Origin of the sequence: Streptomyces millisiae (genome assembly GCF_031845425.1) — a bacterium.
GTDB classification, from domain to species: domain Bacteria; phylum Actinomycetota; class Actinomycetes; order Streptomycetales; family Streptomycetaceae; genus Streptomyces; species Streptomyces millisiae.
This window is the reverse complement of record NZ_JAVREM010000041.1, coordinates 1-55,075: the sequence shown is the minus strand read 5'-3', so window position 1 is coordinate 55,075 and position 55,075 is coordinate 1. Positions and strand designations below refer to the sequence as shown.

The 55,075-nt window shown below is 73.4% G+C and carries 57 protein-coding genes and 2 pseudogenes (1 of these 59 cut by a window edge); 26 read left to right on the top strand and 33 right to left on the bottom strand.

Going from position 1 to position 55,075, the window contains the following annotated elements; translation table 11 throughout:
- Both RNC47_RS24615 and RNC47_RS24610 read left to right on the top strand, forming a co-directional pair.
- On the top strand, positions 1–523 hold the 3' portion of the coding sequence (locus RNC47_RS24615; protein ID WP_311601739.1) for a sugar phosphate isomerase/epimerase family protein. 332 nt of this gene lie to the left of the window's left edge; the window shows 523 of its 855 coding nt (coding positions 333–855); its start codon lies off the left edge, out of view; its stop codon occupies positions 521–523.
- Positions 520–1,236 (top strand): TetR/AcrR family transcriptional regulator, encoded by a 717-nt coding sequence (locus tag RNC47_RS24610; RefSeq protein ID WP_311601738.1) that lies wholly within the window; start codon positions 520–522, stop codon positions 1,234–1,236. Before RNC47_RS24615 ends, RNC47_RS24610 begins: the two co-directional genes overlap by 4 nt.
- Here RNC47_RS24610 and RNC47_RS24605 read toward each other — a convergent pair.
- Positions 1,179–2,900, bottom strand: a complete 1,722-nt coding sequence (locus tag RNC47_RS24605) for a BACON domain-containing protein (RefSeq protein ID WP_311601737.1) — start codon at positions 2,898–2,900, stop codon at positions 1,179–1,181. The two genes, RNC47_RS24610 and RNC47_RS24605, sit on opposite strands and share 58 nt — an antisense overlap.
- A gap of 394 nt (positions 2,901–3,294) precedes the next feature.
- On the opposite strand from RNC47_RS24605, the gene radA reads away from it, so the two are divergent.
- Both radA and disA read left to right on the top strand, forming a co-directional pair.
- Positions 3,295–4,731 (top strand): DNA repair protein RadA, encoded by a 1,437-nt coding sequence (gene radA, locus RNC47_RS24600; protein WP_311601736.1) that lies wholly within the window; start codon positions 3,295–3,297, stop codon positions 4,729–4,731.
- Positions 4,732–4,767: 36 nt separating this feature from the next.
- Positions 4,768–5,892 carry a DNA integrity scanning diadenylate cyclase DisA gene (disA, locus tag RNC47_RS24595; RefSeq protein ID WP_311601735.1) on the top strand — a complete coding sequence of 375 codons (1,125 nt, stop codon included), beginning with the start codon at positions 4,768–4,770 and terminating at the stop codon, positions 5,890–5,892.
- A gap of 19 nt (positions 5,893–5,911) precedes the next feature.
- Here the strand turns inward: disA and RNC47_RS24590 are convergent, their stop codons facing one another.
- The gene (locus RNC47_RS24590) at positions 5,912–6,700 is read right to left on the bottom strand and encodes a hypothetical protein (protein WP_311601734.1); all 789 of its coding nucleotides are present in this window, start codon (positions 6,698–6,700) and stop codon (positions 5,912–5,914) included.
- Positions 6,701–6,850: 150 nt separating this feature from the next.
- On the opposite strand from RNC47_RS24590, the gene RNC47_RS24585 reads away from it, so the two are divergent.
- The gene (locus tag RNC47_RS24585) at positions 6,851–7,798 is read left to right on the top strand and encodes an HhH-GPD family protein (protein WP_311601733.1); all 948 of its coding nucleotides are present in this window, start codon (positions 6,851–6,853) and stop codon (positions 7,796–7,798) included.
- Here RNC47_RS24585 and RNC47_RS24580 read toward each other — a convergent pair.
- Complete coding sequence (locus RNC47_RS24580; RefSeq protein ID WP_311601731.1) at positions 7,737–8,384, bottom strand: NADPH-dependent F420 reductase; 648 nt, start codon at positions 8,382–8,384, stop codon at positions 7,737–7,739. The genes RNC47_RS24585 and RNC47_RS24580 overlap by 62 nt on opposite strands.
- Before the next feature lie 66 nt (positions 8,385–8,450).
- Between RNC47_RS24580 and RNC47_RS24575 the strand changes: the two genes are divergently transcribed.
- Both RNC47_RS24575 and RNC47_RS24570 read left to right on the top strand, forming a co-directional pair.
- Entirely contained in the window at positions 8,451–8,786 is a 336-nt protein-coding gene (locus RNC47_RS24575) for a winged helix-turn-helix transcriptional regulator (protein WP_311601730.1), read from the top strand.
- Positions 8,787–8,810: 24 nt separating this feature from the next.
- Positions 8,811–11,918 (top strand): NACHT domain-containing protein, encoded by a 3,108-nt coding sequence (locus tag RNC47_RS24570; protein WP_311601729.1) that lies wholly within the window; start codon positions 8,811–8,813, stop codon positions 11,916–11,918.
- Here RNC47_RS24570 and RNC47_RS24565 read toward each other — a convergent pair.
- Positions 11,909–12,334 carry an ATP-binding protein gene (locus tag RNC47_RS24565; protein WP_311601728.1) on the bottom strand — a complete coding sequence of 142 codons (426 nt, stop codon included), beginning with the start codon at positions 12,332–12,334 and terminating at the stop codon, positions 11,909–11,911. The genes RNC47_RS24570 and RNC47_RS24565 overlap by 10 nt on opposite strands.
- 154 nt (positions 12,335–12,488) lie before the next feature.
- Between RNC47_RS24565 and RNC47_RS24560 the strand changes: the two genes are divergently transcribed.
- From RNC47_RS24560 to RNC47_RS24550, 3 genes are all read left to right on the top strand, one after another.
- Positions 12,489–13,367 (top strand): helix-turn-helix domain-containing protein, encoded by an 879-nt coding sequence (locus RNC47_RS24560; RefSeq protein WP_311601727.1) that lies wholly within the window; start codon positions 12,489–12,491, stop codon positions 13,365–13,367.
- A 10-nt stretch (positions 13,368–13,377) separates the two neighbouring features.
- Positions 13,378–13,590, top strand: a complete 213-nt coding sequence (locus tag RNC47_RS24555; protein WP_311601726.1) for a DUF397 domain-containing protein — start codon at positions 13,378–13,380, stop codon at positions 13,588–13,590.
- Between the two features lie 72 nt (positions 13,591–13,662).
- Complete coding sequence (locus RNC47_RS24550) at positions 13,663–14,073, top strand: nuclear transport factor 2 family protein (protein WP_311601725.1); 411 nt, start codon at positions 13,663–13,665, stop codon at positions 14,071–14,073.
- A 15-nt stretch (positions 14,074–14,088) separates the two neighbouring features.
- Here the strand turns inward: RNC47_RS24550 and RNC47_RS24545 are convergent, their stop codons facing one another.
- From RNC47_RS24545 to RNC47_RS24535, 3 genes are read right to left on the bottom strand one after another with little or no spacing between them, the layout of a single operon-like run.
- A complete protein-coding gene (locus RNC47_RS24545; protein ID WP_311601724.1) occupies positions 14,089–15,012 on the bottom strand; it encodes an RNA polymerase sigma-70 factor in 924 nt (307 codons plus the stop codon).
- A gap of 20 nt (positions 15,013–15,032) precedes the next feature.
- Entirely contained in the window at positions 15,033–15,410 is a 378-nt protein-coding gene (locus RNC47_RS24540; protein ID WP_311601723.1) for a DoxX family protein, read from the bottom strand.
- The gene (locus RNC47_RS24535) at positions 15,410–15,883 is read right to left on the bottom strand and encodes a carboxymuconolactone decarboxylase family protein (protein WP_311601722.1); all 474 of its coding nucleotides are present in this window, start codon (positions 15,881–15,883) and stop codon (positions 15,410–15,412) included. The genes RNC47_RS24540 and RNC47_RS24535 overlap by 1 nt, the downstream gene beginning before the upstream one ends.
- A 166-nt stretch (positions 15,884–16,049) precedes the next feature.
- Here RNC47_RS24535 and RNC47_RS24530 point away from each other — a divergent pair, with 166 nt between their 5' ends.
- Together RNC47_RS24530 and RNC47_RS24525 are read left to right on the top strand one after the other, a co-directional pair.
- A complete protein-coding gene (locus RNC47_RS24530; RefSeq protein ID WP_311601720.1) occupies positions 16,050–16,478 on the top strand; it encodes a hypothetical protein in 429 nt (142 codons plus the stop codon).
- 108 nt (positions 16,479–16,586) lie between these two features.
- Positions 16,587–16,847, top strand: coding sequence for a hypothetical protein (locus RNC47_RS24525; RefSeq protein WP_311601719.1), 261 nt, complete (start codon positions 16,587–16,589; stop codon positions 16,845–16,847).
- Here the strand turns inward: RNC47_RS24525 and RNC47_RS24520 are convergent.
- The 3 genes from RNC47_RS24520 to RNC47_RS24510 form a co-directional block, all read right to left on the bottom strand.
- Positions 16,844–18,112, bottom strand: coding sequence for an RNA polymerase sigma factor (locus RNC47_RS24520; protein WP_311601718.1), 1,269 nt, complete (start codon positions 18,110–18,112; stop codon positions 16,844–16,846). The genes RNC47_RS24525 and RNC47_RS24520 overlap by 4 nt on opposite strands.
- Positions 18,109–18,522, bottom strand: a complete 414-nt coding sequence (locus RNC47_RS24515) for a YciI family protein (RefSeq protein WP_311601717.1) — start codon at positions 18,520–18,522, stop codon at positions 18,109–18,111. Before RNC47_RS24515 ends, RNC47_RS24520 begins: the two co-directional genes overlap by 4 nt.
- Before the next feature lie 152 nt (positions 18,523–18,674).
- Positions 18,675–19,604 carry an oxidoreductase gene (locus RNC47_RS24510; RefSeq protein WP_311601716.1) on the bottom strand — a complete coding sequence of 310 codons (930 nt, stop codon included), beginning with the start codon at positions 19,602–19,604 and terminating at the stop codon, positions 18,675–18,677.
- Positions 19,605–19,708: 104 nt separating this feature from the next.
- Here RNC47_RS24510 and RNC47_RS24505 point away from each other — a divergent pair, with 104 nt between their 5' ends.
- Positions 19,709–20,368, top strand: a complete 660-nt coding sequence (locus RNC47_RS24505; protein WP_311601745.1) for an acyl-CoA-like ligand-binding transcription factor — start codon at positions 19,709–19,711, stop codon at positions 20,366–20,368.
- 108 nt (positions 20,369–20,476) lie between these two features.
- On the opposite strand, the gene RNC47_RS24500 is transcribed toward RNC47_RS24505, so the two are convergent.
- The 4 genes from RNC47_RS24500 to RNC47_RS37655 are packed head-to-tail and all read right to left on the bottom strand — an operon-like array spanning position 20,477 to position 23,243.
- Positions 20,477–21,136: a formylglycine-generating enzyme family protein gene (locus RNC47_RS24500; RefSeq protein WP_311601715.1), complete on the bottom strand. Its 660-nt coding sequence runs from the start codon at positions 21,134–21,136 to the stop codon at positions 20,477–20,479.
- A gap of 14 nt (positions 21,137–21,150) precedes the next feature.
- Positions 21,151–21,753 carry an AMIN-like domain-containing (lipo)protein gene (locus RNC47_RS24495; protein ID WP_311601714.1) on the bottom strand — a complete coding sequence of 201 codons (603 nt, stop codon included), beginning with the start codon at positions 21,751–21,753 and terminating at the stop codon, positions 21,151–21,153.
- Positions 21,754–21,788: 35 nt separating this feature from the next.
- Complete coding sequence (locus RNC47_RS24490) at positions 21,789–22,322, bottom strand: isochorismatase family protein (protein ID WP_311601713.1); 534 nt, start codon at positions 22,320–22,322, stop codon at positions 21,789–21,791.
- Between the two features lie 48 nt (positions 22,323–22,370).
- Positions 22,371–23,243, bottom strand: a complete 873-nt coding sequence (locus RNC47_RS37655; protein WP_394814863.1) for an Lrp/AsnC ligand binding domain-containing protein — start codon at positions 23,241–23,243, stop codon at positions 22,371–22,373.
- Between the two features lie 20 nt (positions 23,244–23,263).
- Here RNC47_RS37655 and RNC47_RS24480 point away from each other — a divergent pair.
- Positions 23,264–24,187 (top strand): annotated as a pseudogene (locus RNC47_RS24480) (methyltransferase); the annotation flags it as partial.
- On the opposite strand, the gene RNC47_RS24475 reads toward RNC47_RS24480, so the two are convergent.
- Positions 24,184–24,810: a DNA-3-methyladenine glycosylase I gene (locus RNC47_RS24475; protein ID WP_311601712.1), complete on the bottom strand. Its 627-nt coding sequence runs from the start codon at positions 24,808–24,810 to the stop codon at positions 24,184–24,186. The pseudogene RNC47_RS24480 and the gene RNC47_RS24475 overlap by 4 nt on opposite strands.
- 86 nt (positions 24,811–24,896) lie before the next feature.
- On the bottom strand, positions 24,897–25,133 hold the full coding sequence (locus RNC47_RS24470; RefSeq protein WP_311601711.1) for a hypothetical protein: 237 nt from the start codon (positions 25,131–25,133) through the stop codon (positions 24,897–24,899).
- Between the two features lie 251 nt (positions 25,134–25,384).
- Between RNC47_RS24470 and RNC47_RS24465 the strand changes: the two genes are divergently transcribed.
- Positions 25,385–26,872 (top strand): cellulase family glycosylhydrolase, encoded by a 1,488-nt coding sequence (locus tag RNC47_RS24465; RefSeq protein WP_311601710.1) that lies wholly within the window; start codon positions 25,385–25,387, stop codon positions 26,870–26,872.
- 39 nt (positions 26,873–26,911) lie between these two features.
- On the top strand, positions 26,912–29,980 hold the full coding sequence (locus RNC47_RS24460; protein WP_311601709.1) for an NACHT domain-containing protein: 3,069 nt from the start codon (positions 26,912–26,914) through the stop codon (positions 29,978–29,980).
- A 73-nt stretch (positions 29,981–30,053) separates the two neighbouring features.
- Here RNC47_RS24460 and RNC47_RS24455 read toward each other — a convergent pair whose 3' ends face one another.
- The 12 genes from RNC47_RS24455 to RNC47_RS24400 all read right to left on the bottom strand — a co-directional run bounded on the left by RNC47_RS24455 (position 30,054) and on the right by RNC47_RS24400 (position 42,732).
- Positions 30,054–32,576 carry an ATP-dependent Clp protease ATP-binding subunit gene (locus RNC47_RS24455; protein WP_311601708.1) on the bottom strand — a complete coding sequence of 841 codons (2,523 nt, stop codon included), beginning with the start codon at positions 32,574–32,576 and terminating at the stop codon, positions 30,054–30,056.
- Between the two features lie 546 nt (positions 32,577–33,122).
- On the bottom strand, positions 33,123–33,470 hold the full coding sequence (locus RNC47_RS24450) for a histone-like nucleoid-structuring protein Lsr2 (RefSeq protein WP_311601707.1): 348 nt from the start codon (positions 33,468–33,470) through the stop codon (positions 33,123–33,125).
- 171 nt (positions 33,471–33,641) lie between these two features.
- Complete coding sequence (locus RNC47_RS24445) at positions 33,642–34,160, bottom strand: amino-acid N-acetyltransferase (RefSeq protein ID WP_311601705.1); 519 nt, start codon at positions 34,158–34,160, stop codon at positions 33,642–33,644.
- Positions 34,161–34,169: 9 nt separating this feature from the next.
- Positions 34,170–34,658: a BlaI/MecI/CopY family transcriptional regulator gene (locus RNC47_RS24440; RefSeq protein WP_311601704.1), complete on the bottom strand. Its 489-nt coding sequence runs from the start codon at positions 34,656–34,658 to the stop codon at positions 34,170–34,172.
- Positions 34,659–34,764: 106 nt separating this feature from the next.
- Positions 34,765–34,935: a hypothetical protein gene (locus tag RNC47_RS24435; RefSeq protein ID WP_311601703.1), complete on the bottom strand. Its 171-nt coding sequence runs from the start codon at positions 34,933–34,935 to the stop codon at positions 34,765–34,767.
- A 382-nt stretch (positions 34,936–35,317) separates the two neighbouring features.
- A complete protein-coding gene (locus RNC47_RS24430) occupies positions 35,318–36,115 on the bottom strand; it encodes a type III pantothenate kinase (protein ID WP_311601702.1) in 798 nt (265 codons plus the stop codon).
- 2 nt (positions 36,116–36,117) lie between these two features.
- Positions 36,118–37,152 carry a carboxylating nicotinate-nucleotide diphosphorylase gene (gene nadC / locus RNC47_RS24425; protein WP_311601743.1) on the bottom strand — a complete coding sequence of 345 codons (1,035 nt, stop codon included), beginning with the start codon at positions 37,150–37,152 and terminating at the stop codon, positions 36,118–36,120.
- Between the two features lie 25 nt (positions 37,153–37,177).
- Positions 37,178–38,878, bottom strand: a complete 1,701-nt coding sequence (locus RNC47_RS24420) for an L-aspartate oxidase (protein WP_311601701.1) — start codon at positions 38,876–38,878, stop codon at positions 37,178–37,180.
- Positions 38,875–39,744 (bottom strand): pantoate--beta-alanine ligase, encoded by an 870-nt coding sequence (panC, locus tag RNC47_RS24415; RefSeq protein ID WP_311601700.1) that lies wholly within the window; start codon positions 39,742–39,744, stop codon positions 38,875–38,877. Before panC ends, RNC47_RS24420 begins: the two co-directional genes overlap by 4 nt.
- On the bottom strand, positions 39,741–40,691 hold the full coding sequence (locus tag RNC47_RS24410; protein WP_311601698.1) for a Rossmann-like and DUF2520 domain-containing protein: 951 nt from the start codon (positions 40,689–40,691) through the stop codon (positions 39,741–39,743). Before RNC47_RS24410 ends, panC begins: the two co-directional genes overlap by 4 nt.
- A 112-nt stretch (positions 40,692–40,803) precedes the next feature.
- Positions 40,804–41,481 carry a response regulator transcription factor gene (locus tag RNC47_RS24405; RefSeq protein WP_311601697.1) on the bottom strand — a complete coding sequence of 226 codons (678 nt, stop codon included), beginning with the start codon at positions 41,479–41,481 and terminating at the stop codon, positions 40,804–40,806.
- Between the two features lie 33 nt (positions 41,482–41,514).
- Positions 41,515–42,732, bottom strand: a complete 1,218-nt coding sequence (locus tag RNC47_RS24400; RefSeq protein ID WP_311601696.1) for a sensor histidine kinase — start codon at positions 42,730–42,732, stop codon at positions 41,515–41,517.
- A gap of 92 nt (positions 42,733–42,824) precedes the next feature.
- Here RNC47_RS24400 and RNC47_RS24395 point away from each other — a divergent pair, with 92 nt between their 5' ends.
- Complete coding sequence (locus RNC47_RS24395) at positions 42,825–43,826, top strand: SAM-dependent methyltransferase (RefSeq protein ID WP_311601695.1); 1,002 nt, start codon at positions 42,825–42,827, stop codon at positions 43,824–43,826.
- A 17-nt stretch (positions 43,827–43,843) separates the two neighbouring features.
- Here RNC47_RS24395 and RNC47_RS24390 read toward each other — a convergent pair whose 3' ends face one another.
- Positions 43,844–44,995: an NADH-quinone oxidoreductase subunit D gene (locus RNC47_RS24390; protein ID WP_311601742.1), complete on the bottom strand. Its 1,152-nt coding sequence runs from the start codon at positions 44,993–44,995 to the stop codon at positions 43,844–43,846.
- Positions 44,996–45,040: 45 nt separating this feature from the next.
- Between RNC47_RS24390 and RNC47_RS24385 the strand changes: the two genes are divergently transcribed.
- Both RNC47_RS24385 and RNC47_RS24380 read left to right on the top strand, forming a co-directional pair.
- Positions 45,041–45,553, top strand: a complete 513-nt coding sequence (locus RNC47_RS24385; protein ID WP_311601694.1) for a PH domain-containing protein — start codon at positions 45,041–45,043, stop codon at positions 45,551–45,553.
- Between the two features lie 13 nt (positions 45,554–45,566).
- Positions 45,567–46,967, top strand: coding sequence for a PH domain-containing protein (locus tag RNC47_RS24380; RefSeq protein ID WP_311601693.1), 1,401 nt, complete (start codon positions 45,567–45,569; stop codon positions 46,965–46,967).
- Positions 46,968–46,998: 31 nt separating this feature from the next.
- Here the strand turns inward: RNC47_RS24380 and RNC47_RS24375 are convergent, their stop codons facing one another.
- Positions 46,999–47,499 (bottom strand): nuclear transport factor 2 family protein, encoded by a 501-nt coding sequence (locus tag RNC47_RS24375; protein ID WP_311601691.1) that lies wholly within the window; start codon positions 47,497–47,499, stop codon positions 46,999–47,001.
- Positions 47,496–48,362, bottom strand: coding sequence for a dihydropteroate synthase (gene folP, locus RNC47_RS24370; RefSeq protein WP_311601690.1), 867 nt, complete (start codon positions 48,360–48,362; stop codon positions 47,496–47,498). The genes RNC47_RS24375 and folP overlap by 4 nt, the downstream gene beginning before the upstream one ends.
- Before the next feature lie 208 nt (positions 48,363–48,570).
- Here folP and folB point away from each other — a divergent pair, with 208 nt between their 5' ends.
- Genes folB through RNC47_RS24355 form a run of 3 tightly spaced genes read left to right on the top strand, consistent with a single transcriptional unit; the run spans position 48,571 to position 50,099 of the window.
- Entirely contained in the window at positions 48,571–48,930 is a 360-nt protein-coding gene (gene folB / locus RNC47_RS24365) for a dihydroneopterin aldolase (RefSeq protein ID WP_311601689.1), read from the top strand.
- Complete coding sequence (folK, locus tag RNC47_RS24360; protein WP_311601688.1) at positions 48,927–49,538, top strand: 2-amino-4-hydroxy-6-hydroxymethyldihydropteridine diphosphokinase; 612 nt, start codon at positions 48,927–48,929, stop codon at positions 49,536–49,538. Before folB ends, folK begins: the two co-directional genes overlap by 4 nt.
- A 57-nt stretch (positions 49,539–49,595) precedes the next feature.
- On the top strand, positions 49,596–50,099 hold the full coding sequence (locus tag RNC47_RS24355; RefSeq protein ID WP_311601687.1) for a DUF3180 domain-containing protein: 504 nt from the start codon (positions 49,596–49,598) through the stop codon (positions 50,097–50,099).
- A 16-nt stretch (positions 50,100–50,115) separates the two neighbouring features.
- Here RNC47_RS24355 and RNC47_RS24350 read toward each other — a convergent pair whose 3' ends face one another.
- Complete coding sequence (locus RNC47_RS24350; protein ID WP_311601685.1) at positions 50,116–51,288, bottom strand: ABC transporter ATP-binding protein; 1,173 nt, start codon at positions 51,286–51,288, stop codon at positions 50,116–50,118.
- Positions 51,289–51,329: 41 nt separating this feature from the next.
- Here RNC47_RS24350 and RNC47_RS24345 point away from each other — a divergent pair, with 41 nt between their 5' ends.
- The 4 genes from RNC47_RS24345 to RNC47_RS24330 all read left to right on the top strand — a co-directional run bounded on the left by RNC47_RS24345 (position 51,330) and on the right by RNC47_RS24330 (position 54,836).
- On the top strand, positions 51,330–52,073 hold the full coding sequence (locus tag RNC47_RS24345; RefSeq protein ID WP_394814862.1) for an ABC transporter permease: 744 nt from the start codon (positions 51,330–51,332) through the stop codon (positions 52,071–52,073).
- Position 52,074: 1 nt separating this feature from the next.
- On the top strand, positions 52,075–52,875 hold the full coding sequence (locus RNC47_RS24340) for an ABC transporter permease (protein ID WP_311601684.1): 801 nt from the start codon (positions 52,075–52,077) through the stop codon (positions 52,873–52,875).
- Positions 52,876–52,901: 26 nt separating this feature from the next.
- On the top strand, positions 52,902–53,873 hold the full coding sequence (locus tag RNC47_RS24335; RefSeq protein ID WP_311601683.1) for an ABC transporter substrate-binding protein: 972 nt from the start codon (positions 52,902–52,904) through the stop codon (positions 53,871–53,873).
- Between the two features lie 120 nt (positions 53,874–53,993).
- Positions 53,994–54,836: a hypothetical protein gene (locus RNC47_RS24330; protein ID WP_311601682.1), complete on the top strand. Its 843-nt coding sequence runs from the start codon at positions 53,994–53,996 to the stop codon at positions 54,834–54,836.
- Positions 54,837–54,951: 115 nt separating this feature from the next.
- On the opposite strand, the pseudogene RNC47_RS24325 reads toward RNC47_RS24330, so the two are convergent.
- Positions 54,952–55,075: pseudogene (locus RNC47_RS24325) on the bottom strand (IS481 family transposase); the annotation flags it as partial.

Sequence of the window (55,075 nt, the reverse complement as noted above, 5' to 3'; positions counted from 1 at the left end):
GTTCCGCTGGCAGCGCGGCTACGCCCGCCACTTCGTCGCCGGCATGCGGCGGATGCGGAACGAGACGGACGTCACGTTCGCCGTCGAAAACATGTACCCCTGGCGCTACCGGGACCGCGAGATGCTCGCCTACGCCCCCGGCTGGGACCCGACCGACGAGGACTTCCCGCACTTCACGCTCGACCTGTCCCACACCGCCACCTCCCGCAGCGACGCGCTCGCCATGGCCGAGCGGATGGGCGACCGGCTCGGCCACGTGCACATCGCGGACGGCACCGGCTCCGGCAAGGACGAGCACCTGGTGCCGGGGCGCGGCGGCCAGCCGTGCGCGATGCTGCTCCAGCGGCTCGCCGCGTCCGGATACGCGGGGCACGTGGTGGCGGAGATCAACACGCGCCGGGCCACCTCGGCGGCCGAGCGCGAGGCCGACCTCGCCGAGGCGCTGGACTTCACCCGCCGCCACCTCGCGACGCCGGTGCCCCACCCGACCCCCGCGACCCCGTCCGCCGGGACCACCCGGTGAGCTCGGGCCCCACCCCGCCGGCCACCGGGCGCCGGCGGGGCCGGCCGCCGCGCGCCGAGGCGGCGGACGGCTCCCCGGCCACCAGGGACCTGATCCTGGCGGCGGCCCGCGAGGAGTTCGCCGAGCGCGGCTACGACCGGGCCTCGATCCGCGGCATCGCCCGGGTGGCCGGCGTCAACCAGGCCCTCGTGCACCACTACTTCGGCACCAAGGAGCAGGTCTTCGGCGCCGCCGTCGCCGCGGCCGCCGCGCCCGCCACCGACAACCTGGCGCACAGCGCGGACGTGCCGCTCGACCAGTTCGGGCGGTGGTTCACCGGCGTCTTCCTCCAGGTGTGGGAGAACCCGGTCACCCGGGCCCCGCTGCTCGCCATCGCCCGCTCGGCCATCACCAACGACACCGCCGCGGGCATCTTCCGCGGCTTCCTCGGCGCGCGCCTCGTGTCCCGCATCACCGAGCGCATCGGCGACGCGCCGGACGCCCGGCTGCGCGCGGAGCTGGCCGCCGCGCAGCTGGTCGGCACGATGCTGCTGCGGTACATCCTGCGCGTCGAGCCGCTGGCCAGCGCCGACGCGAGCGAGCTGATCGACCGCCTGGCCCCGGCCGTCCAACACCACCTGACCGGCCCGGCCCCCGACCGCGGCGGGGCCCCGGACTACGACGCGGGCACCGACTCCTCGTCGGCCGGGGGCTCGGTCGGCTCCGGGTCCTGATCCTCGGGCGGCGGCGTGCCGGGCGGCGGCTCGGTGGGCGGTGGCTCGGTGGGCGGCGGCTCGGTGACCCCGTCGCCCTCGACGGTGATCACGGCCGCCGCCGGCTCGATCGTGATCCGGCCGCGCCACGGGCCGGCCGGCTCCCGCGCCCGGTCCACCGTGACCTCGATCACGGCCGACTCGCCGGGGTACAGCGTGCCGCCGGTCTCGCTCAACGCCAGCCAGTCGGCGTCGGTGGCCGCGGACCAGTGCACGGGCGCCTCGCCCCCGGCGGTCAGGGTGATCCGGCTGCCGACGTCGGTGGGCACCGCGTCGACCGTCAGCGTGCCGCGCGGGGCGGGGGACGAGGGCTCGCCGCTCCCCCGGTCGGCGCCGCCGGCCGCCTCGCTCTCCGGCCGCTCCTGGCCGGGCGCCGGGGCGCCGTCGGTGGCGGCCCCGGGAGGCGCGTCGTCGGCGCCCGGGCCCGCCCACTCGGCCACGCCCCCGTCCGGCGTCGGCCCGCCACCGCCCGGCCCCGGCTCGGCCCCCGGGACGGCGCCGTCCTCGGCGGTCGCCGCGGTGTCCTCGCCGTCGCCCACCTCGCCGATCACCGGCGCCGAGCGGTACGCGGCCCACAGCGCCAGCACGGGCGCGGCCAGCACGGTGGCCACCACCGTGGTCGTCACGGCCCGGCCCCGCAGCCGCTCGCGGCGCGCCGCCCGGTCCTTCTCCTCCACCGGGAAGCCGGCCCGGTCGTAGCGGGGCGCGTGCTGGGCGCGGGCCCGGTGGATCGCCAGCCTGGCCGCGCGCACCGCGGTCAGCGGCGCGGCCAGCACGGTGAGCCGGCCGGCGCCGCCGGGCGAGGTGCCGGGCCAGCCGACGCCGGCCATGGCCCGCTGGGCCACGAGCCGGCAGGACGGGCACTCGTCGACGTGCCGCACCAGCTCGCGGCGCAGCCCGGGGCCGAGCAGCAGCATCCGGTCGTCGCCGGAGAGCGCCGCGACGGCCGGGCAGCCGGCCGCGTCGACGGCGGCCAGCGCGGCCCTGGTGCGCTCGACCTCGCAGGCCGCGGTGGTGAGCAGGGCGTGCGTCGCCGAGGCGGAGAGCCGCAGCACGCGGGCGACCTCGGGCACCGAGAGCTGGTGGCGGACGGCGAGCTCCAGGGCCTCGCGCTGCTCCCGGGTGGTGCCGGCGGCCTCGGGCCAGGCGAGCGCGGCCAGCTCCCGGCGGCGGTGCCTGGCCTCCTCGTGGTCGCCGACGGCGCGCGGGCCCGCCGTGCCGCCGTCCTGGTCGGCGGCGAGCCGGCGCACGCACACCCAGCGGGCGAGCGCGTAGAGCCAGGGGCGCTGGAGCTCGGGCGCGGCGGGCCGGCGGCCGCGCTCGTGCTGCCGCTCGGCGAGCGCCAGCGCCTCGCCGAGGGCGGCGGTCGCGGCGTCGTGCTCGCACATGATCGACAGGCAGTAGGTGAAGAGCCCGTCCAGGTACGCCTCGTCGTAGGCCTCGGCATGCGCCGAGCCGCGCGCTGGCCCGGCGGCCGCGGCCCGCCCGGCGTGGCCACCCGCGCGGCGCCGGTCGCCTCGTCGGCGGTCGACGCGCGTGGGCCCGACGCGCTCTGCGAGGCCGACGGGTTGTTGCGCCGGATCGGCGCGCAGGGCTCGCGAGGGAGCGCCGCGCACGGGGTCCACGCGCTGAGCATCACCGTGATGCGGTGCCTCGACACGCTGACGGTCGGCACGCCAGGGCTCCCCGGGCGCCCCGCGTGGCGGCTCAACGCGCGACGGCGCGCCCCGCTGCGCCGGCTCGGCGCCCTGCGCGTCCACGCGCGAAGGCGCGTCCTGTTGTGTGGGGTCGGCGCGCGTGGCACCGTCGCGCGCCCCGCGGCGGGACGCACCTTCGAACCGGTAGGCCGGCAGGCCGGAACGGTGGGCCGACAGGCCGGCACGTCGGGTCATCACCCAGCGACCGTAGGCGCCCGGCGGTCGCCTGCCGCGCCACCCGCGCGAGGTTCCCCCTAACGGGTGAGTTCACGGTGACAGGGGCGACGACGATGTGTCAGTGCCCGCCGGTAACGTTCCGCACATGGCTCGCAAAGCTGATCGTCCCGCGTACCGGTGCTCCGAGTGCGGCTGGTCCACCGCCAAGTGGCTGGGCCGCTGCCCCGAGTGCCACGCCTGGGGCACGGTGGAGGAGGTCGGCGCGGCGCCGGCGCTGCGCACCACCCCGGTGGCCAGGGTGGCCTCGCCCGCGCTGCCGATCGGCCAGGTGGACGGGCAGCGGGTGACCGCCAGGGGCACGGGCGTGCCGGAGCTCGACCGGGTGCTCGGCGGCGGCCTGGTGCCGGGCGCCGTGGTGCTGCTGGCCGGCGAGCCGGGCGTCGGCAAGTCCACGCTGCTGCTCGACGTGGCGGCCAAGGCAGCCTCGGCCGACCGGCCGACGCTCTACGTCACGGGCGAGGAGTCGGCCGGCCAGGTGCGGATGCGGGCCGACCGGATCGGCGCCATCCACGACCACCTCTATCTCGCCGCCGAGACGGACCTGGCGTCCGTGCTGGGCCAGTTGGACGTGGTGAAGCCGGCGCTGCTGGTCCTCGACTCGGTGCAGACGATCGCCTCCGCCGAGCTGGACGGCGCGCCCGGCGGCATGGCCCAGGTGCGCGAGGTGGCCGGCGCGGTGATCCGGGCCTCCAAGGAGCGCGGCATGGCCACCATCCTGGTGGGCCACGTCACGAAGGACGGCGCGATCGCCGGGCCCCGGCTGCTGGAGCACCTGGTGGACGTGGTGCTCCACTTCGAGGGCGACCGGCACGCCAGGCTGCGCCTGGTGCGCGGCGTGAAGAACCGGTACGGGGCCACGGACGAGGTGGGCTGCTTCGAGCTGCACGACGAGGGCATCACCTCGCTCGCCGACCCCTCGGGCCTCTTCCTCACCCGGCGGGACGAGCCGGTGCCCGGCACCTGCCTCACGGTCACCCTGGAGGGCCGCCGGCCGCTGGTCGCCGAGGTGCAGTCGCTCACCGTCGCCACCCAGATCCCCTCGCCCCGGCGCACCACCTCGGGTCTGGAGACCTCGCGGGTGTCGATGATCCTCGCCGTCCTCGAGCAGCGCGGCCAGATAGCGGCCCTGGGGAAGAACGACATCTACACGGCGACGGTGGGCGGGGTGCGGCTCTCGGAGCCGGCCGCCGACCTGGCCGTCGCCCTGGCCCTGGCCAGCGCCGCCAGCGACACCCCGCTGCCGAAGAACCTGGTGGCGGTGGGTGAGGTGGGGCTCGCCGGCGAGGTGCGGCGGGTCACCGGGGTGCAGCGGCGGCTGTCCGAGGCGTCGCGGCTCGGCTTCACGCACGCGCTGGTGCCGGCGGACTCGGGCGAGGCGCCGCCGGGGATGCGGGTGATCGAGGTCGCGGACATCGGGGAGGCGCTGCGGGTGCTGCCCGCCCGCCGCCCCCGGCGGCCGCGCGAGCCCGGGGACGAGGCGCTGGCGGCCGAGCCCAGCCGGGGAGCGGAGGCGCGCCGGTAGACTCATGCGCATTCGTCTCGTCCCCCGGAGGATTGCATGGCAGCCAGCGACCGGCCGGCGGGTCCGGCCAGGGCCGGGGGTGGCTCCGGAGGTGAGGGCCTGCTCCGGGCCGCGCTGAGCGCCGTGGCCCCCGGCACCCAGCTGCGGGACGGCCTGGAGCGCATCCTCCGGGGGAACACGGGCGGCCTGATCGTCCTCGGCGTCGACCGCACGGTGGAGTCGCTGTGCACGGGCGGCTTCGTGCTGGACGTCGAGTTCACGGCGACGCGGCTGCGCGAGCTGTGCAAGCTGGACGGCGCGGTCATCGTGGACCGGGACATCTCCCGGATCGTGCGGGCCGGCGTGCAGCTGGTGCCCGACCCCAGCATCCCCACCGAGGAGACCGGCACCCGGCACCGCACCGCCCAGCGGGTCTCCATCCAGACGGGCTTCCCGGTCGTCTCGGTCAGCCAGTCGATGCGCCTGGTCGCGCTCTACCTGGACGGCCAGCGGCGGGTCCTGGAGGACTCGGGCGCGATCCTGTCCCGCGCCAACCAGGCGCTGGCCACCCTGGAGCGGTACAAGCTGCGGCTCGACGAGGTCACCGGCACGCTCTCCGCGCTGGAGATCGAGGACCTGGTGACCGTGCGGGACGTGGCGGCGGTCGCGCAGCGGCTGGAGATGGTGCGCAGGATCGCCGCCGAGATCGCCGAGTACGTCGTCGAACTCGGCACGGACGGCCGGCTGTTGTCGCTCCAGTTGGACGAGCTGATCGCCGGCGTCGAGCCGGAGCGGCAGCTGATCGTCCGGGACTACATCCCGGAGGCCGCCGGCAAGCGTTCCCGCCGGGTGGCGGCCGCGCTCGCCGACCTGGACGCGCTCGACCACGTCGAGCTGCTGGAACTGCCCACGGTGGCCCGCGCGTTGGGTTACGGCGCGTCCCCCGAGGCGCTGGACACCACGGTCTCGCCGCGCGGCTTCCGGCTGCTGGCCAAGGTGCCGAGGCTGCCGGGACTGGTCATCGACCGCCTCGTCGACCACTTCGGCGGCCTGCAGAAGCTGCTCGCCGCCAGCGTGGACGACCTCCAGGCGGTGGACGGCGTCGGCGAGACCCGCGCCCGCTCGGTCCGCGAGGGCCTCTCCCGGCTCGCCGAGTCCTCGATCCTCGAGCGGTACGTCTGACGCTCCGCCGGGCGGGCCGTCAGTCCTCCTCCAGGAGGAACGACGTCTGCACCACCTCGTAGCCGTCCAGCGTGGCCTCCGCGAGATAGGTGCCAGGATCCGCCGCCCGGCCCGGGCTGCCGCACGCGTCGGCGTCCGAGTGCCGCTGGTCCCAGCTGATGGCGTGGCTCGCGGTGCCGCCCGCCGGCACGGCGGTCGGCACGGAGCGCGCGCCCTCCGGGCAGTGGGCCGAGGACCACACCAGGTCGTCCTCGGCGTCCGAGAGGGTGACCGTCAGCCGGTCGAGCCCGAAGTCCAGCGCGCAGGCCGCGCCCGAGCCGTTCTGCGCGGTGAGCCGCAACTCCGGCTCGTCCTCGGGGCCGTACGCGTTGGCCTCGCTGCGCAGCGACAGCGTCACGTCGCCCGGCCCGCAGGCCGGCAGCCCCGCCGGGTCGAGCGCGGCGCCGCCGCCGCTGCCGCCCGCGTCCGTCTGCTGGCCGCCGCCGCCCGCACCCGCGCCCGCGTCCTCGCCGGCGCCGTCCGCCTCACCGTCACCGGCACCGCCACCGGCCCCCGCCGAGCCGTCCTCCTCGTCGGCCGTGGACTCCTCGCGCCCGCCGGGACGTTCGTCGATCAGCGACTCCGAGGGCTGCGGCGACCCCGGCGTGATGGTCTCGGCAGGGCCGCCGTTGCCGTCGTCGCCCGCGTTGTCGGAGCCCCCGCCCCCGCCTCCGCCACCGCCCCGCAGCGCCCAGAACACGAGCAGCGCCACCAGCGCGAGCAGCAGCAGGAGCACGGCCCTGCGACGCCAGTAGATGGCAGAGGGCAACGGCCCGACCGGAGTACGCAGAGATCCCACGCGGAAACCTTACGAGACTTCGGTCACTCTCTCGCGCCCCACCCTTCGCACTACGCGGGTCAACACGCGCGCGCGGTCCGCTTTGTGCCGTGCCCGCGACATGCCAGGATCGCCCTTGCCATGACTGCGACGACTGCGACCACAGCCACCGACCCGAGCACCGCCACCGGCGCGCCGACGACAGCCGACGACCACACCGCCCTCCACTCCCGCGTCATCGAGTGGTTCGGCAAGCATGCCCGCGACCTGCCCTGGCGTCGGCCCGAGGCCGGTGCCTGGGGTGTGATGGTCAGCGAGTTCATGCTCCAACAGACGCCGGTCAACCGCGTCCTGCCGGTCTACGAGGAGTGGCTCAGGCGCTGGCCGCGCCCCGCCGACCTGGCCGCCGAGGCGCCCGGCGAGGCGGTGCGCGCCTGGGGCCGCCTGGGCTACCCGCGCCGGGCCCTGCGCCTGCACAGCGCGGCCGCCGCCATAGCGGAACGGCACGGCGGCGAGGTCCCGACCGACCACCACCAGTTGCTCGCGCTGCCCGGCGTCGGCGAGTACACGGCGGCCGCGGTGGCCTCGTTCGCCTACGGGCAGCGGCACGCGGTGCTGGACACCAACGTGCGGCGGGTGTTCGCCCGCGCGGTGACGGGCACCCAGTTCCCGCCCAACGCCACCACCGCGGCGGAGCGCAAGCTGGCCCGGATGCTGCTCCCCGAGGAGCCGGCGACCGCGGCCGGTTGGGCGGCGGCCACCATGGAGCTCGGCGCGCTGCTGTGCACGGCGCGCGCGCCGGAGTGCGGGCGTTGCCCGATCGCCGACCTCTGCGCCTGGCGCCGCGCCGGCTCCCCACCCCACGAGGGCCCGGCCCGCCGCGGCCAGACGTACGCCGGGACCGACCGCCAGGTGCGCGGCAAGCTGCTCGCCGTGCTGCGCGAGGCCGTGGCGCCGGTGCCGCAGTCGGTGCTCGACCGCGTCTGGCACGACCCGGAGCAGCGGGCCCGCGCCCTGTCAGGACTGCTCAGCGACGGCCTGGCCGAGCGCCTTCCGGACGGCCGGTACCGTCTCCCGGGCGCGCGTTGAGCGTCGGCCGCCCCTCGTCCGGCGCCAGCGGCGGCACCACCGTCCTGGCGTCGACGCCGGCGAACCACAGTCCGATCAGATAGGCCGCCGTCGCCTCGAGCAGCCCCGCCCGGTCGAGCCCACCGCCCGGGACGGGAACGCACCCGAGGTCGGCGACGAGCCGCCCCACCGTCTCCACCGCCGCCGGATCGTCCCCACAGACCGGCACGGCGAACGGGGTGGGGCCTCCCGGTGCCTGCCGCCAGAACTCGCTGCTGGCCAGGCTGAACGCCTTCACCACCCGCGCCCCGGGCGCGGCGGCCGCGATCCGCTCCGCCATGGCAGGACCGCCGGCCGTGGCCAACGCGACCCTGCCGGGTATGAGCGGATTGGTGCAGTCGACCACCACCCGCCCTGCGAGCGACCCCGCCTGCCGCACCACGTCCTCCGCGACCTGACTCGGCACCGCGACCAGCACCACCTCCCCGAACGCCGCCGCCTCGACGAAACCACCGCGCCCGCTCGCCCTGACCTCGTGTCCGGCCTCCTCCCACCGACCGCCGAGCGCCCGGGCCATGTTCCCGGCCCCCAGAATCCCGATCCGCACTTCTTGCCCCTCTCTAGCTTTCCTGGCTGAGAGGGGAACGGTAGGAAACCCGAAAGGTACCGATCGGTGTTCATCGCGGACTGCCAGGCCAGGCTGGCCTTCGACCTGCTCGCCCACACCTGGAACCCGGTGCTGCTCTGGACCCTGCGCCACGGCCCCGCCCGCCCCGCCGACCTGCGCCGCCGCGTCGGCGGCATCAGCCCCAAGGTCCTGACCGAGACCCTGCGCCGCCTCGAACACCACGGCCTCGTCACCCACCGCCGCTACCGCGAGGCGCCACCCCGCGTGGAGTACGAACTGACGGCGCTGGGCCGTACGCTGCTGCCAGCCATCGAGGCGTTGGGCGACTGGGCACACACCCACGGCGACGACGTCCTCGCGGCGCAGGACCGTGCCCGTTGACGTGTGGGGAGGGGACCGCCTGCCATGGACATCGGAACCACCGGCTTACGGCTCGCGTCGAGCGCCGTCGCACCACTCGTCAAACGGCTGTTCCGGCAGGACGGACCAGGCGCCGGCCTCGTCGACAAGCCGGTGCGGCTCTCGTCCCTCGTCTCCTTCCGAGGCGAGAAGCGCACGCTGACCGACCGTGACGTGGAGAAGCTGGCCACCGAGCTGACGCTGCGCGCGGCGAAGGCGACGGGGCCGCACGACACCCCGCTGGAGCTCGACCGCATCATGGTCGCCGACCTGCTGGCCAGGTCACTCCAGGCACTCGGCGACCTCGACATGGACGACGTCCAGGCGGTCCGCCTCGGTCCTGACGCCTTGGCTCGCGCGCTCCGCCAGAACACCGACGAACTCTCCTCCGACGCGACGGTCTTCTACGACCGGGTGCTGGCCCTGGCCTGCCTCCACGTCCTGGACTTCTTCACCAAACGGTCGACGTTCGTGGCCCGTACGTTGGTCGAGCAGACCCGCCAGCAGGAGCGGATCATCCACACCCTGGATCTGCTGGTGGAACGCGTCTCCTCCCAGTCCGCCGAGGACGCCGCCTTCGAGGACCGCTACCGGAACTATCTGGTCCGCCGGCACAACAAGCTCACCATCTTCGGCATCGACGTCGACGACGAATGGCCGCTGGACGACGCCTACCTGAGCCTGGAGACGACGGAACGCGCCCCCGTCCACGGGGGTGGTGACGGCATCCCCACCCCACCGCAGCGCGCCGAACGCGCGCTCTCCGGCCGCCACCGGGTCCTGCTGCGCGGCGTCGCCGGCTCGGGCAAGACGACCCTCGTCCAGTGGCTCGCGGTCACCACCGCCGAACACCGTTTGAGCACGGAGCTCTCCCACCTCATCGGCCTGGTGCCGTTCGTCCTCCCCATGCGGACCCTGACCCGGGCCGGTCAGGAACTCCCCATGCCCGAGGACTTCCTCACCGCCGTCCGCTGCCCCCACACCCCGCCACGCGGCTGGGTCGAACGCGTCCTGGCCAATGATCGTGGTCTGCTCCTCATCGACGGCATCGACGAGATCCCCGAGCAGGAACGCGACCGCACCCGCGCCTGGCTCCGGGAGCTACTGCGGGAGTTCCCCGGCAGCGTGTGCGTGGTGACGGCCCGGCCGTCGGCTGTTCGCGAGGACTGGCTGGCCGCCGACGACTTCACCGAGCTGTCGCTGGCCCCGATGAACCGCAAGGACGTGACGGCGTTCGTGCAGCGCTGGCACCGGGCCGCAGAGGCGGACGAGACCGAGGCCGAAGCCCTCCTCACCGCCATCCGCAGCCGCCCCGACCTCAGCCGGCTGGCCACCAACCCCCTGATGTGCGGCCTGATCTGCGCCCTGCACCGCACCAGCCACGGCTACCTTCCACGCGGGCGCGAGGCGTTGTACGACGCGGCGCTGCGGATGCTGCTCGAACGCCGCGACCAGCAACGCAAGATCGACCACGGTCTGCGGTTGGACGCGCCGTCCCAGACGCTGCTGCTCCAGCGCCTGGCCTACTGGCTGATCCGCAACGGCCACTCGGAGCTCGATCGCGAGGACGCGCTGGACCTGATCTCCCAGGTTCTCCCCTCCATGCCGCAGGTCTCGGCCCAGGGCGACGCGGAGGCGATCCTCCGCCACCTCCTCGACCGCTCGGGCCTCCTCCTGGAACCGACCGAGGGCGCGCTCACCTTCGTCCACCGCACCTTCCAGGACTACCTGGCCGCCCGCGAGGCCATCGAGGCCCGCGACTTCCCCCTGCTGATCAAGAACGCCCACCTCGACCAGTGGGAAGACGTCATCCGCATGGCCGTGGCCCACGGCCGCCCCGCCGAACGCGCCCGTCTGCTGAAGGGCCTGATCAAGCGTGGCGACACGGTGAAGAAGCACCGCATCCGGCTGCACCTGCTGGCGATGGCCTGCCTGGAACACGCGACGCAGCTCGATCCTGCCGTACAGGAGATGGTGACCTCGCGCGCGGCCGAGCTGATCCCGCCGGTCAACTGGCGAGAAGCGCAGGCCCTCGCCGCAGCCGGTGACGTGGTGCTGGAACTCCTACCGGGGCCGGAGCAACTGGCGCTGAATGAAGCGTGGAACGTGATACACACCATCACCCAGGTGGGCGGTGATGCGGCACTCAAGCCTCTGGCCCGCTTCTGCGACCACCCATCGCGCTGGTTGACGAACAAGATTGCCGGCGCCTGGGGTTCTTTCGACATCGCAGACTTCGCCGACACAGTCATCCCCAAACTTCCAGCCGACGCGGGCATATCCGTGAGCACCGTGGAGCAACTCGCCCATCCATGCGTACGGGGTCGTCGCCTCCGGGCCAGCAACGTGGATCCCGACGATCTGGTGCGTGCCGGCGTCGCCGACCAGGTGGAATCGCTCAGCTACACGAGACCGGTCGACCTTGCGCGTCTCACATGCTTGAGCCGTGTGACTCGGCTAAAACTGTATTTCAAGATGCGAAGCGCGGATCTCGGGTTTCTCGCTCAGCTTCCGCTCACCAACCTCGACATCTCGCTCGATCCAGCCATGGAACCGAAAGGCATCCACCTTCTCCACAGCATTGGTGAGTTTATCGTCCGTCTTAATCGGACGCACCACCCGCTGCGGCAACTGCCACCCGGCGCACCAGTCACCTGGCTCATCCTTGACGCACCGGCGCACGGTTTGGACGAACTTGACGACTTCCCCCGGCTGACGGATCTGTCCCTCTGGGGCCGCGAAGCATCCCTGACCACGGGTGACTGGCAACGGATCGCCAACTTGGAGAAGCTGGCGCAGCTCTACCTCTATCCGAAACCCCTGCGGAGTCTTCCCCCCAGCCTGGTGTTCCCCAGCGTCACCCAGCTCCACGTACTCTCTGCCGCGTACACGCCCATCGATCTCGAAGCGCTGGTCAGGGCTTTCCCCGCGATCCAGACCCTCCGCCTGATGGAGACGAACTCGCTCGATGTCTCGCCACTCGGAAAGCTGCCTTCACTCAGGAAGCTACGCTTGGAGGAAGCGCGCGGCTCCACCAACTGGAGGTCGCTGCGTGACGTGGAATTGGTTGTCACGCCAGCGCCTCGCTATGGCTCAGCCAACGTCTACAACTGAAACCACACCGACTTTCCCGGCCCCGGCGCGTGCCGGCAGACCTCCCACCGACGCGCGCAACTGCTGAGCAGCAGTAGCCCACGGCCGTGCTCCTGGTCAACCGCCGGGGAGGCGTCCGGCAGGCGCGGCATGCCCGGCCCCTGGTCGTACACCCGCACCTGCAACTCCCCCTCCGGCGACCAGCAGGCGTGTATGTCGACTGGCGGCGGGGTCCGGCAGCACAGCGACGCGTTGATCGCGTTGCTGACCACCTCGGAGGTCAACAGCGCTGCCGTCTCGATCAGTTCGCCGTTCAGCGGGACGGCGCTCCGCAACGCGGTCCGCATCGCGTCGCGTGCGGTGCGGACCCAGCTGGGATGAGCCGGGAACCGCAACGTGAAGTCGGCGGTCCCGGACCGGACAGGAACGAGGCACATGAGCCCTACTCCTCCACTCTCGGGGAGTTACCGTCCGGACACTAAGCGATATGGGATGAACTATGCAACCTAAACTGTGAACCCCAACTCCATCGAGTGGCGTGCCGGTCGGCACAACCGGCAGACTGACCGCCGATGCAAGGAAGGCTGGAGGATGGGACTGCGCGTCAACCCGACTCAACGGCAGCGACGCCTGGGGCTGGAGCTGCGAAAGCTTCGTGAAGCCAGTGGGCTCACCGGGCCGGAGGCAGGCGCCTTCATCGGTGTCGGTCGTGCCCACATGAGCCACATCGAGGCTGGCCGAACACACATTCCGGAGGACAAGCTCCGCACGCTCGCCGAGGTCTATGGTTGCAAGAGCCACCAGCTGGTCGACGAGTTGGTGGCGATGACGCGAACGACCGGCAAGGGCTGGTGGACCGACTTCAAGCGGGTGGTGGACGACCGAGCGCGCGACCTCGCCGAGTTGGAGTCAACGGCTACCAGTCACCGCTGTTTCCAACTGATCTACATCCCTGGCCTGCTCCAGACGCCCGCCTACATGCGCGCCCTCATGGAGAACGCCGAACCCGATGCGCCAGCGTCCCGCATCGACCGCTACGTCGAGTTCCGCCTGCGGCGACAGGAGGTGCTGCGCCGTGAGCCACCGCCGCACTATCACGCGGTGATCCACGAAGCGGCGTTCCACATGCGCCACGTGGGACGGGAAGCGATGCGCGAACAGATCGAGCACCTGGTCCACCTGGCGCAGCGGCCCCACGTCGAGATCCAGCTGCTGCCGTTCAAGGCACCCCGCTATCCCGCGACCTCCGGCACGGCGCTGGTGATCTACGAGTCGGCCTGCCCTGAACTCCGCACCGTCTACGTCGAGCATCCGGTCTCGTCGATGTTCCTGACGGATGACGACCGCATCAGCCAGTTCTCACACGATTTCGATCGGTTGAGTAGCGTGGCACTGACCCCGCTCGATCCGGCGGATACCAGCCCCGACAGCTCACACGGCCTGGTGCAGCACCTGCTGTACGGCCTGTAGGGAGGGACCCGTGCCGAACCTCCAGTGGCAGAAGTCGTCGTTCAGCGGCGGCTCCGGCAGTGGCGAGTGCGTCGAACTCGCCGCCATATCCGCCGGCGGCGTCGTGCTTCTCCGTGAGAGCGACGACGCGGACACCATCCTCGCCGCGCGGCCCGACGCCTGTCGCGCCCTGCTCGCGCAGATCAAGCGCGGCAGGCTCGGCAGTCTCTCGCCTCGGCGCTGAGACGTTGGCGAGACCAACAAACAGGCGTATCGTTGGGCGCGCCAACATTGGTGAGAGCATCGAGGAGGCGCCATGTCCGCCGCTGCCCGGATCGCCGATCGGGTCGAGATCGCCGAGTTGTTCGCCCGGCTGGCCAACCTGCTGGACGAGTGCCGTCACGACGAGGCCCACACCGTCTACGCCGACGACATCGTGGTGCGTTCGCCGCGCGCTGAGCTGCGTGGCATCGACGAGGTGACCGCGTATCTGAAGCGAAGCCAGGTGGCAGGGGACCGCACCCAGCACACGCACGGTGACGTGCTGGTGGAGGTCGACGGTGACCGCGCGAAGGCCACGGCGAACCAGCTCACGCACTTCTACCGCGACGGCGAACCGCCCCACCGGAGGAGCGGCCTGCGGGTGGCCTGCGAGGCCGTGCGGACCCCCGCGGGGTGGCGGTTCGACGACATGCGGATCACGCTCGCCTGGACGGACGGGAAGTGACGCAGTGAACCACCGTCACCCCTCCGCCCGGCGGACCCGCCGGACCTCGCGGTCGATCGCCCAGGCGTCGGCGACCGGGCCGAGGTGGGTGAGCTTGTCGGGGTTGATGACGGTGCGGATGGTCTGGATCCGGCCGTCGAGCACGTCGAGCACGAAGGTGTGCAGGATCGCGCCGTCCCGGTCGCGGAGGATCGCGCCGGGCTGGCCGTTGATCTCGTGCGGCTCGAACGTGACGTCGATCCGGAGCAGCCAGGGGTAGACGGAGCCCAGCAGCCGGGCCACGTTCTCCGCGCCCACGACGGCCTGTGCCAGTTGCGGGGCCTTGCCGCCGCCGTCTCCGACGAGTTGGACGTCGGCGGCCAGCAGGTTCTGGAGCCCGCCCACGTCTCCCTCCTTCAGCGCGTCGAGGAACCGGGTCGCCAGCTCCTGCCGTTCCCGGCGGTCCGCCGCGAAGCGTGGGCGGTCGGCCGCCATGTGGCGGCGCGCCCGCACCAGCAGTTGCCGGCACGCCGCCTCGGAGCGGCCCACCGTCCCGGCGATCTCGTCGAAGCCGAAGCCGAAGACCTCCCGCAGCAGGAAGACCGCCCGCTCCAGCGGGCTGAGCCGCTCCAGCAACAGCAGCGCCGCCATCGACACCGAGTCGGCCAGCTCCGCCGAGCGTGCCGGGTCCTGGTAGGGATCGTTCAGCAGCGGCTCGGGGAGCCAGGGCCCGACGTACTCCTCGCGCCGCACCCGCGCGGAGCGCAGCACGTCGATCGAGATCCGGGTCACGGTGGCCGCCAGGAAGGACTTGGTCGAGGTGGGCCGGGTCGTCGACGCGTCGTACCGCAGCCACGTCTCCTGGACCGCGTCCTCGGCCTCGCTCACGCTGCCCAGGATCCGGTAGGCGATCGAGAACAGCAGCGGCCGTAGTTCCTCGAACTCCTCGACCTTGCTCACCACGGTTTCCTTCCCTTTCGCTAGAAGGACTCGGGGCCGAGGCGGCCCCAGGCCACGAACGCCGCGAGGGCGAGGTAGACCACGTTCAGCGCGACGAGCGCGAACTCGCCGCGCCGGCCGTGGGTCATCGTCGCGCCGAGCATGAGCACGACCCAGCAGAGGGCGGTCACCGGCACCAGAGCAGGCGCGATGTCGACCGCGGCGGGCAGGATCAGGCCGACGGCGGCCAGGAGCTCCAGGATCCCGAGGGTTCTGACGGGGCCGGCGCCGGCGTCCCCGGTCCATCCGCCGCCATAGGCCGCGGCCAGTTTCTCCACGGGGACGAAGGTCTTGGTGATGCCGCCGGTCAGGGCGACGGCGGCCAGCAGTCCGGCGCCGATCCACAGGGCGAGGTTCATCAGTGGAACTGCCCGACCTCGTAGCCGCCGGCCGGCTGCTGGGTGATGATGTTCAGCCGGTTCACCGCGTTCAAGAAGGAGACGAGCATCACCAGCGCGGTGAGCTGCCCCTCGTCGTGGTGCTTGGCGGCCAGCTCCCACACCTCGTCGCTGACCCCGGTGGCCGCGTCCGCGACGCGGGTGCCCTCCTCGGCCAGCGCCAGCGCCGCGCGCTCGGCCTCGGTGAAGACGGTGGCCTCCCGCCACGCCGCGACCAGGTTCAGCCGGACCGCGGTCTCGCCGGCCGCGGCGGCCTCCTTGGTGTGCATGTCGAGGCAGACGGCGCAGCCGTTGATCTGGCTGACGCGCAGCGCGACCAGCTCCTGCGTGGCGGCCGGCAGCGGCGACTCCTTGAGCGCCTTGCCCGCCGACATGAAGTACTTGAGCGCCTTGCCGGCGGTCGGGCTGGCGAAGTAGTTCAGTCGCGCGTCCATGGTGTGCTCCTCGGTGCTCGTGAGTGGGTGGCTACACCCCCGAGACGAGGTAGCCCGACGCCCTGTGACACGGGCGGATGTGACCCGCGTCTCCCCGTCGCCGGTGCGACGCGATCGCGACGGATCGCGCGACGGATTGTCAGTGCCTCCGGCGATGATGGTGGGTATGAGCGTTCCCGCCTTCCGGGAGAACCAGCAGCTGCCAGCCTGGGCCGACACCGTCGGCCCAGGCTGGGCGGCGTTGCTCGAGGGGCTGCATCGGCGGCTGCTTGAGCTGGCGCCCGACTACCGGATCGAGGTGTGCGAGCGGCGCCTCGGCGGCCTGCGGATATGGGTGGCCGAGCGCTTCGACGAGGCGGGCGAGTTCGACGGTCACTGGATGGACGCGGCGGCCCGGCTCACGGAGGCGGCGGAGCGGGACTCGGAGCGCACGTGCGAGCTGTGCGGGCGGCCAGGCCAGCCGAGGTTCGGCGGCGGGCGGCACGGCACGTGGATCACCGCGCTCTGCGACCCGTGCTCGGCCGACGAGCGCCGCCGCTCGGCGCCGTTGCCAGGGGCCGGGGAGGCCGGGAGACTTCAGGGTGGCCCAGCCTGAAGGAGGCCGCCGAGTCGGCGTCGGGCGGGCGTCGGGTGGCGACCAGACCTGGGACACCCCGGAGCTGCTGCGGCTGATGGGCAACGAGCGGCTCTACCGGGCGACGAGGTGTTGCGCCTGGAGCCGCACGTCGACGCCTCGGTGCCGCCCGGGATGGACTTCCTGTTCACGCCGGAGGAGGTGCGGGCCGCCCGGGCCGCCGGCGCGGACGGCCGGGCGCTGCACCACGGGTGGAAGCGGATCACCCACCTGGAGACCGTGGAGGTGACGGGCCCGGCCGGCTCGTTCGCGCTGCTGCACCACCCGATGTCGCACGCCGCCTCGCGCAACCGGCGGCCGACGACCCGCGTCGCGCAGTTCATGCGCTAGGTGCGCGTGCCGCTGCCCGACGGCGGCGCAAGGGCCGCCGCCTTCAGCTGGAGGTAGCGGCGCTCCGGGACGCTGAGGGTGCGGGCGGCGGCGCGCTGGTAGGCGGCGCGGGCGGCCTCGTGGTCGCCGGTCATCTCCAGCAGGTGGCCGCGCACCGCGTCGAGGCGGTGGTGGTCGGCGAGCGTGCCGTCCGCGTCGAGCGCGGCCAGCCGGTCGAGCCCGACGCGCGGGCCGAGCGCCATGGCGGCCGCGACGGCGCGGTTGAGCTCGGTCACCGGGCCGGGGGCGAGTTCGGCCAGCACGTCGTAGAGGGCGAGGATCTGCGGCCAGTCGGTGTCCTCGGGCCCGGCCGCCTCGTCGTGCACGGCGGCGATGGCGGCCTGGACCTGGTAGGGGCCGAGCGGGCCGGGGGCGGCGAGCGCGGCGCCGACCAGCTCGGTCCCCTCGTCCACGGCGTGCTTGTTCCAGCGGGTGCGGTCCTGCTCGGCCAGCGGGATCAGCTCGCCGCCGGTGCCGGTGCGGGCGTCGCGGCGGGCGTCGGTCAGCAGCATCAGCGCGAGCAGGCCCGTCACCTCGCCGTCGTGCGGCACCAGTCGGCGCAGGGCACGGGTCAGCCGGATGGCCTCGGTGGCCAGCTCGGCGCGGTGCAGCGCCTGCCCCGAGGTGGCGGTGTGGCCCTCGTTGAAGACGAGGTAGAGCACCCGGAGGACGGGGGTGAGCCGGGCCGGGAGCTCATGGGCGCTCGGGGTGGCGAACCGGGCGCCCGCCTGCTTGATGGTCTTCTTGGCGCGGCTGATGCGCTGCGCCATCGTCGACTCGGGGACCAGGAACGCGCGGGCGATCTCCGCGGTGGTCAGGCCGCCGACGGCGCGCAGGGTCAGCGCGATCTGCGAGGCGGTCGACAGGGCCGGGTGGCAGCAGAGCACCAGCAGCGTCAGCGTGTCGTCCTCGCGCGGGTGGCGTGACTCGCCGGGCGGCGGGGCGTGCAGGTCGTCGGCCGGGGTGAGGGCGGCGACGGTCTCCTCCCGACGCCGACGGGCGGTCTCGGCGCGCAGTTCGTCGAGCAGCCGGCGCGAGGCGACACGGATCAGCCAGCCGCGCGGGTTCTCGGGGGTGCCGTGCGCCGGCCACTGCTGGGCGGCGGCCAGCAGCGCCTCCTGCACCGCGTCCTCGGCGGCGTCGAAGTGGCCGTGGCGGCGGACGAGCGCCCCGAGGACCTGCGGCGCCAGGCGGCGCAGCAGGTCCTCGGACGGGGTGGCGGTCACGCCTCGGCCGGGGCTTCCGCGATCGGGCGGACGACGACGTCCGGGATGATCGAGCCCTCGGGAGACGGGCACTGGTAGACGCGCTTCGCGATCTCCGTCACGCGCTCGACGCTGGCGCAGTCCAGCACCCAGTAGCCGGCCAACACCTCCTTGGTCTCGCCGAAGGGGCCGTCCGAGACGACGGGCTTGCCGTCGGGGCCGCCGGTGATCACGATGGCCTGCTTGGGCTCGGTCAGGCCCTGGCCCTCGACGAGTTCGCCGGACTCGGCGAGGTCGTTGTTGAGCGACTCCATGAAGGTGAACATGGCGCCCAGGTCGGCCTGGCTGTAGGCGGGGTGGCCGGGGGTGGGGGTGCCGTTCATGGCGTCGTAGTCGGCCTGCTTGCCGTAGACCATCACCAGGTACTTCATGGCTCGTCTTCTCCTCGGTCGGCCGCTCGGGCCGGGCTCCTCGGCGCCCCTCTCGGGCGCCTCTCACATGAGACGTCGGAGCCGGGCCGTGGTTCTCGACATCGGGCGCGGATTTTCTTCGAGATTTTTTCCCGACGAGGCGTCCCGGCGCATCAGCCCAGGTGGAAGGGGGTTTCGGTCAGCCGTTCCGAGAGCTCCCAGAGCCGGCGCCCGGTCTCGGGGTCGGTGGCGCGGGGTGCCGGCCGCACCCGGGTCGGGGCGCCGCGCAGTTCGGCGGGGCCGCCGGGGCCGATGAACTCACCGCCCGCCACGCCGGGTTCGGTCGCGGCGTACAGCTGGGGCAGCGCGCCCCGGTCCGCTGGCTGGGCGAGCAGCGGGTTGCCGAGGCGGCCGAGCAGCACCCGCCAGAGGCCGACGGTGGCGCTGGTCTGCAGGTTGGTGGCGGTGTAGCCGGGGTGGGCGAGCACGCTGGCGACGGGGCTGCCGGCCTCGGTGAGGCGGCGGTGGAGCTCCACGCCGAAGACGGCGTTGGCGAGCTTGGACTGGTTGTAGAAGGCCATGGGCGAGTAGCCGCGCTCGCCGGTGAGGTCGTCGAAGCGGATACGGGCCTGGCGGTGGTTGACCGAGCTGACGGTGACCACGCGCGGGTCGCGGCCCGCGGCCAGGCGGTCGAGCAGCAGGCCGGTGAGCGCGAAGTGGCCGAGGTGGTTGCAGGCGAACTGGAGCTCGTGGCCCTGCGCGCTGAGGGTGCGTGGCGGGGCCATCACGCCGGCGTTGTTGACGAGCACGTCGAGCCGCGGGTGGTCGGCGCGCAGCCGGTCGGCGAAGGCGCGGACCGAGTCGAGGTCGGACAGGTCGAGTCGCCGCACCTCGAGATCGGCGCCGGGCTGCGCCGCGGTGATCCCGGCCGCCGCCCTGGCGCCCCGGCTCTCGTCGCGGACGGCGAGGATCACGTGCCCGCCGGCGCGGGCGATGGCGCGGGTGGTCGCCAGGCCGAGGCCGCTGTTGGCCCCGGTGACGACGAACACGCGCCCGGTCTGGTCCTGGATCCGCTCGGCGGTCCAGCGCTGCCGCTCACTCATGGGCACACCTTGCCTCTGGTGGCACTCAATGTCAATGTGCGCGTGAGTGCCGCGCGCGGCATGGCGGCTATGCTGACGGGGTGAGCTCCCGCCCCGACGTGACCATGGCCGAACGCAAGCGTCAGCTCGTCTCGAACGAACTGACCGAGGCGGCGCTGCAGTTGCTGGCCTCCAAGGGGTACGACGCGGTCACCGTCGACGAGATCGTGGCGGCGGCGGGCGTCTCCCGGCGGACGTTCTTCCGGTACTTCGCGTCCAAGGAGGACGTGGTCGTCCAGTTCCTGGCCGACCTCGGCGCCGGCATGCGCGCGGAGTTGGCGGCACGCCCCGGCGCGGAGCGTCCTTCGGCGGCGCTGCGGCACGCCGTCGGGGCCGGGCTCGCCGCCTGCGCCGACCGTTCCGACCACGCCGAGCGGGCGTTGCGGGTGGTGCGACTGATCCTGCGCACGCCCGCCCTGCTGGCGCGCTTCATGGAGCGGCAGGCGGGGTGGCGGGAGGAGTTGGCCGAGGAGCTGGCGCGCCGGCTCGGTCTGGACGCCGGCACCGACCTCTATCCCCGGCTGGCCGCCGGGATGGCGCTGTCCGCCTTCGACACCGTGCTGCGGCGGTGGAGCGAGAGCGAGGGCACCGAGGACCCGACCGCGCTGACCGACCGGGCCTTCACGCTCATCGCCCCGGCGCTCGACGCGGACCGACGCGCGGACCGGATCGTCGACGTGGCGGGCGCCGGCGCGCGACCGTCACGGCCCGGGCGCAGGGGTTGATGGCCGCGCTCACCGCCGCGCTGGTCCTCGACGGGACCGCCGGCCCACCGCACGAGGACGCCGGATCGTCAGCGGCGAGCAGCGGCGCGGCATCCGGCCCGGGCGGCCTCAGCGGGTGACGACCGACCGCGCGAGGCGGAAGCCGACGTCGTCGGTGCGGAAGGTGGGGTGGCTACGGCGGCGGACCGACGCCCGGCAGCTCCAGCGTTCGTCGAACCAGCCGCCGCCGCGCAACACCCGGTAGCTGCCGTAGACCTCGGGGTCGTACTGGTCCCAGCACCAGTCCCACACGTTGCCCAACATGTCGTGCAGCCCCCAGGCGTTGGGCTTCCTGCCGCCCACCTCGTGGACCCGCTCGCCCGAGTTGCCGCGGTGCCAGGCGATCTCGTCGAGGTCCCCGTAGCGCGGCCCCGTGGTGCCGGCGCGGCAGGCGTGCTCCCACTCGGCCTCGGTCGGCAGCCGGTACCCGTCGGCCGAGCGGTCCCACGTGACGCCCTCGCCCCCGTCGTCGACGCGGTAGGCGGGCGTGAGCCCCTCGCTCCGGGAGAGTGCGTCGCAGAAGCGGACGGCGTCCCACCAGGACACGCTCTCCACGGGCAGCTCCGCGCCGCGCGCCGCGCTCGGCCACTCGCCGGTGACCCGGGCGTACGCCGCCTGCGTCACGGGGAACGGCGCGAGCTGGAACGCCGCGACGTCGACGGTCCAGCGGCGCTCGGTGCGCCGGTCCGAGAGCGTCACCCGGCCGGCCGGGACAGTGACGAGATCCATGCCGCCGCCCCCGGTCAGCCGGCCTGCTCGTGGGCGATGTCGACGACGACCTCGTCCTCGGCGCCGGTCACCCGGAAGCCGGGGGCGCCACCGCCGGGGGTGTCGAGGCCGAGGACCACGCGCAGTTCGCCCTCGAAGATGCCGAAGTCCCGCACCTCGCGGACGGTGTCGGTGAGGTCGGTCGGCGCGAGGCCGCTCTCCTGGTCGACCCCGACGAGGACGACCATGAGGTTGTGGGCACCGGCCAGCTCCGGCGGCTCCACGTCCCCGCTCGGGGGTTCGTCGACGTAGCTGGCGATGACCTGTGGCGCGCTGCCGTCGAAGGCGAAGGTGACGCGGTCGTGGTCCTCGTGCTCGGTGACGGCGACCTCGGTGAGCCGGGGCACATCCGCCCCCTGGGCCGGCCGGTCCTTGCGCTCGGCGTCCCAGTCGCCGACCGCCGCGTCGGCCGGGTCCTCGGTCTCGATGCCCGCGTCCGTGGGCTGATCCGTCTCGCTCGGCCCGGCGTCGGCGACGCCGGAGCCCTCCTCGCCGCACCCGGACACGAACAGCAGCGGAACGAGCGCGGCGGCCGTGGCCGCGACGGCGAACCGGTGTCCGGGACGGTGACGTGGCACGGTGACTCCTCTGATCGTGGGACTGTCGGGTGCGGTCACGCTTCCGCCGGCGCGAAGGTCACCGCGGTCGCGCTGGGGACCAGCTCGACCTCGTCGCCCAGCGCGTGCTCGGCGACCCGGGAGACCACGTCAGCCGGGATCTCGGCGAGCGGATACGTGCCGTGCGTGTCGTGCGGGAGGACGACGCCGAGGCCGCGGGCGAGGGCGGTGCGGGCGGTGGCGCTGACGCACATCTCGCTGAGCACGCCGCAGACGGCGATCCGGCGGACACCGAGCCCTTCGAGCAGTTCGCCGAGCGGGGTGCCGGCGAAGCCGTCGTCCTCCGTCTTGCGGATCACGGTCTCGGCCGGCTCGTTGACGAGCAGTTCCCAGCCGGGGGTGAACGGCTCGTCCACCGCGCCGGGTGCGCCGTCGTTCTGCAGGTGGATCACGGGTACGCCCGCGCGGCGGGCGCGCTCGACGAGCGCGCCAACCCGGGTGGCGAGACCGGCGGCGTCGGCCACCGGCTCGGCGCCGCCGGCCAGGAAACCGCGCTGCATGTCCACCACGACGAGGGCCTCGGCGATCACCGGCCCATCCTCGCACGGCGGTTGACGCGGCGCAGTTGCTCCCGCCCGTCAGCGGCGCTTGACGACGCGGAGGACGGGAGCCGACTCGACGTGCGTGACGGCGGCCAACTCGCTCAGCGGGCCGGTGAGGTAGCCGTGCAGCGCGTCGGTGTCGCGGGTGACCACGGCGGCCATCAGGTTGCTCGACCCCGTGGTGGCGGCGGCGAACACCACCGGGGGGTGGGTGGTCAGGGCGCGCGCGACGGCCTCGGCGTGGGCGGGCGGGGTGGTGAGCCACAGCACGGTGGTGTGGTGGTGGCCGACCCTGGCCGCGTCGACATCGGCCTCGAAGTAGAGGACGCCCTGCCGCCGCAGCCGCTCGACCCGCTCCCTGGCCCAGCTCTCCGAGCGGCCGGCCCGGGCGGCGAGCTCCCTGGCGGTGGCCCGGCCGTCGGCGGCGAGCGCCGCGAACAACGCCTGGTCGGCGGCGTCCGCGCGGTACGGCTCGGGATCCGCGCTCCCCTCCGGAGCCGGGCCGCGCAGCGCCGCGACCTGCTCGGCGCCGAGCGCGGCGAGCCGCCCCTGCCGGCCGGCCGCGTCCCCGACATGGGTCCGCAGCACGAGACGGGCGGCGGCCTCCCGCACCTCGGGGGTCCGCGGCAGCGTGCGCGTCAGCAGCGCGTGGTGCTCGACGGCGGCGGCCGTGCGGGCGGCGCACAGCACCTCGCCGGCGGTCGCGGTGAGCGCCACCCAACTGGTGTCGGGGCGGCGTGCCAGGGCGTGCGCGACCTCGACGGCCGCCGCCGGCCGACACCGCAGGCGCAACGACCACTCGGCCTGGCCCGTCCGGCGCGCGTGCCGGAGGCCACGCACCCGCAGCACCCCGGCGGCGCACAGCGCCCGGTACCGGCGCGCGACGGTCCGATGCGAGACGCCGAGCACCTCGCCGATCCGGGTGAACGCGGCCCGGCCGCCGGGTGGCGGCGGCCGAGCCGCCGGCCACCACCTGGGCCGCCCACCGCGCCGCCCGCGCCAGGCGGGCCACGCTGCTCGGCCGGCTGCTGGTGCCGCTCGACGGCGCCGGGCGCGTGGCGCTGCGCCGAGGCCCGGACACCGCCGCCGCCTTCGCGGAGGCGTGGGGGCCGCCGGACGGCAGGACCGCCGTCACCCCGCTGCCCGAACTGCTCGGCGCGATCGGCGCCCACGAGTGGCGCCGCCGCGGCGTGCCGGTCGCCGCGCTCGGCGGCGCCAGGATCCACCCGCACCACGGCGTGTTCTCCCCGGTCCGCGGCGAGTACGTCGACCTGGTGGCCACGGCCCCGCTGCCGGCCGCGGCCCGGGAAGGCGGCGCCCTGGACCTGGGCACCGGCACCGGCGTGCTGGCCGCCGTGCTGGCCAGGCGCGGCGTCCGGCACGTCACGGCCACCGACCACGACCCGCGCGCCGTGGCCTGCGCCCGGGAGAACCTGGCCCGCCTCGGCCTCGCCGGCCGGGTGACCGTCCACCACGCCGACCTCTACCCCCCGCACCGCCGGGCCGGCCTGGTGGTGTGCAACCCGCCCTGGCTGCCGGAGCGCCCCAACTCGCCCCTCGACCACGCCGTCTACGACCCGGAAGGCCGCATGCTGCTCGGCTTCCTGGCCGGCCTCAGCGACCACCTGGCCCCCGGCGGCGAGGGCTGGCTGATCCTCTCCGACCTGGCGGAACACCTGGGCCTGCGCAACCGGGACCAGCTACTCGCCGCCTTCGACACCGCCGGCCTCCGCGTCGTCGACCGCCTCGACACCAGACCGACCCACCGCCGGACCAGGGACGCCACCGACCCCCTCCACCGGGCGCGCTCCGCCGAGGTCACCTCACTCTGGCGCCTCGCCCCCGAACCCTAGGCCGCGCCCCCTTCCCCCTTCCCCTTGCGCTCCCGCTCCACCGCGCCACGGACGTGGCAGTCGGCCAGATGGTCGTTGACCAGGCCGCACGCCTGCATCAGTGCGTAGGCCGTGGTCGGGCCGACGAAGCGGAACCCGCGCCGCTTGAGCGCCTTGGAGAGGGCGGTGGACTCGGGGGTGGTGGCCGGGATGTCCCCGGGCTTTCCGGGCGCCGACCGGTCCCCCGCCTCCGGGGCGTGCGACCAGATCAGCTCCGTCAGCTCACCCGGCTTCCACTCCGCCGCCACCCGGGCGTTGGCCAGCACCGCCTCGATCTTCAGCCGGTTGCGGATGATGCCGGGATCGGCCAGCAGCCGGGCCGCGTCCTCCTCCGTGAAGGTCGCTATCCGCGCGATCGAGAAGCCGGCGAAGGCCCTGCGGAAGCCCTCCCGACGACGTAGGATCGTCAACCACGACAGGCCCGACTGGAACGCCTCAAGGCACAGCCGCTCGAACAACTCGTCGTCCCCACGCACCGGCCGGCCCCACTCGGTGTCGTGATAATCCCGGTAGTCCTCCGGGGCTACCCCCCAGGGACACCGCGGCAACCCGTCGGGTCCTGCCACCGCCAGCGTCTCGTTCATACCGGGCAGTGTGCACCAGACCACTGACAACCGACCCGGACGGCCGGCCAGGCCCCGTCCGGCCCGGGCCCGGTAGGGGATCCGGTCTAGGCCCGGTAGGGGACCTCGCGCAGATAGAGGGCGCCGCAGGTGTGGCACGCCTTCTCCGGCGGCTGCCCCCACTCCTCGTCCGACCGGACCTCCGCGTCAGGCTCCAGCCCGCGCCCGCACATCGCCTCGACCCCGCCGTCCCGCACGATGTGCCACGTCTTCACCACCCGCTCACCGGCGCGGTTCCGGCCCTCCAGGTACTCGGCCCGCATCAGGTGCTCCGCCACGTCCATCGCCTCCTCACCTCCACTATGTCGCGTTTCACCACACTCGCCCACCTTTCCGCCCGCCCGACCGGAGGCCGACGGACGGACCCGACACGCGAGGACCGTTGACAGGCGGGCCCCGCCCCACCACCATCCGGCCATGGGAGCGCTCCCATTCGCCATTCCATGGGAATCGAGGTGCGCAGATGCAACACCACAGACAAGCCCACAGACAGGCCCACAGAGGGAGACCGCGCCTGGCCTCCTGGCCGAGACGCGTGGCCACGGTCCTGCTCACGGCCGTGCTCGCCGTGAGCGGAGCCCTGCTGTCCTCCGGCACGGCCCAGGCCGCTCCGGGCGACGGGCCCTGGTCCACCTCCGGCGGGCAGATCGTCGACGCCGCGGGCAACGAGGTGCGGATGACCGGGCTGAACTGGTTCGGCATGGAGACCGACACCTTCGCCCCCCACGGCCTGTGGGCCCGGAACTACCAGGACATGCTCGACCAGGTGAAGGAGCTCGGCTACAACACGCTCCGGCTGCCCTTCTCCAACCAGCTCTTCGACGCCGGCGCCACCCCCAACGGCATCGACTACACCAGGAACCCCGACCTCCAGGGCCTGAGCGGGCTCCAGATCATGGACCGGATCATCGGCTACGCCGGCGACATCGGCCTGCGTGTCGTCCTGGACCGGCACCGCCCCGACTCCACCGGCCAGTCCGAGCTCTGGTACACCGCCGCCTACAGCGAGCAGCGCTGGATCAACGACTGGGTGATGCTGGCCAACCGCTACCGGGGCGACGCCACCGTCGTCGGCGCCGACCTGCACAACGAGCCGCGCGGCGCCGCCACCTGGGGCACCGGCACCCAGTCGACCGACTGGCGGCTGGCCGCCGAGCGCGCCGGCAACGCCATCCTCGCCGCCAACCCCGACTGGTTGATCATCGTCGAGGGCATCGAGTGCTACAACGGCGACTGCAACTGGTGGGGCGGCAACCTGATGGGTGCACGCGACCACCCGGTCCGCCTCAGCAACCCGAACAAACTCGTCTACTCGGCCCACGAGTACGCCACCTCCGTCTTCGCCCAGCCGTGGTTCAACGACCCGTCCTTCCCGAACAACCTCCCGGCCCGCTGGGACCGTTACTGGGGTTACCTGGAGACCACCGACACCGCCCCGGTGCTGCTCGGCGAGTTCGGCAGCACCCTCACCGCCGTCAAGGACCAGCAGTGGCTCACCCGGCTGATGCAGTACCTCGGCACGGGCACCGGCGGCATCGACTTCACCTACTGGTCCCTCAACCCCAACTCCGGTGACACCGGCGGCATCCTGAACGGCGACTGGACCACCGTCGACACCAACAAGCAGCGCTTCCTGGACCCCTACCTGCTGCCCGTCGGCGAGGGCGGCGGAGACCCGGGCGGCCCCGGCAACCCAGGACCCACCGTCTCCTGCCGGGTGAACTACGCCGTCACCAGCAGTTGGAACGGCGGCTTCCAGGCCAACGTCACCATCACCAACACCGGCACGACGCCGATCAACGGCTGGTCCCTCGGCTGGTCCTTCACCGGCAACGAGCAGATCGCCAGCTCGTGGAACACCCGCCTCACCCAGTCGGGCCGGTCCGTCACCGCCACCGACGTCGGCTGGAACGGCACGCTCTCCGCCGGCGGCGGCACCGCGTCCTTCGGCTTCACCGCCACCACCTCGGGCGCGGCAGCCGTACCGGCCACCTTCGCGCTCAACGGCACGACCTGCGCCTGACGCCAGCGCCCGGGAGCCGCCCCAACCTACGCTGAGGTCATGGAACTTGCGGGGGCGGGTCTGCGGCTGGCGTCGAGCGCGTTCACTCCACTCATCCGGCGGCTGTTCCGCCAGGACGGTCCAGGGGCCGGCCTGGTGGACCAGCCGGTGCGGATCTCGTCGCTGGTGTCGTTCCGGGGCGAGAAGCGGAGCCTCGTCCAGGCGGACCTGGACCGGCTGTGCGGGGAGTTGGTGCGGCGGGCGGTGCGCGGCGTCGGGCCGCACGACGCGCCCTCCGAGGACGAGGTCCTGACCGCCGCCGAGCTGCTGACCCGCACCTTCGCGGCGCTCGGGGACCTCGCCATGGACGACGTCCAGGCCGTGCGGCTGGGGCACGAGGAGTTCGCCCGCCGCATCGCGATCGCCGACGATCCGCTCTACCGGCGGGTCCTCGACGCCGCCTGCCTGCACATCCTGAACTTCTTCACCCAGCGCTCCACCTTTGTCGCCCGCACCCTGGTCGAGCAGAGCCGCCGGCTCGACCACCTCAGCCGCGCCGTGGACCTGTTGATCGAGCGCGTGCCGTCCAGGTCGGCGGAGGACGCCGCGTTCGAGGAGCGGTACGCGCGCTACGTCCAGCACGAGCACGGCCGGCTCACGATCTACGGCCTCGACCTCCACCAGTCCCGGGAGTGGCCACTGGACGACGCCTACCTGAGCCTGGAGACCCACGGGGACCCGGACACCGCGCCACAGCGCGCCGAGCGCGCCCTCGCCGGCCACGAGCGGGTGCTGCTGCGGGGTCTGGCCGGCTCCGGCAAGACGACGCTCGTCCAGTGGGTGGCCGTCGCCGCCGCCCGTCAGGATCTCGCCGCCGGCATGCCGCAGCTCATCGGCCGGGTCCCGTTCGTTCTCCCGATGCGCACGCTCACCCGCGACCGCCGGCGCCTGCCGGACCCCGAGCGGTTCCTAGCCGCCGTCGACTGCCCGCTGGCCGGCGCCCAGCCGGAGCGGTGGACGGACCGGGTGCTGTCCGCCCGGCGCGCTCTGTTGCTGGTCGACGGCATCGACGAGATCCCGGAGGACGAACGGGACGCGGTCCGGGCCTGGGTGCGCCGCCTCAACGCCTCCTACCCGGGCAATCTGTGGCTGGTCACCGCCCGGCCGTCGGCGGTCCGCCAGGACTGGCTCGGCTCGGAGGCGTTCGCCGAACTGACGCTCTCCCCCATGAGCCGGTCCGACGTCCAGGCGTTCGTGCACCGCTGGCACCGTGCCATCGGTGCCGGCCCCGAGACCGAGCGGGCGCTGCTCGACCTCATCCATGCCCGCTCCGATCTCAGCGCGCTTGCCGCCAGCCCGCTGATGTGCGCGCTGATCTGTGCTCTGCACTGGGAGCGGAACGGCCACCTCCCGCGCGGCCGTAAGGCGCTCTACGACGCTGCTCTGGCGATGCTGCTCGAACGTCGCGACCGGGAACGGCCCAACCCGCCACGTGGCGCCCTCGAACTCGACGCCGAGACGCAGATCTCGCTGCTGCAGAAGCTCGCGTACTGGCTGATCACCAACGGCCGCTTCGAGATGTCCGCCTCGCTCGCCGCCAAACTGATCGGCCAGGCCCTACCGGCCATTCGCCAGGGCGACCAACTCGGTTCACCGGACCGAGTGCTGGAGCATCTCGTCGAACGCTCCGGCGTGCTTCGTGAACCGGCCGAAGGCGCCGTGGACTTCGTGCACCGCACCTTCCAGGACTATCTCGGTGCCCGCGAGATGGTGGAATGGCAGCACTTCCCCGCGCTGGTCGACAAGGCCCACCTCGACCAGTGGGAGGACGTGGTGCGAATGGCCGTCGCCCATGCCCAACCGGTCCAACGCGGGGAAATTCTCCGCGCATTGGTCGAACGCGGCGACGCCGACCCGGAACACGGCGTGCGGCTACACCTTCTCGCCACGGCCTGCCTGGAACACGCCACGCAACTCGCGCCGGAGATCCGAGCCGAGGTGGAGAATCGCGCCCGGGGATATCTCCCACCTCGGTGCTACGCGGAATCTTGGCGCCTAGCGGAAATCGGCTCCCTTGTCGCGGAGTTGCTGCCAGGCCCCGAAGGGCTGGCCGATCACGAGGCTGCGGCCGTGGTCACCACCGCCAGCCGGATGGGCACGGACTCGGCGCTGAACGCTCTGCGCGCCTTCACTCATCAGCCCTCCCTCCAGATCCGTCACGCCCTGGCCACTTCCTGGAAGCGGTTCGACACCGAGCGCTACTTTCACGAGATCATCGCCCGCCTGTCGGCCATCAAAGAGCCGGAGCTCTACGCCACCAGCCGCGCCGAGCTCTCGCTGCTCGGAACACTGAAGAGCCTGCGGATAGTCGACATCCGCGGTGACTTCACCTCCGAGGAGATCACCCACGCCCTGGGGAAGCACCCGATCCAGCGGCTCTGCCTCCGCGAGTGCCCCTCGCTCCGGGACCTGGGCCTGCTGCGCGCCTTCCCTGCTCTCCGCCGGCTGACGTTGGACGACTGCCCAGGGGTCACCGACTTGAGCGAGCTGGCCGAAACCGGCGTCGAAGGGCTGCTCCTCGACGCCTCGGCCCCTCCCGTCACCCTCGGCGGTCTGGAGCGGTTGAACGGGCTGCGCTCGCTCGCCCTCGGCTCCGCCGTCGAGCTGACCTCCTTGGACCGACTGCCGTCTGCAGCTCCGCTGACGCACCTGTCTCTCCCCGCCCGACGGCCCGACCTGATCGGTCTCGGCACCTGGCCCACGCTGACAAAGCTGCTGTTGCATCAGGGCGACCGGCCCCTGTGCGAGTCAGAGTGGCTGGCCATCGCGGAGTTGCCGGCCCTGGACTGCCTGGTCCTCGGCCCGGAAGCCATGCGCAGCACGGCCGAACTTGGCGTGTCCCTCCCCGGGGTCGCCCGCCTCGAGCTCGTGGGGTCACCGCCAGAGCTGGCACCGCTCGTGGACGCTTTCCCGGGGCTGCGCTCCCTATTCCTGGCCGATCCACCTCAGAACCTTTCCCCGCTTGCGCGGCTGCCCGAGCTGACGTCCGTCGACGCCGGCCACTCGGTCACCGACCACGGCCTCCCCGACCGCATCGAGGTGTCCGCCCCACCAGCCCCCCGTTACTGAGAACGACGGCGCCCCCGCCGCCCTCTTGCGAGGGCCGCGGGGGCGCCGGTCACTTCTCAGCGGAAGCGGTCGCTCACTCCTTGGAGAGGTTCGGGCCGCCCTTGGCCGCCTGCTCCACCGGGGGGACGTCCGGGAGGGAGGACTTCTCCTCGCCCCGGAAGGTGAAGACCTTGTCCGCACCCTCGCCCTCGGTGTCGACGACCACGATGTGGCCCGGACGCAGCTCGCCGAAGAGGATCTTCTCGGACAGGATGTCCTCGATGTCCCGCTGGATCGTCCGCCGCAGCGGGCGGGCGCCGAGCACCGGGTCGTAGCCGCGCTTGGCCAGCAGTTGCTTGGCCTCCGTCGACAGCTCGATGCCCATGTCCCGGTCCTTGAGACGGTCGTCCACCTGGGCGATCATCAGGTCGACGATCTTGATGATGTCGTCCTGCGTCAGCTGGTGGAAGACCACCGTGTCGTCGACACGGTTCAGGAACTCCGGCCGGAAGTGCTGCTTCAGCTCGTCGTTGACCTTGGCCTTCATCCGGTCGTACCCGGTGGCGACGTCGCCGGCCACCGCGAAGCCCATGTTGAAGCCCTTGGAGATGTCCCTGGTGCCGAGGTTGGTCGTCATGATGATGACCGTGTTCTTGAAGTCCACGACCCGGCCCTGGGAGTCGGTCAGGCGACCGTCCTCCAGGATCTGCAGCAGCGAGTTGAAGATGTCCGGGTGGGCCTTCTCGACCTCGTCGAAGAGGACCACGGAGAACGGCTTCCGGCGCACCTTCTCGGTCAGCTGGCCGCCCTCCTCGTACCCGACGTAGCCGGGCGGGGAGCCGAAGAGCCGGGAGACGGTGTGCTTCTCGCCGAACTCCGACATGTCGAGGGAGATCAGCGCGTCCTCGTCGCCGAAGAGGAACTCCGCCAGCGTCTTGGAGAGCTCGGTCTTACCCACGCCGGACGGGCCGGCGAAGATGAACGAGCCACCGGGGCGCTTGGGGTCCTTGAGGCCCGCGCGGGTCCGCCGGATGGCCTGGGAGAGCGCCTTGATGGCGTCCTCCTGGCCGATGACGCGCTTGTGCAGCTCGTCCTCCATGCGGAGCAGACGCGAGGACTCCTCCTCGGTCAGCTTGAAGACGGGGATGCCGGTCGAGGCCGCCAGGACCTCGGCGATCAGCTCCTCGTCGACCTCGGCGACGACGTCCATGTCGCCGGACTTCCACTCCTTCTCGCGCTGTGCCTTGGCGGTCAGGAGCTGCTTCTCGTTGTCGCGCAGCGAGGCGGCCTTCTCGAAGTCCTGCGAGTCGATCGCGGACTCCTTCTCGCGCCGCACGTTGGCGATCTTCTCGTCGAACTCGCGCAGGTCCGGCGGCGCGGTCATGCGGCGGATCCGCATCCGGGAGCCGGCCTCGTCGATCAGGTCGATGGCCTTGTCCGGCAGGAACCGGTCCGAGATGTAGCGGTCGGCCAGCTGGGCCGCGGCCACCAGGGCCGAGTCGGTGATCGAGACGCGGTGGTGCGCCTCGTACCGGTCGCGCAGGCCCTTGAGGATCTCGATGGTGTGCGGCAGCGACGGCTCCGCGACCTGGATCGGCTGGAAGCGGCGCTCCAGGGCCGCGTCCTTCTCCAGGTACTTGCGGTACTCGTCGAGCGTGGTCGCGCCGATGGTCTGCAGCTCGCCGCGGGCCAGCATCGGCTTGAGGATGCTGGCGGCGTCGATCGCGCCCTCCGCGGCGCCCGCGCCCACCAGGGTGTGGAGCTCGTCGATGAACAGGATGATGTCGCCGCGGGTGCGGATCTCCTTGAGGACCTTCTTCAGGCGCTCCTCGAAGTCACCGCGGTACCGGGAGCCGGCGACCAGGGCGCCGAGGTCCAGGGTGTAGAGGTGCTTGTCCTTGAGGGTCTCGGGCACCTCGCCCTTGACGATGGCCTGGGCCAGGCCCTCGACGACCGCCGTCTTGCCGACGCCGGGCTCGCCGATGAGGACCGGGTTGTTCTTGGTGCGGCGGGACAGCACCTGCATGACCCGCTCGATCTCCTTCTCGCGCCCGATGACCGGGTCGAGCTTGGACTCGCGGGCGGCCTGGGTGAGGTTCCGACCGAACTGGTCGAGCACGAGGGAGGTGGACGGCGTGCCCTCGGAGGGCGCGCCGGCGGTGGCGGCCTCCTTGCCGCCCGAGTAACCGGAGAGCAGCTGGATGACCTGCTGCCGCACCCGGTTCAGATCGGCGCCCAGCTTCACGAGGACCTGGGCGGCGACGCCCTCGCCCTCGCGGATCAGGCCGAGCAGGATGTGCTCGGTGCCGATGTAGTTGTGGCCGAGCTGGAGCGCCTCGCGCAGCGAAAGCTCCAGGACCTTCTTGGCCCGGGGCGTGAAGGGGATGTGCCCGGACGGGGCCTGCTGGCCCTGGCCGATGATCTCCTCCACCTGCTGGCGGACCGCCTCAAGCGAGATCCCGAGGCTCTCCAGGGCCTTAGCGGCGACACCCTCACCCTCGTGGATCAGGCCCAGGAGGATGTGCTCGGTGCCGATGTAGTTGTGGTTGAGCATCCGGGCTTCTTCCTGAGCCAGGACGACAACCCGCCGCGCACGGTCGGTGAACCTCTCGAACATCGTTAATCGCTCCTCAGAGCGGTCAGGCAGTAAAGGGGTCGGTCCCCTCCCTGTCCTTCCGCAGCTTAGTCCCGCAACGGGGGACCGCTCATTCCAACTGTGTGCTCCTGTCCCCGGCGCCGTGCCCCGAACAGGCGACAACAGTTCCAACCCGATGGTGCGAGACGATGTTCCCGCGGGCCAAGGATTCGGACCCCAGAGGACTACGCCGTCGGCGAACGCCCGCTGAGGAACGCACCCGGACCCACTACCACCGCCCCCCTCATCCGGGAGAGTGCCCATCATCCGTCAGGAACTGCCTACCCCTCCAGGCTGACACTCCATGCCCGGACAGCCACCGACATCCGCTACGGGCGAACGCGAACACCCCGAGCGGCGGTACCTCGACGGAGGGTGATCGGCCACTCCGGCGCCCGATCCCGCGCCGCCGGGCCCGGGTGCGCCTCGGGGGGTCGCCCGGTCACGGGCGACCCCCCGGAGAGGAGAGCCGGCTTGGGGGCGCCTCCCGGGTTTCCGCCCGGGCGAGGGGCCGCGAGGCTCGCGGGATCAGACGCCCGCCTTCTCGTAGGCCTCGCGAATGTTGGCGGGAACACGGCCGCGGTCATTGACCTCGTATCCGTTCTCCTTGGCCCAGGCGCGGATTTTCGCGGTGTCCTGGGTGCTCGAGCCGCCACCGGGAGCCGCCGCGGCCCGGCCGCGACCGCGCGCCGCCCTGGCGCCGCCCGCCCTGCGACCCGCCTTCACATAGGGCTCAAGGGCGTCGCGAAGCTTCTCCGCGTTATCCGAGTTGAGGTCGATCTCGTAAGTCTTGCCGTCCAGCGCGAACGTAACCGTCTCGTCCGCCTCGCCGCCACTGAGGTCATCGAGGAGAAGGACCTGAACCTTCTGTGCCACCGGGCTACTCCTCATTCATAGTCGCTGAATACCAATAGGGTACTGCGGTGTAATCAAACCGCCATTCCCGAGAAAACACAAACCCCGGGCTCGTGATTACATCGCATCTGATAAGACACGATGGGACGATTCGGACATAACCGTCACCAAGGCGTCATCGGGAGTCCGGAATCAGAGATGCAGCAGCATCCGACTGTTACCCAAAGTGTTGGGCTTCACGCGTTCAAGCCCCAGGAACTCCGCGACACCCTCGTCATAGGAACGCAGCAGCTCGCTGTAGACGTCACCATCCACCGGGGCGTCACCGATCTCGATGAACCCGTGACGGCTGAAGAACTCCACTTCGAAGGTCAGACAGAAAATGCGACGCACGCCGAGCCAGCGTGCGGTCCCCAGCAACTTCTCCAACACCCGGTGGCCCACTCCGTGCCCCCTCATCTGGGGATCCACCGCCAGCGTGCGCACCTCGGCCAGGTCTTCCCACATCACGTGGAGCGCACCACAGGCCACCACCTCGCCGTCCAGGTCACGCTCGGCCACCCAGAACTCCTGAATGTCCTCGTAAAGGGTGACCGTGGCCTTGTCGAGCAGGATCCGTTCCCGCGAGTAGACGTCGATGAGACGGCGCACCGAGCGGACATCCGTAGTCCTGGCGCGGCGGACGGTGACTTCTGTCGGGGTTTCCTGCACAGGCGGAGGCTATCGCCGCGGGCCTTCCCCTTCGTCTTCGGGGGCTCCGCCTTCCGGCGCCTCGCCTTGCGGGTCCTCGTCCCGCGTTACCGCGTCGGCGGGCCCGGCCGGCTCTTCCGTGGGGGTGAGCGTCACTCCCGCGACATCGACCACTCGCAGGGCGTCACGCAAAGCCGCCGTCTGCTCGGCGGACATCATGCCGAAGAAAGCCACGAGGGCGGCGGCCGCGTTGTCACTCTCGGCCCATGCGTCATTCATCAAAGCGGCCGAGTAGGCCGCCCGGGTGGAGATCGCCTCATAGCGATAGGCGCGGCCCTCCTGCTCGCGCCGCACCCACCCCTTCTGGTGCAGGTTGTCGAGAACGGTCATCACCGTCGTATAGGCGATCGAACGCTCGCGGCGCAGATCCTCGAGAACTTCTCGCACGGTGACGGGCCGGTTCCACTCCCATACGCGGCTCATCACCGCGTCTTCCAGCTCTCCCAGTGGTCGGGGCACAGGATGAAGAATAGCCGCGGGATGACAAAAGGGGCGGATGCGACGTTTGGGGCGCGCGTGGGAGGGCGCCGGGGCGGGCGCGGAAAGGAGCGGGGGGAGGGAGGCGTCAGTTCGGCTCGGACCGCTTGCCGCTCTCGCGGGCCGCGATCGCCGCGTCCACGGCCGCGTCCTCCTTGTACTTGTTGGCCCCACCCTGGGACCGCACGATCGTCACGATCAGCGCGGTGAAGGCGACGGCCATCACGGTCGGGGGAAAGAGTGCGGCGATGTAGTCCACAGCGGACCTCCCTTGGACTCGCCCGCGGAATGTGCGCCGCGGGCCGCCCCACAGCCTACCGACCCGCCTGACGGTCGCCCCCCTCGTCCCCCTCATGTCCCTCCTCGCGCTCGCCCGGATCCTGGGGCGGTGACGACGCGGGCCGACGCCTGCGGTGCGGTGGGAAGACCTCCGCCGGGGTCGGAATCGGCCGGGACGTCGAGGGACGGCGCTGCTGCTGCCGCTTGCCGGTCTCTTCCCCTTCACCACCGGGGGTGGGGGAACCCTGGGAACCCTGGGACGTAACCATAAACCGACATTAAGTGGTAAGCAGACAATTCGCATCGCACCCCGGCCACCCCGGCGTGTTCACCGGGGCGGGGCTCCTCAACCGGGCCCGCGCTCAGCCGCGCGCGACATTCCGCTCGTAGACCAGGCGCAGGCCCACCAGCGTGAGCCAGGGCTCGTGCTCGTCGATCACGGTCGACTCGCGCAGCACCATCGGCGCGAGGCCACCCGTGGCGATCACCGTGACGTCGTCCGGGTCGTCGGCCAGCTCCCGCGACATCCGCTCCACCATGCCGTCCACCTGGCCGGCGAAGCCGTACAGGATGCCGGACTGCATCGACTCCACCGTGTTCTTGCCGATCACGTGGCGTGGCCTGGCAAGCTCCACCTTGCGCAGCTGCGCGCCGCGCATGCCGAGGGCCTCGACCGAGATCTCGATGCCGGGGGCGATCGCCCCGCCCGCGTACTCGCCGCGCGCCGAGACGGCGTCGTAGGTGGTGGCGGTGCCGAAGTCCACCACGATGCAGGGGCCGCCGTAGAGCTCGACCGCGGCCACCGCGTTGATGATCCGGTCGGCGCCGACCTCCTTGGGGTTGTCGGTGAGGATCGGCACCCCGGTCTTGACGCCCGGCTCCACCAGGACGGCCGGGATGTCCCCGTAGTAGCGCCTGGTCACCTCGCGCAGCTCGTGCAGCACGGAGGGCACCGTGGAGCAGATGGAGATGCCGTCGATGCCGTCGCCCAGCTCCTCGCCGAGCAGCGGGTGCATGCCCATGAGCCCCTGGAGCAGCACCGCGAGCTCGTCGGCGGTGCGGCGGGAGTCCGTGGAGATGCGCCAGTGCTCCACGATCTCCGCCCCGTCGAAGAGGCCGAGCACCGTGTGCGTGTTGCCGACGTCGATAGTGAGCAGCATCGTCAGTCGCGCCCTTCCGCGCGCAGGTCGAGACCGATGTCCAGGATCGGGGACGAGTGGGTGAGCGCGCCGACGGCCAGGTAGTCGACGCCGGCCTCCGCGTAGGCCCTGGCGTTCTCCAGGGTGAGCCGCCCGGAGGACTCCAGGGTGGCGCGGCCGGCGACGATCCGCACGGCCTCGGCGGTCTCCTCGGGCGTCATGTTGTCCAGCAGGATCAGGTCGGCGCCCTCGGCGATGACGGGTTCGAGCTGGTCGAGCCGGTCGACCTCGACCTCCACCGGCACGCCGGGGAACTCCTCGCGGACCCGGCGGAAGGCCTCGGCGACACCGCCCGCCGCGATCACGTGGTTGTCCTTGACCAGCGCGGCGTCCGAGAGCGACATCCGGTGGTTGACGCCGCCGCCGCAGCGCACCGCGTACTTCTCCAGGGCGCGCAGCCCGGGGGTGGTCTTGCGGGTGTCGCGGACCCGGGCCGGGGTGCCGGCCAGCGCGTCGGCCCAGGCGCGGGTGGCGGTGGCGATGCCGGAGAGCCGGCACAGCAGGTTGAGCGCGCTACGCTCGCCGGTCAGCAGGTCGCGGGTGCGGGCGGTGACGGTGAGCAGCACCTGTCCGGCGGCCACCCGGTCGCCGTCGGCGACGTGCCGCTCGACCTCGAACTCGTCGGTGCAGACCACCGAGAGCACCGCCTCCACGACGTGCAGCCCGGCCACGGTGCCGGCCTGGCGCGCGGTGAAGTCGGCGGTGGCGACGGCGTCCTCGGGGATGGTCGCGACGGTGGTGACGTCGACGCCGTTGTCCAGGTCCTCCTCGATGGCCAGGTGGGCGATGTCCTCGACCTGGACGGGGTCGAGCCCGCCGGCGGCGATCAGCTCGGCGAGGCCGGGGTCGAGGCCGCACTCCAGCGGGTCGTACTCGTGGTCGGCGTCGAAGTCTCCGTCGAAACCGCCGTCCCCGCCGCAGCCGCAGCCCGCCCCGCAGCCGCCGGCCGGCTCGTCCGCGCCGGGGCGGACGCCGATGGGCAGCAGGGTGAGCTCCACTCGCTGCGAGGGAGGGGTCTGCGCGCTACTCACTGGAACTCTCTCCTTGGGAACGGCCGTGTCCTGGGGTCTCGGTGAAGGCCGTCGTGTCGGTGGCTCGGACGGCGAGGGCGGGCTCGGGGGCTCCCCGGCCCGCGGTGAGGACGAGATGGCGGCGCCAGTGGGCGTCGTCCCGCTCGGGGTGGTCCTCGCGCCAGTGTGAGCCGCGGGTCTCCTCGCGGCGCAGCGCGGCGGTGACGAGCGCCCGGGCGACCAGGTGCAGGTTAGCGGTCTCCCACGCCTCGACGCCCGGCTCGGCCGGCTTGCGGTCGTCGTCCCCTTCGGTGACGAGGGCGTCGAGGCCGCGGGCGGCCGCGGCGAGGCTCGCCGCGGACCGCAGCACCCCGGCTCCCGCGGTCATCAGGCGCTGGATGGCGGTGCGGGCCTCGGGCGGCGGCAGCGGTCCCGGGGCCGGCGCGGTCACCGGGGTCGGGGCGGCGGCGCGCGGCTCGGCGAGCACGGCGGCGGCGATGCGCTCGGCGAAGACCAGGCCCTCGAGGAGCGAGTTGGAGGCGAGCCGGTTGGCGCCGTGCACGCCGGTGCAGGCCGTCTCGCCGCAGGCGTAGAGGCCGGGCACGGTGGTGCGGCCCGCCAGGTCGGTGCGGACGCCGCCGGAGGCGTAGTGGGCGGCGGGGGCGACGGGGACGGGCTCGGTCACCGGGTCGATGTCGTGCGCCCGGCAGGCGGCCAGGATGGTCGGGAACCGCCGCTCCCACATGGCGTCGCCGAAGTGGCGGCCGTCCAGGTACATGTGCTGGGCGCCCTGCTCCAGCATCCGCCGGGTGATGGCCTTGGCGACGATGTCGCGCGGGGCGAGCTCGGCCAGCTCGTGCTGGCCGACCATGAACCGCTCGCCGGCGGCGTCGACCAGGTGGGCGCCCTCGCCGCGCACCGCCTCCGAGATCAGCGGCTGCTGGCCCTCGGCGTCCGGCCCCAGCCAGAGCACGGTGGGGTGGAACTGCACGAACTCGATGTCGGAGACCTCGGCGCCGGCGCGCAGCGCGATGGCGACGCCGTCGCCGGTGGAGACGGCCGGGTTGGTGGTGGCCGAGTAGATCTGGCCCATCCCGCCGGTGGCCAGCACCACGGCCGGCGCGTGCACGGCGCCGACGCCGTCGTGCCGGCCCTCTCCCATCACGTGCAGGGTGACGCCGGCGGCTCGCCCCGCGGCGTCCTTGAGGAGGTCGAGGGCGAGCGCGTTCTCCACGGTCCTGATGCCGGCGGCGCGCACGGCGGCGACCAGGGCGCGGGATATCTCGGCGCCGGTGGCGTCGCCGCCGGCGTGCGCGATGCGCCGCCGGTGGTGGCCGCCCTCGCGGGTGAGGGCCAGGGCGCCGGCCTCGTCGGTGTCGAAGCGGGCGCCGAGCGCGATCAGCCGGCGCACGGCGCCCGGCCCCTCGGTCACCAGGGTCCGGACGGCGTCCTCGTCGCACAGTCCGGCGCCGGCGACCAGGGTGTCGGCGAGGTGCTGCTCCGGGGTGTCGCCCTCGCCGAGCGCGGCGGCGATGCCGCCCTGGGCCCAGCGCGTGGAGCCCGCGTCGAGCCTGGCCTTGGTGACGATGACGGTGCGGCGGCCCGCGGCGGCGCAGCGCAGCGCGACGGTGAGCCCCGCCACGCCGGAGCCCACGACGACGACCTCCGCCTCGATGGCCCAGCCGGCGCCGGGCGCGGCCAGCGCGGCGGTCATCGGGCCGCCTCCACGGTCAGGCGCGCGTTGTCGATCAGCCGGGTGGTGCCGACGCGGGCGGCGACGGCGAGCACGGCCTCGCCGGTGTGGTCGTCGGGCACGTCGAGGAAGTCGAGCGGGCCGACCAGCACCATGTAGTCCAGCTGGATGCCGGGCTCGGCCGCCAGCACCTCGCGGGCGGCGGCGCGGACGGCGGCCGCGCCGCGCGGGGCGTCGGCGGCGCCGGCGGCCAGCGCGCGGCTGATGGCGAGGGCGGAGGCGCGCTCGGCGGGCGACAGGTAGCGGTTGCGGCTGGAGCGGGCGAGGCCGTCGGGGTCGCGCACGGTGGGGGTGGCGACGATCTCGACGGGGAAGTCGAGGTCCCGGACCATGCGGCGGACGAGCGCCAGCTGCTGCGCGTCCTTCTCGCCGAAGAAGGCGTGGTCGGGACGGGTGAGGTGGAGCAGCTTGGCGACGACGGTCAGCACGCCGTCGAAGTGGCCGGGCCGGGACGCGCCCTCCAGGCGCTCGCCGAGCTCGCCCGCGACGACCCGGACGCCGGGGGTGCCGTGCGGGTACATCTCGGCGTCGCCCGGCGCGAAGACGAGGTCGGCGCCGGCCTCGGCGGCCAGCGCCACGTCGGCGTCGAGGGTGCGCGGATAGCGCGCGTAGTCCTCGTCCGGGCCGAACTGCAGCGGGTTGACGTAGACGGTGACGACCAGCTGGCCGTCGGGCCCGAGCAGCTCGCGGGCCGCGCGGATGTTGGCGGCGTGGCCCTCGTGGAGCGCGCCCATGGTCATGACCACGGCGCGCGGCACGCCCGGCGCGTAGAGCCGGTGCAGCTCCTTGGCGTCGTGTGCGACGGGTATCCCCGGCTTCCCTGTCATCCTTCTCCTCCCTCGGCGGTCCCGGCGCCCTCCGCGCCGTCCGCCAGGACGCCGAGCAGCGCCTCCGCCAGCTCGGGCTTGAGCAGCCCGTGGTCGAGGGCGCGGTCGGCCGTGGTGCGGGCCATCGCGAGATAGCCCGCCAGCGCGTGCGGCGCGTGGGCGCGCAGCTCGGCGAGGTGGGCGGCCACGGTGCCGGCGTCGCCGCGCGCCACCGGGCCGGTCAGGGCGGCGTCGCCGGAGCGCAGCGCGTTGTCCAGGGCGGCGCCGAGCAGCGGGCCGAGCATCCGGTCGGGGGCGCCGACGCCCGCGAGGCGCAGCAGTTCGAGGGACTGGGCGACGAGCGTGACCAGGTGGTTGGCGCCGATGGCCAGGGCCGCGTGGTAGAGCGGGCGGTCCTTCTCCTCGATCCACTCCGGCTCGCCGCCCATCTCGATGACCAGCGCCTCCGCGGCGAGCCGCAGCTCGGCGGGGGCGGTGACGCCGAAGGAGCAGCCGGCGAGCCGGGGCACGTCGACGGCGGTGCCGGTGAACGTCATCACCGGGTGCAGCGCGAGCGGCAGCGCGCCGGCCCGCAGCGCGGGGTCGAGGACGGCCGTGCCGTACCGGCCCGAGCAGTGCGCGACGAGCTGTCCCGGGCGCACCGCGCCGGTCTCGGCCAGGCCCGCGACGAGTCCCGGCAGCGCGTCGTCGGGCACGGTGAGCAGCACCAGGTCGGCGCGGGCCAGCACCTCGTCGGGGGTGACGAGCGGCACCCCGGGCAGCAACTCCTCGGCCCGCCTGCGGGAGGCGTCGGAGACGCCGGAGGCGGCCACGGGCCGGTGGCCGGCCAGGGCGAGCGCGGCGGCGAGCGCGGGGCCGACCCGGCCGGCGCCCACCACGCCGACGCGGAGCCGCGCGGGTCTGTTCCGCGCCTCGGTGCTCCGGGGGGCGTTGGGGGCGGCGTTCACGACGGGCGGTGCCTCTTTCGACTCAGGCGTTCCGGTCCCTGTGTCGGGTACCGGACGACGAGGCCATGCTACGGCGCGCGGCGCCCGGTGTGTGCGGGTCGTGTGGAGGTCGTCAGCGCCCGCCGGCGCGCACCAGACCCGTCTCGTAGGCCAGGACCACGGCCTGTACCCGGTCGCGCAGCCCCAACTTGCCGAGGATCCGGCCGACATGGGTCTTCACGGTGGCCTCGGAGACGACGAGCCTGGCGGCGATCTCGCCGTTGGAGAGGCCCTGCGCGATCAGCATCAGGACCTCGCGCTCCCGCTCGGTGAGCAGGCCGATCTCGGGGTGCGGCGCCGCGTCGGCGGTGGGCAGCAGGGAGACGAAGCGGTCAAGCAGCCGGCGGGTGGTGGAGGGCGCGACGACCGCGTCCCCGCTGTGCACGGCGCGGATGGCGGTCAGCAGTTCGTCGGGCGGCACGTCCTTGAGCATGAACCCGGCGGCGCCGGCCTTCAGCCCCGAGAAGGCGTACTCGTCGAGGTCGAAGGTGGTGAGGATGAGCACCTTGGGGGCGCCGGGGCCGCCGGCGCCGCCCTGGCAGATCCGGCGGGTGGCCTCGACGCCGTCGAGCCTGGGCATCCTGACGTCCATCAGGACGACGTCGACCGCGGTGCTCCGCAGCACCTCGAGGGCCTCCAGGCCGTCGCCCGCCTCGGCCACCACCTCCATGTCGGGTTGGGCGGCCAGCACCATCTTGAACCCGGTGCGCAGCAGCGCCTGGTCGTCCACCAGCATCACGCGGATCGTCATGGGTCGCTCCCCCTCGTCGGTCACGTCTGAAGCTCACCGCGCCACGTCGCCGGCCAGCGGGAGCGTCGCGCTGATGCGGAAGCCGCCCCCGGGGCGGGGCCCGGCGATGAGCACCCCGCCGACCATGCCCACCCGCTCCCGCATGCCGATGAGCCCCTGGCCGCGGCCGTCGACGCCGCGCTCCTCGTAGAGCTCGCGCTGGGCGCCGCGCCCGTCGTCCTCGGCGAGCACGGTGAGCGCCTCCGGATCGTAGGAGAGCCGGACGGTGGCGCCGACGTCGGGGCCGCCGTGCTTGCGGGTGTTGGTCAGGGCCTCCTGCACGATGCGGTAGGCGGTGAGCTCGACCCCGCTCGGCAGCGGCCGGGGGGTGCCCTCTATCCGGAAGTCGACGGGCAGCCCGGTGTCCCTGACCTGGTCGACCAGGTCGGCCAGCTGCTCGACGCCGGGCTGGGGGACGTAGTCCTGCCCGGTGACCTGGCCGTCCTCGCCGCGCAGCACGCCGAGCAGGCGGCGCATCTCGGTGAGGGCCTGCCGGCCGGTGCCGGAGATGGTGTGGAGGGCGTTGCGCGTCTGCTCGGGGGCGGTGTCCAGGACGTAGGCGGCGCCGTCCGCCTGCACGACCATGACGGAGACGTTGTGCGCGACGACGTCGTGGAGCTCCCGGGCGATGCGCGCGCGCTCGGCGGCGACCGCCATCCTGGCCTGGGTCTCCCGCTCCTGTTCGAGCCGGTTGGCCCGCTCCTCGAGCTCCGCGTAGTAGGCGCGGCGGGTGCGCAGCGAGTCCCCGAGGACCCAGGCGAGCAGGAAGGCGATGGTGAGGAAGACGGTGCCGATGATGATGTTGGTCAGGCTCGCGCCCTTGTGGTCCTCCGGCCAGCGCAGCATGGAGACGGTGGGCGCGGTCAGGCACATGGCGAGCGCGACCCGGGACGGCCAGCGCCTGGGCAGGGAGGCGACGGTGAAGGCGATGGCCAGGAAGGCGAAGTTGGCCGGCAGCGGCTGGACGTCGGCCAGCAGTTGGAAGGCGCCGACGGCCAGCGCCAGCAGGAGCATCCGCTCCGGGGCGCGGCGGCGCAGCGCCATCACGGTGCCGGAGGCCAGGGTGACGAGCAGCCCGGCCCAGGGGTCACCCTGGTAGACGCCCGTGCCGGGGCCGGTGAGGACGACGAGGGACATGAACACCGGCACGAGCGCCCAACAGCCGTCCACCCACGTGGGGTGGCGGCGGATGAAGTCGTAGAGCCGGTTCACGTAACCCAGCGTATGCACTGGGTGCGGTTCGGGAGTCACCCCGTCGGCCGATACGTGAAGCCGTCAACTACTCCTCAAGGTGGATGGTGCGTGTGAGTGGGATCCCGGAGGGCGACCCCGACGTCGGGGGCGAGGGCTGGCGGGCGGCGAGTGAGCGCGCGCTGTACGGCCCGGGGGGCTTCTTCGTGCGGGAGGCGCCGGCGGCGCACTTCCGCACGGCCGTGCACGCCTCGCCGCTCTTCGCCGGCGCGGTGGCCGAGCTGCTGCTCCGGGTGGACGAGGCGCTCGGCCGGCCGCCGGCGCTCGCCCTGGTGGATGTCGGCGCGGGGCGGGGCGAGTTGGCCGCCGGGGTGCTGGCCGCGCTGCCGCCCGAGCCGGCCGGGCGGCTGCGGGTGTACGCGGTGGAGCGGGCGCCGCGCCCGGCGGGGCTCGACCCGCGGGTGGCGTGGCGGTCGGCCCCGCCGGCGGGCGCGGTGGGGCTGCTGTTCGCCAACGAGTGGCTGGACAACGTGCCGCTCGACGTGGCCGAGGTCGACGAGGCCGGGGTGGCGCGCCTGGTGCTGGTCGACGGGGCGGGCGGGGAGCGGCTCGGCCCGCCGGTGGCGGGCGCGGACGCCGACTGGCTGCGCCGCTGGTGGCCGCTGGACGGCGCGCCGCCCGGCACCCGCGCCGAGATCGGGCTGCCGCGCGACCTGGCCTGGGCCGGCGCGTGCTCCAGCCTGGCGCGCGGCCTCGCGGTGGCCGTGGACTACGCGCACACCCGCGAGCGGCGGCCGCCGCTCGGCACCCTCACCGGCTACCGGGACGGCCGCGAGGTGCGCCCGGTGCCGGACGGCGGCTGCGACCTGACCGCCCATGTGGCGCTCGACTCCTGCGCCGGCGCGGGCGGGCGGCTGCTGTCCCAGCGCGACGCGCTGCGCGCGCTCGGCGTGGACGGCGCGCGCCCCCCGCTGGAGTCGGCCTCCCGCGACCCGGCCGGCTACCTGCGCCGGCTCGCCAGGGCCGGCGAGGCCGCCGAGCTGACCGACCCGGCGGGGCTCGGCGGCTTCAGCTGGCTCGTCGAGCCGGTGGGCATCCGCGACCCGCTGGCCTGAGCCCCCGTGGGGGCGGCTCACTTGTCGATGTCGCCGACCACGAAGAAGAAGGAGCCGAGGATCGCCACCATGTCGGCCACCAGCGTGCCGGGCAGCAGCGCGCTCAGCGCCTGGATGTTGTTGAAGGAGGCGGACCGCAGCTTCAGCCGGTGGGGCGTCTTCTCGCCCTTGGACACCAGGTAGTAGCCGTTGATGCCGAGCGGGTTCTCGGTCCAGGCGTAGGTGGCGCCCTCCGGCGCCTTGAGGACCTTGGGCAGCCGCTGGTTCACGGGCCCCGGCGGCAGCTCGGCGAGCCGGTCGAGGCAGGCGTCGGCGAGGTCCAGCGCGTTCTTCGCCTGGTCGAGCAGCACCTCGAACCTGGCCAGGCAGTCGCCCGCCTCCCTGGTCACCACGCGCAGCACGTCGCCCAACTCGCCGTACGCCAGGTACGGCTCGTCCCGGCGCAGGTCGAAGTCGACGCCGCTGGCCCGCGCGATGGGCCCGGAGACCCCGTAGGCCCGCGCCGTCTCCGGGCGCAGCACCCCGACGCCCCTGGTGCGGGCCCGGAACACCTCGTTGCCCAGCACCAGCTCGTCCAGCCTGGTCATCCCGGACCGCACCGCGGCCACCGCCGCCCTGGCGCGCCCCGGCCAGCCCTCGGGCAGCTCCTCCTTGAGGCCGCCGACCCGGTTGAACATGTAGTGCATCCGGCCGCCCGAGACCTCCTCCATCACCTGCTGCAGGTGCTCCCGCTCGGTGAAGGCGTAGAACATCGGCGTGATGCCGCCGAGCTCCAGCGGATAGGACCCCAGGAACATCAGGTGGTTGAGCACCCGGTTGAGCTCGGCGAGCAGGGTGCGCAGCCAGACGGCGCGAAGCGGCACCTCCATGCCGAGCATCCGCTCCACGGCCAGCACCACGCCCAGCTCGTTGGAGAACGCGGACAGCCAGTCGTGCCGGTTGGCCAGCACGATGATCTGCCGGTAGTCGCGCGCCTCGAAGAGCTTCTCGGCGCCCCGGTGCATGTAGCCGACGACCGGCTCGGCCTGCGAGATCCGCTCCCCGTCCAGCACCAGGCGCAGCCGCAGCACCCCGTGCGTGGAGGGGTGCTGGGGGCCGATGTTCAGCACCATGTCGGTGCTCTCGGCGGCGCCGCCCACTCCGATGACCGTCTCCGTCATGCGCGTCAGTCTTTCACCCCTCCGCGCCGCGCGCCGCCCCTCTAAGATGCCTATATGAACACGGTGGCTGAGGGGCCGGCCACGACGGAGGCGGCCCGGGGGACCGGCGACACCTGGCGGCCGGTGGCCGCCGCCCTGCTACGGATGCGGCGGCTGCTGCTGGTCGGCTGGCTCGCGCCGCCCACCCTTGCCCTCGCCCTCCTCCTCGCGCTGCTCGTCGGCGGCCCCTGGGCGCTGCTCGCGGCGGTGCCGGCCGGCGCCGCCCTGTGGGGTTGGGGCGCCCTCGCCCGCAACTGGCGTTCGTGGGGTTACCAGGAGCGCGACGACGACCTGCTGATCAGGCGCGGGGTGCTGTGGCGGCAGCTGACCGTGGTGCCCTACGGCAGGATGCAGCTGGTCGAGGTCACCTCAGGACCGCTGGAGCGCCGCTTCGGCCTCGCCACGCTCCAGCTGCACACGGCGGCCGCCGCCACCGACGCCACCATCCCCGGCCTGCCGCCGACCGAGGCCGAGCGGCTGCGGGACCGGCTCACCGAGCTGGGCGAGGCCCGCTCGGCCGGCCTGTGAGCGGCGGCCCACCGTGAGCGGCGCCCCCGAGCAGCCCGCCGAGGAGACCCCCGGGCAGCCGTCGCGGGAAGCGCCGGAGGAGGCGCCCGGGAGCACCGGGGAGATACCCGCCGGCACGGGCCGCCGGCTGCACCCGGTGACGCCCTGGCGCCGCGCCTGGGCCCCACTCGCCGGCCTCGGCGCGGTCGCCGCGAACAACGTCCAGAACCTGGACGACTGGACCGACTCGCTCGGCCTGGCCCGGCTGTTCCTGCTGCTGCTCGCGCTGGTGGTGTGCGCCGCCGGCTACGGCTACCTCTCCTGGCGCGTCACCCGCTACCTGGTCACCGACACCGAACTCCGCATCCGCACCGGGCTGCTCTTCCGCCGCACCGCCCACCTGCGCCTCGACCGGATCCAGGCCGTCGACGTCTCCCGGCCCATGCTGGCCAGGGTGCTCGGCGTGGCCAAGCTCAAGATGGACGTGGTCGGCTCGGGCGCCGCCGACGAGCTGGCGTACCTGGGCGAGGCCGAGGCCGTCAGGCTGCGCGCCGAACTGCTGGCCAGGGCCGCCGGGATCGCCCCGGAGGCCGCGCCCACCGCGGGCGAGGCGCCGGCCCGCGAGCTGTACCAGGTGGAGACCGGCACGCTGGTCGGGTCGCTGGCGCTGCTCGGCGGCGGCTGGGGGCTGCTGACGGTCGCGCTCACCGTGACCGGGCTCGTCTGGTGGGGGACCGACAACCTCGTGGCCTCGGGGCTGGCCGGACTGCCGCTGCTGGCCGGCGCGTGGCAGACCAGCGTGGGCGCCTTCCTCACCCAGTACGGCTGGACGGTGAGCGAGTCCCCCGACGGGCTGCGTCTCGACCACGGCCTGCTGCAGCGCGACCACGCCACCGTGCCGCCCGGCAGGGTGCAGGCGGTGCGCCTGGTGGAGCCGCTGCTGTGGCGGCGGCGCGGCTGGGTGCGGGTCGAACTCGACGTGGCCGGCGGCGGCAACGAGGGCGGCCTGCTCGCGCCCGTCACCAGCCGGGCGACGGCCGCCGCGCTGGTCGGCCGGATCCTGCCCGAGGTGGACCTGGCGGCGGCGCTCGCCGGCGTGCGGGCCGCGCCCGGCCGGGCCCGCTGGATCTTCCCGGTGGGCCGGGTCGGCTACGGGCACGGGGTGACCGGGGCGGTGTTCGTGGCCCGGCACGGCCGGCTGCGGCGCGTCCACGAACTGGTGCCGCACGCCAAGGTGCAGAGCGTCCGGATGACCCAGGGCCCGTGGGCGCAGCGGCTGGGGCTCGCCCACATCCACGTGGACCACGGCGCGGACGGCACGGCCAGCGCCCGGCTGCAGGACGCCGGCTACGCGGCGGCCGAGGTGGCGGCACAGGCCGAGCGCTCCAGGGTCGGCCGGCGGACCGCGGCGCCGGAGCGCTGGCTGACCCGCTGAAGGTGACCCGCTGAAGGTGATCCGACGACGGTCAGCCGATCGTCGTGCCGCCCGGCTGCCCCTCGTCGCCCTCGACGTCGTCCTCGGACGCCTCGTCCTCGTCCTCCTCCTGGTCGAGCAGCACGGGCGAGCCGTGGTGCGCCCACACCTTCCAGTCGCCGTCCTCGGTGCGGCGGAAGATGTTGGTGGCCACCACCATGCCGCCGACCAAGGGCCCCGCCGAGCCGTCCGCCTCGGCCGGGCCGCCGCTCAGGATGTTCTCCGTGCAGGTCACCAGCGCCGTGTCGCCCTGCACCGACACCTCGACGTCGGTCAGGAAGAACTGGATGTACTCGGTGTTGGCCATGATCAGCGCGTACGAGCGCATCACCTCGCCGCGCCCGCTGATCACCGGCCAGCCCGGGTGCACGACGCTGACGCCCTCGTCGAGCCAGCGCTCGGCCATCGCGTCCAGGTCGCCGCGCTCCAGCGCGTCGTAGAGCGCGGTGTTCGCCGCGGCCACCGCCTCGATGTCGGTGCCCGCGCCGCTCACGCCGCCCCCTCCGCCGCCGCGACGGCTCTCGCCACCCGCACCGCGTCGGCGCTGGCCCGCACCTCGTGCACCCGCACCGCCCACGCGCCGTCCCTGGCGGCGAGCGCCGTGACGGCGGCGGTCGCCGCGTCCCGCTCCCGCGCCGGCGGCGGCTCGGCGTTCGGCCCGGCGAGCACCCGGCCGAGGAACCGCTTGCGGGAGGCCGCCACCAGCAGCGGCAGCCCGAGCTCGGCGCGCAGCCGGCGGCCCGCGGCGACCAGCGCCAGGTCGTGCTCGGCGCGCTTGGCGAAGCCGAGCCCGGGGTCGACGATCAGCCGGTCCGCGGTGATGCCGCCCTCGACGGCGCGCGCCACGCTCTCCCGCAGCTCGGCCAACACCTCGCCGACCACGTCCCCGTAGACGGCGCGCTCGTTCATGTCGATGCTCTGGCCGCGCCAGTGCATCACCACGAACGGCACCCCGGCGGCGGCGACCACCGGCACCATCCGGGGATCGGCGCGGCCGCCGCTGACGTCGTTGACCAGCCGCGCGCCGGCCGCAACCGCCTGCTCGGCCACGCTGGCCCGCATCGTGTCCACGCTGACGAGCACGCCCTCGCGCGCCAGCTCCCGCACCACGGGGACGACCCGCCGCAGCTCCTCCGGCTCGTCCACCCGGGTCGCGCCCGGACGGGTCGACTCACCGCCCACGTCGACCAGGTCGGCCCCCTCGGCCACCAGGTCGAGGCCACGTTTCACCGCCGACTCGGCGTCGAACCAACGCCCGCCGTCCGAGAAGGAGTCCGGTGTGACGTTGACCACCCCCATGACCGCGCAGCGATCCCAGCTGGGCAGTCCGGTCACGTGGCCGTACGAGATGCTCATGCGTCAAGGGTAGGGGCTCACCGCCCGCCGCCGCGGGCCGAAAAGCGACCCGCCGCGGTGCCTTTCCGGGCGATCCGGGTACCTGAGGTGCCATCGGACGGAACCCCGGGGCGCCGCTGGTTGTTCGCCCCCCGCGGGTAGATTCGAACGCCTCGGAGGGGTTTTATGCCCTTGGCACCTGCACCGAGAAGCGAGAGGGAGTGACGCCGTGGACGAGATCGCCCTGCACGGCCTGCGCGCCAGGGGCTACCACGGGGTCCTGCCGCACGAGCGCGCCGAGGGCCAGACCTTCGTGGTCGACGTCAGGCTCGGCGTCGACACCCGCGCCGCGGCGGCCACGGACGAGTTGACCAGGACGGTCGACTACGGCGTGCTGGCCGAGGAGGTCACCGCGGTGGTCGCGGGCGAGCCCTGCGACCTGGTGGAGACGCTGGCCCAGCGGATCGCCGACCGGTGCCTGGCGCACTCCCGGGTGGGGTGGGCCGAGGTCACCGTGCACAAACCGCAGGCGCCCATCGCCGTCCCCTTCGACGACGTGACCATCACCATCAAGCGGAGCCGAGCATGACCTCCAGCAACGCCGCTTCATCCCCCGACCCGACCGTCCAGCCGGTACCCGCCTCCGTCGTCCAGCAGGTCGACGCGGCGGACTCGACCCTGCAGAACCCCCAACGCGCCGTCATCTCGCTCGGCAGCAACCTCGGCAACCGTCTGGAGACCCTGCAGGGCGCGATCGACGCGCTGGAGGACACCCCGGGGGTGCGGGTGAAGGCCGTGTCGCCCGTCTACGAGACCGAGCCGTGGGGCGTGGAACCCGGCACCCAGCCGTCGTACTTCAACGCGGTGGTGATCGTGAAGACGACGCTGCCGCCCGCCTCGCTGCTGGAGCGGGCGCACGCCATCGAGGAGGCGTTCCACCGGGCGCGCGACACCCGTTGGGGGCCGCGCACCATCGACGTGGACATCGTGGCCTACCAGGGCGTGGTCTCCGACGACCCGGCGCTCACCCTCCCCCATCCCCGGGCCCACGAGCGGGCGTTCGTGCTCGTGCCGTGGCACGATGTCGACCCGGGCGCGGAGGTCGCCGGCCACGGCCCGGTGGCCGGACTGCTGACCGCGGTCGGCGCGCAGGGTGTCATCGCGCGCCCCGACCTCACCCTGGTGCTGCCCGACTAGCCAGGACTCGCTCCGAGACCAGCCTCCCCGGACTGATTGGGACCGAAGTTCACCGCCATGAACCAACTGCGGATCCGCACCCTGGCCGGTCTGTTCCTCGCCGCCGCGGCGCTCGCCTGGGCGTTCGCCGGGCTGTGGGACTCCCTGGACAACACGCTGCCCGCGGTGCCCCTGCTCGCGCCGGTCATCCTGGCCCTGATCGCGATCGTGCTGCTGGCGACCGCGCTGTCGCTGCGGTCCAGGCTGCGCGCCCAGCGCGAGCGGCGGCCCGGCGCCAAACCGGTGGACCGGATGATGGCGGCGCGCGCCGTGGTCTTCGGCCAGGCGAGCGCGCTGGTCTCGGCGCTGGTGTCCGGCGGGTACGGCGGCTTCGGGCTCTTCCTGCTCATGTACCGGATGGACGTGCCGAACCGGCGCGAGCAGGCGCTCTACGCCCTGCTCGCGGTGGTGGCCGGCCTCGCGGTCATCGCGGCGGCGCTGTTCCTGGAGCGCGTCTGCCGGCTCCAGGACGGCGACGACGAGGGCCCTGGCGGCCCGGGCCCGATAGGGCACCGGGCCTGAGCCGCGTCGCCCGGGCCTATGCCCCGCTGATCGCGTCGAGGTCCACCGCGTCGCGCGCCACGGCGCGCGCGTCCGCGTCGATCGAGCGGCGCAGCGCCTCGTGCAGCCCGGTCGGGGTGAGCACGCCGAGGAAGCGGTCCGCGTCGGCCGGGTCGAGCACGGCGATCCAGCCCGCGTCGTACTGGAGCATGGTGCTGAACGCCCGCTTGAGGGAGGCGCCGAGCGGCAGCCAGGCGTCCATCCGGCGGGCGTAGCCGGCGACCGGGCCGACCGCGTCCGTACCGCCCTCGTCCGGTATCGGCACCCAGCCGTGCAGCGCCTCGTGCTCGTCGAGGACCACGGCCCACCGCACCCCGTCGGCGCGCATCAGGGACGCGGCCCGGGACATCGGGTCGGAGAGGTGCACCACGGGCGGCCGCTCCAGGTCGCCCTTCTCGACCGGCGTCACCGAGAGCCGCTTGAGCCCGCGGTCGCTGCCGACGAACGCGGCCACGTGCTCGTTGGCCGGGGCGCCGAGGACGGTGGCCGGCGTGTCGAACTGCTCGACCCGGCCCTGCCCGAAGACCGCCATCCGGTCGCCGAGCCGCACCGCCTCCTCGACGTCGTGGGTGACGAACAGCACCGTCTTGCGCATCTCCGCCTGGAGCCGCAGGAACTCGTTCTGCAGCCGCTCCCGCACCACCGGGTCGACGGCGCCGAACGGCTCGTCCATCAGCAGGACCGGCGGGTCGGCCGCCAGCGCCCTGGCCACCCCCACCCGCTGCCGCTGCCCGCCGGAGAGCTGGTCCGGGTAGCGGCCGCCGTACACCGCGGGGTCGAGGCCCACCAGCTCCAGCAGCTCGCCGGCGCGCCGGCGCGCCTCGGCCCGCCGGGTGCCGAGCAGCAGCGGCACGGCGGCGGCGTTGTCCAGCACGGTGCGGTGCGGGAAGAGGCCGACCTGCTGGATGACGTAGCCGATCCGGCGGCGCAGCCGCACCGGGTCCTGGGCGGCGATGTCCTCGCCCCCGAGCAGTATCCGGCCGGAGGTCGGCTCCTCCAGCCGGTTGACCATCCGCATGGTGGTGGTCTTGCCACAGCCCGAGGGCCCGACGAGCGTGACGAGCTCACCCTCGGCGATCTCCAGATGGAGGTCGTCCACGGCGAGGGTGCCGTCCGGATACCGCTTGGAGACGTGGTCGAACCGCAACATGTTCATAAGTCTGTCAGGTTTTAGGGCTAGGGTGCTTGAACATGAGTGCGGTGACCGCGGAGAACTGCCTGGCCGCGAACGAATGGATCTGCGGCGAGTACGTCCGCAGCCGAGGCCAGGAGCTGACCGACGCCACCCTGGAACACATCGTGATCGCCGCCACCTCGGTCGGCATCGCCGTGCTGGTCGCCTTCCCGCTGGCCCTGCTCGCCCGCCGCTGGCGACCGGCAGCCGGCTCCATCCTCGGCCTGACCACCGTGCTCTACACGATCCCCTCGCTCGCCATGTACGCGCTGCTGCTGCCGGTGTTCGGGCTCTCCGCCTCGGTGGTGATCTGCGGCCTGGTGCTCTACTCGCTCACCGTCCTCGTCCGCAACATCCTCACCGGCCTGGACTCCGTCCCCGCCGAGACCAGGGACGCGGCCCGGGGCCTGGGCTACGGCCGCTGGCGGCTGCTGTTCGGCGTCGAGCTGCCGCTCGCCCTGCCCGCCCTGATGGCCGGGGTGCGGATCGCCGCGGTCTCCGCCGTCTCGCTGACCACGGTCGGCGCCATCGTCGGCCACGGCGGCCTCGGCAACCTCATCCACAGCGGCATGAACAGCTACTTCAAGGCACAGGTACTCACCGCCTCCGTGCTGTGCGTGCTGCTCGCCGTCGTGGCCGACCTGCTGCTGCTCGCCGTCCAACGCCTGTTGACGCCGTGGACCAGAGCGGCCGGCGGCGGCCGCTCCACCCCGCGCGCGCCACGGCGGGACGCGGTGCTCGACGCCCGGGAGGCGATCTGAGATGGGCGTGTTCCCCGACGCGTGGACCTGGCTCACCACCGGCGCCAACTGGTCGGGCGACGCCGGCGTGTGGCACCGGCTCGTCGAGCACCTCTACCTCACCGGCGTCTGCCTCGCCGTCTCCTGCGTCATCGCGCTGCCGCTCGCCTTCCGACTCGGCCACGGCGGCGGGCACCGGATCGGCGGCGCGCTGGCGATCAACATCTCCAACGTGGGCCGCGCGGTCCCCACCTTCGCCGTCCTGGTGCTGCTCACCATCGGCCCGCTCGGCCGCCACGGCGACCTGCCGGTGATCGTCGCGCTGGTGCTGTTCGCCGTGCCGCCGCTGCTGACCAACGCCTACGTGGGCGTCTCGGAGGCCGACCGGGACGTGGTGGGCGCCGCCCGCGGCCTCGGCATGTCCGGCTGGCAGCTGTTGACGCGCGTCGAGCTGCCGCTGGCCTTCCCGCTGATCATGACGGGGGTGCGCACGGCGGCCGTGCAGATCGTGGCCACCGCCACGCTGGCCGCGCTGCCCGGGGGCGGCGGCCTGGGCCGCGTCATCACCGCGGGCTTCGCCAACTACCGCACCGCGCAGGTGGTCGCGGGCGCGGTGCTGGTCGCCCTGCTGGCGCTGGCCGTCGAAGGGGCGCTCGCCCTGCTCCAGCGCGCCCTCGACCCGGCGCGTGGGCGGCGCGCGAGCGACCGTCAGGCCCGCCGGGCGAAGCCCCTGGCCGCCGGCCGGGACGGGGGAGGCCCCGTGGAGCCCGCGCCGGCCGCCACCACCCGAACCAGGGAACCGGCCGCCGAAGTCGCCGAATGACCCGCCCTCCGACCAAGGGAGTTCCTGTGAACCGCACGATCCGACACGCCGCCACCGGCCTGACCGGCCTCACACTGGCCCTGACCCTGGCCGCCTGCGGCGGGGGAGACAGCCTCGAGTCCGAAGGCGACAGCGGCGGGGGCGGTGGCGAGCAGAGCTCCGGCGACACGCTCACGATCGGCGGCGCCAACTTCACCGAGGCCACCATCATGGCCGAGCTCTACTCGCGGATCCTCACCGACGCCGGCTACTCCACCGAGGTCACCACCGTGGACAGCCGCGAGATCTACGAGCCCGAGCTGGAGAGCGGCGGCATCGACATCGTCCCCGAGTACGCCGCCACCCTGACCGAGTTCCTCAACGCCAAGGTCAACGGCGCGGACGCGGAGCCCGTCGCCAGCAGCGACGTCGAGGAGACCGTCACCGCGCTGCGCGAACTCGCCGAGCCGCTCGGCCTCACGGTGCTCGACGCCGGCGAGGCCGCCGACCAGAACGCGTTCGCGGTCACCGAGGAGTTCGCCGCGGAGCACGACCTGACCACCCTCTCCGACCTCGGCGAGTCCGGCCTCCCGATCCGGCTCGCGGCCGGCGACGAGTGCGCCGAACGCCCCTTCTGCCAGCCGGGCCTCGAGGAGACCTACGGCATCGACATCACCGAGATCGACCCGCGCGGCGTCGGCACCGTCCAGGCCAAGCAGGCCGTCGCCGACGGGCAGGACGACATGGTGCTGACCACCACCACCGACGCCACGCTCGAGGACTTCGGCCTGGTACTCCTGGAGGACGACCAGAACCTCCAGCTCGCCGACAACCTGCTGCCGGTGCTCAACAGCGAGACCGCGGACGACGAGCAGCTCACCGCGACCCTCGACCGCCTCACCGAGACGCTCACCACCGAGGACCTGATCGAGCTCAACCGGCAGGTCGACGCCGAACGCCGCACCGCGGGCGACGTGGCCGCCGAATACCTCGAGGAGAACGGCCTGATCGGCGGCTGACGGACGGTCGGGAGGGCACCGGGACCAAGGGGGCGGCCGGAAAATCGGCTTGATAACCGGCCGGCCACAACCACCCGGGTGCCCTCCCGCGCCCCGACCGCGTCACGGTAAGTTTCGACCATGGCACGTGGACGTCACCGCAACGCGGCACTGCACCGGGTGTTGATTCCCACCGCCCTCGGCGGCTCCGCGCTGCTGTGCGCGGCGCTGGCCTGGCTGGTCGGCGGCCAGGGACCGCGCGTGCTCGCCACCCTGGCGGCGTTCGCCGGGGTGACGGCCGCCGCGCTGCTGCGCCGTTGGGACCTGGAGGCCGGGCGGCAGGTCGCCAGGGAGCGGGCCGCCAAGGCCGGCATGAGCTGGCAGGTCGACGAGCGGCAGGCCGAGCTCGAAGAGGCCCAGGAGCTGGTCGCCCAGTTGGAGGAGAAGATCCGCGGCAAGCGGGCCGACCTCGGCCGGCTCCGCTCGGAACACGCCGACCTGCTGCGCCGCTACGCCACCGCGGAGAGCGAGCGCGCCAAGGCGCTCGAAGGCCGCCGGCGGCTGGCCCTGGAGGCCTCGGAGCCGGCCAGGGAGCTCACCTCGGAGCCCACCGACCACCGCACCGCCGCCGGCGCCCCCACCCGGCTCACCTACCTCCAGGCGTACGAGGCGCTCGGCCGGCTCTCCCGCTCCGCCGCCCGCCAGCGCAGCGCCTTGCCGGCGGTCGAGCCACGGCGCGAGCCGGAGGCCGCGCCGACGCCGCCGGTCCCGCCGCAGGCGGACCCCGAGCGCCCGGCGCTGCCCGCGCCGACGGCGGAGCCGAGCGCCCGGCAGGGCGGCGGCTCACGGTTCGACTTCTTCGGCGCCCCGGCCACGCCGGCCCCGAGCCGGCGCAAGCCGCCCGCCCCCCGCGACGAGCCCGAAGCCCACGCCCGCGACCGCGAACCGGCCCGCGCACTCGACGAGGCACGAGAAAGCCGCTGACGCGGCTCGGTCCACGGGCCACGCCCGGCATGCCGGCCGGCACACCCGAGGGCTCGGCTCGGCGCGGTCAAAGCCCGCAGGCCCGACGCGTGGCCAAAGCCCGCCCGGCCAGGGCCTAGGTGTATTGACTCGCGGCGTTGTTAACGCGGGTGATCGGGGGTTGGCCTTCGAGTGCGGTGTGGCAGCGATGGTAGTTGTAGGTGTGGAGGTAGTCGTTGAGGGCGGCGGTTCGTTCGCTG

What these genes read in the sequence shown, in the direction of transcription:
- radA (WP_311601736.1), top strand. Translation starts at nt 3,295, where the DNA reads ATGGCTCGCAAAGCTGATCGTCCCGCGTACCGGTGCTCCGAGTGCGGC.
- disA (WP_311601735.1), top strand. Translation starts at nt 4,768, where the DNA reads ATGGCAGCCAGCGACCGGCCGGCGGGTCCGGCCAGGGCCGGGGGTGGC.
- RNC47_RS24585 (WP_311601733.1), top strand. Translation starts at nt 6,851, where the DNA reads ATGACTGCGACGACTGCGACCACAGCCACCGACCCGAGCACCGCCACC.
- RNC47_RS24570 (WP_311601729.1), top strand. Translation starts at nt 8,811, where the DNA reads ATGGACATCGGAACCACCGGCTTACGGCTCGCGTCGAGCGCCGTCGCA.
- RNC47_RS24565 (WP_311601728.1), bottom strand. Translation starts at nt 12,334, where the DNA reads ATGTGCCTCGTTCCTGTCCGGTCCGGGACCGCCGACTTCACGTTGCGG.
- RNC47_RS24560 (WP_311601727.1), top strand. Translation starts at nt 12,489, where the DNA reads ATGGGACTGCGCGTCAACCCGACTCAACGGCAGCGACGCCTGGGGCTG.
- RNC47_RS24550 (WP_311601725.1), top strand. Translation starts at nt 13,663, where the DNA reads ATGTCCGCCGCTGCCCGGATCGCCGATCGGGTCGAGATCGCCGAGTTG.
- RNC47_RS24540 (WP_311601723.1), bottom strand. Translation starts at nt 15,410, where the DNA reads ATGAACCTCGCCCTGTGGATCGGCGCCGGACTGCTGGCCGCCGTCGCC.
- RNC47_RS24535 (WP_311601722.1), bottom strand. Translation starts at nt 15,883, where the DNA reads ATGGACGCGCGACTGAACTACTTCGCCAGCCCGACCGCCGGCAAGGCG.
- RNC47_RS24530 (WP_311601720.1), top strand. Translation starts at nt 16,050, where the DNA reads ATGAGCGTTCCCGCCTTCCGGGAGAACCAGCAGCTGCCAGCCTGGGCC.
- RNC47_RS24515 (WP_311601717.1), bottom strand. Translation starts at nt 18,522, where the DNA reads ATGAAGTACCTGGTGATGGTCTACGGCAAGCAGGCCGACTACGACGCC.
- RNC47_RS24510 (WP_311601716.1), bottom strand. Translation starts at nt 19,604, where the DNA reads ATGAGTGAGCGGCAGCGCTGGACCGCCGAGCGGATCCAGGACCAGACC.
- RNC47_RS24505 (WP_311601745.1), top strand. Translation starts at nt 19,709, where the DNA reads ATGGCCGAACGCAAGCGTCAGCTCGTCTCGAACGAACTGACCGAGGCG.
- RNC47_RS24500 (WP_311601715.1), bottom strand. Translation starts at nt 21,136, where the DNA reads ATGGATCTCGTCACTGTCCCGGCCGGCCGGGTGACGCTCTCGGACCGG.
- RNC47_RS24475 (WP_311601712.1), bottom strand. Translation starts at nt 24,810, where the DNA reads ATGAACGAGACGCTGGCGGTGGCAGGACCCGACGGGTTGCCGCGGTGT.
- RNC47_RS24470 (WP_311601711.1), bottom strand. Translation starts at nt 25,133, where the DNA reads ATGGACGTGGCGGAGCACCTGATGCGGGCCGAGTACCTGGAGGGCCGG.
- RNC47_RS24460 (WP_311601709.1), top strand. Translation starts at nt 26,912, where the DNA reads ATGGAACTTGCGGGGGCGGGTCTGCGGCTGGCGTCGAGCGCGTTCACT.
- RNC47_RS24455 (WP_311601708.1), bottom strand. Translation starts at nt 32,576, where the DNA reads ATGTTCGAGAGGTTCACCGACCGTGCGCGGCGGGTTGTCGTCCTGGCT.
- RNC47_RS24430 (WP_311601702.1), bottom strand. Translation starts at nt 36,115, where the DNA reads ATGCTGCTCACTATCGACGTCGGCAACACGCACACGGTGCTCGGCCTC.
- RNC47_RS24420 (WP_311601701.1), bottom strand. Translation starts at nt 38,878, where the DNA reads ATGACCGCCGCGCTGGCCGCGCCCGGCGCCGGCTGGGCCATCGAGGCG.
- panC (WP_311601700.1), bottom strand. Translation starts at nt 39,744, where the DNA reads ATGACAGGGAAGCCGGGGATACCCGTCGCACACGACGCCAAGGAGCTG.
- RNC47_RS24405 (WP_311601697.1), bottom strand. Translation starts at nt 41,481, where the DNA reads ATGACGATCCGCGTGATGCTGGTGGACGACCAGGCGCTGCTGCGCACC.
- RNC47_RS24385 (WP_311601694.1), top strand. Translation starts at nt 45,041, where the DNA reads ATGAACACGGTGGCTGAGGGGCCGGCCACGACGGAGGCGGCCCGGGGG.
- folP (WP_311601690.1), bottom strand. Translation starts at nt 48,362, where the DNA reads ATGAGCATCTCGTACGGCCACGTGACCGGACTGCCCAGCTGGGATCGC.
- folK (WP_311601688.1), top strand. Translation starts at nt 48,927, where the DNA reads ATGACCTCCAGCAACGCCGCTTCATCCCCCGACCCGACCGTCCAGCCG.
- RNC47_RS24355 (WP_311601687.1), top strand. Translation starts at nt 49,596, where the DNA reads ATGAACCAACTGCGGATCCGCACCCTGGCCGGTCTGTTCCTCGCCGCC.
- RNC47_RS24350 (WP_311601685.1), bottom strand. Translation starts at nt 51,288, where the DNA reads ATGTTGCGGTTCGACCACGTCTCCAAGCGGTATCCGGACGGCACCCTC.
- RNC47_RS24345 (WP_394814862.1), top strand. Translation starts at nt 51,330, where the DNA reads ATGAGTGCGGTGACCGCGGAGAACTGCCTGGCCGCGAACGAATGGATC.
- RNC47_RS24340 (WP_311601684.1), top strand. Translation starts at nt 52,075, where the DNA reads ATGGGCGTGTTCCCCGACGCGTGGACCTGGCTCACCACCGGCGCCAAC.
- RNC47_RS24330 (WP_311601682.1), top strand. Translation starts at nt 53,994, where the DNA reads ATGGCACGTGGACGTCACCGCAACGCGGCACTGCACCGGGTGTTGATT.